Source organism: Chitinimonas sp. BJYL2, from assembly GCF_027257935.1.
Lineage (GTDB): Bacteria > Pseudomonadota > Gammaproteobacteria > Burkholderiales > Chitinimonadaceae > Chitinimonas.
The window spans coordinates 288,147-344,257 of record NZ_JANZKW010000002.1; the positions used below are offsets into that span (position 1 = coordinate 288,147).

General features: G+C 60.6%; 56 protein-coding genes and 1 riboswitch (2 of these 57 cut by a window edge). Of the genes, 33 read left to right on the forward strand and 23 right to left on the reverse strand.

All coding sequences use genetic code 11. The annotated features are described in order from the left end of the window. The 7 genes from aceE to O9X62_RS06930 form a co-directional block, all read left to right on the forward strand. Window positions 1-600, forward strand: the 3' portion of a protein-coding gene (gene aceE / locus O9X62_RS06900) for a pyruvate dehydrogenase (acetyl-transferring), homodimeric type (RefSeq protein ID WP_269532065.1). It extends 2,061 nt beyond the left edge of the window; only the last 600 of its 2,661 coding nucleotides appear in the window; its start codon lies beyond the left edge, outside the window; it ends in the stop codon at window positions 598-600. Window positions 601-717: 117 nt separating this feature from the next. Next, complete coding sequence (gene aceF, locus O9X62_RS06905) at window positions 718-2,337, forward strand: dihydrolipoyllysine-residue acetyltransferase (protein WP_269532066.1); 1,620 nt, start codon at window positions 718-720, stop codon at window positions 2,335-2,337. A 111-nt stretch (window positions 2,338-2,448) separates the two neighbouring features. Beyond that, window positions 2,449-4,221, forward strand: a complete 1,773-nt coding sequence (gene lpdA / locus O9X62_RS06910; protein ID WP_269532067.1) for a dihydrolipoyl dehydrogenase — start codon at window positions 2,449-2,451, stop codon at window positions 4,219-4,221. A gap of 241 nt (window positions 4,222-4,462) precedes the next feature. Then, complete coding sequence (locus O9X62_RS06915) at window positions 4,463-5,947, forward strand: MBL fold metallo-hydrolase (protein ID WP_269532068.1); 1,485 nt, start codon at window positions 4,463-4,465, stop codon at window positions 5,945-5,947. Window positions 5,948-6,027: 80 nt separating this feature from the next. After that, complete coding sequence (locus tag O9X62_RS06920) at window positions 6,028-7,032, forward strand: sensor domain-containing diguanylate cyclase (RefSeq protein ID WP_269532069.1); 1,005 nt, start codon at window positions 6,028-6,030, stop codon at window positions 7,030-7,032. Window positions 7,033-7,118: 86 nt separating this feature from the next. Beyond that, window positions 7,119-8,660, forward strand: coding sequence for a diguanylate cyclase (locus O9X62_RS06925; RefSeq protein ID WP_269532070.1), 1,542 nt, complete (start codon window positions 7,119-7,121; stop codon window positions 8,658-8,660). A 167-nt stretch (window positions 8,661-8,827) separates the two neighbouring features. Next, complete coding sequence (locus tag O9X62_RS06930; RefSeq protein WP_269532071.1) at window positions 8,828-10,705, forward strand: methyl-accepting chemotaxis protein; 1,878 nt, start codon at window positions 8,828-8,830, stop codon at window positions 10,703-10,705. Window positions 10,706-10,816: 111 nt separating this feature from the next. On the opposite strand, the gene pyk is transcribed toward O9X62_RS06930, so the two are convergent. The 6 genes from pyk to O9X62_RS06960 form a co-directional block, all read right to left on the reverse strand. After that, window positions 10,817-12,238 (reverse strand): pyruvate kinase, encoded by a 1,422-nt coding sequence (pyk, locus tag O9X62_RS06935; RefSeq protein ID WP_269532072.1) that lies wholly within the window; start codon window positions 12,236-12,238, stop codon window positions 10,817-10,819. A 247-nt stretch (window positions 12,239-12,485) separates the two neighbouring features. Continuing rightward, entirely contained in the window at window positions 12,486-12,962 is a 477-nt protein-coding gene (gene tadA / locus O9X62_RS06940) for a tRNA adenosine(34) deaminase TadA (RefSeq protein WP_269532073.1), read from the reverse strand. A 67-nt stretch (window positions 12,963-13,029) separates the two neighbouring features. Next, window positions 13,030-14,694 carry a DNA repair protein RecN gene (recN, locus tag O9X62_RS06945; protein ID WP_269532074.1) on the reverse strand — a complete coding sequence of 555 codons (1,665 nt, stop codon included), beginning with the start codon at window positions 14,692-14,694 and terminating at the stop codon, window positions 13,030-13,032. Window positions 14,695-14,799: 105 nt separating this feature from the next. Continuing rightward, complete coding sequence (locus tag O9X62_RS06950; protein ID WP_269532075.1) at window positions 14,800-15,678, reverse strand: NAD kinase; 879 nt, start codon at window positions 15,676-15,678, stop codon at window positions 14,800-14,802. Between the two features lie 40 nt (window positions 15,679-15,718). After that, on the reverse strand, window positions 15,719-16,012 hold the full coding sequence (locus tag O9X62_RS06955) for a helix-hairpin-helix domain-containing protein (protein WP_269532076.1): 294 nt from the start codon (window positions 16,010-16,012) through the stop codon (window positions 15,719-15,721). A gap of 13 nt (window positions 16,013-16,025) precedes the next feature. Continuing rightward, window positions 16,026-16,790: a transporter substrate-binding domain-containing protein gene (locus O9X62_RS06960; protein WP_269532077.1), complete on the reverse strand. Its 765-nt coding sequence runs from the start codon at window positions 16,788-16,790 to the stop codon at window positions 16,026-16,028. Window positions 16,791-17,011: 221 nt separating this feature from the next. On the opposite strand from O9X62_RS06960, the gene hrcA reads away from it, so the two are divergent. From hrcA to O9X62_RS06975, 3 genes are read left to right on the forward strand one after another with little or no spacing between them, the layout of a single operon-like run. Further along, window positions 17,012-18,034 carry a heat-inducible transcriptional repressor HrcA gene (gene hrcA / locus O9X62_RS06965; protein WP_269532078.1) on the forward strand — a complete coding sequence of 341 codons (1,023 nt, stop codon included), beginning with the start codon at window positions 17,012-17,014 and terminating at the stop codon, window positions 18,032-18,034. A 32-nt stretch (window positions 18,035-18,066) separates the two neighbouring features. Continuing rightward, entirely contained in the window at window positions 18,067-19,155 is a 1,089-nt protein-coding gene (mltB, locus tag O9X62_RS06970) for a lytic murein transglycosylase B (protein WP_269532079.1), read from the forward strand. Between the two features lie 32 nt (window positions 19,156-19,187). Continuing rightward, window positions 19,188-19,523, forward strand: coding sequence for a hypothetical protein (locus O9X62_RS06975; protein ID WP_269532080.1), 336 nt, complete (start codon window positions 19,188-19,190; stop codon window positions 19,521-19,523). Window positions 19,524-19,593: 70 nt separating this feature from the next. Here O9X62_RS06975 and O9X62_RS06980 read toward each other — a convergent pair whose 3' ends face one another. The 8 genes from O9X62_RS06980 to glyA form a co-directional block, all read right to left on the reverse strand. Continuing rightward, window positions 19,594-20,214, reverse strand: coding sequence for a riboflavin synthase (locus tag O9X62_RS06980; RefSeq protein WP_269532081.1), 621 nt, complete (start codon window positions 20,212-20,214; stop codon window positions 19,594-19,596). Window positions 20,215-20,243: 29 nt separating this feature from the next. Continuing rightward, complete coding sequence (locus O9X62_RS06985) at window positions 20,244-20,996, reverse strand: class I SAM-dependent methyltransferase (protein ID WP_269532082.1); 753 nt, start codon at window positions 20,994-20,996, stop codon at window positions 20,244-20,246. A gap of 3 nt (window positions 20,997-20,999) precedes the next feature. Beyond that, complete coding sequence (gene ribD, locus O9X62_RS06990; RefSeq protein ID WP_374708390.1) at window positions 21,000-22,076, reverse strand: bifunctional diaminohydroxyphosphoribosylaminopyrimidine deaminase/5-amino-6-(5-phosphoribosylamino)uracil reductase RibD; 1,077 nt, start codon at window positions 22,074-22,076, stop codon at window positions 21,000-21,002. 32 nt (window positions 22,077-22,108) lie between these two features. Next, a complete protein-coding gene (nrdR, locus tag O9X62_RS06995) occupies window positions 22,109-22,564 on the reverse strand; it encodes a transcriptional regulator NrdR (RefSeq protein WP_269532084.1) in 456 nt (151 codons plus the stop codon). Window positions 22,565-22,620: 56 nt separating this feature from the next. Next, complete coding sequence (locus O9X62_RS07000; RefSeq protein WP_269532085.1) at window positions 22,621-23,694, reverse strand: aminopeptidase; 1,074 nt, start codon at window positions 23,692-23,694, stop codon at window positions 22,621-22,623. 36 nt (window positions 23,695-23,730) lie between these two features. Further along, entirely contained in the window at window positions 23,731-25,842 is a 2,112-nt protein-coding gene (locus tag O9X62_RS07005) for an acetyl-CoA hydrolase/transferase C-terminal domain-containing protein (protein WP_269532086.1), read from the reverse strand. A gap of 71 nt (window positions 25,843-25,913) precedes the next feature. Then, on the reverse strand, window positions 25,914-26,402 hold the full coding sequence (locus O9X62_RS07010) for a GNAT family N-acetyltransferase (protein WP_269532087.1): 489 nt from the start codon (window positions 26,400-26,402) through the stop codon (window positions 25,914-25,916). A gap of 62 nt (window positions 26,403-26,464) precedes the next feature. Beyond that, window positions 26,465-27,709: a serine hydroxymethyltransferase gene (gene glyA, locus O9X62_RS07015; protein ID WP_269532088.1), complete on the reverse strand. Its 1,245-nt coding sequence runs from the start codon at window positions 27,707-27,709 to the stop codon at window positions 26,465-26,467. A 181-nt stretch (window positions 27,710-27,890) separates the two neighbouring features. On the opposite strand from glyA, the gene O9X62_RS07020 reads away from it, so the two are divergent. Continuing rightward, window positions 27,891-28,676, forward strand: coding sequence for a hypothetical protein (locus O9X62_RS07020; protein WP_269532089.1), 786 nt, complete (start codon window positions 27,891-27,893; stop codon window positions 28,674-28,676). 14 nt (window positions 28,677-28,690) lie between these two features. Here O9X62_RS07020 and O9X62_RS07025 read toward each other — a convergent pair whose 3' ends face one another. Then, on the reverse strand, window positions 28,691-29,473 hold the full coding sequence (locus tag O9X62_RS07025; RefSeq protein WP_269532090.1) for a GIN domain-containing protein: 783 nt from the start codon (window positions 29,471-29,473) through the stop codon (window positions 28,691-28,693). A gap of 163 nt (window positions 29,474-29,636) precedes the next feature. Continuing rightward, window positions 29,637-30,188 (reverse strand): hypoxanthine-guanine phosphoribosyltransferase, encoded by a 552-nt coding sequence (locus tag O9X62_RS07030; protein ID WP_269532091.1) that lies wholly within the window; start codon window positions 30,186-30,188, stop codon window positions 29,637-29,639. 158 nt (window positions 30,189-30,346) lie between these two features. After that, a riboswitch (yybP-ykoY riboswitch) is annotated at window positions 30,347-30,524 on the forward strand. Between the two features lie 8 nt (window positions 30,525-30,532). Between O9X62_RS07030 and O9X62_RS07035 the strand changes: the two genes are divergently transcribed. From O9X62_RS07035 to O9X62_RS07060, 6 genes are all read left to right on the forward strand, one after another. Further along, window positions 30,533-31,102 carry a TMEM165/GDT1 family protein gene (locus O9X62_RS07035; RefSeq protein WP_269532092.1) on the forward strand — a complete coding sequence of 190 codons (570 nt, stop codon included), beginning with the start codon at window positions 30,533-30,535 and terminating at the stop codon, window positions 31,100-31,102. A 194-nt stretch (window positions 31,103-31,296) separates the two neighbouring features. Then, a complete protein-coding gene (gene yiaA, locus O9X62_RS07040; RefSeq protein ID WP_269532093.1) occupies window positions 31,297-31,728 on the forward strand; it encodes an inner membrane protein YiaA in 432 nt (143 codons plus the stop codon). 109 nt (window positions 31,729-31,837) lie between these two features. After that, on the forward strand, window positions 31,838-32,605 hold the full coding sequence (locus O9X62_RS07045) for a sterol desaturase family protein (protein ID WP_269532094.1): 768 nt from the start codon (window positions 31,838-31,840) through the stop codon (window positions 32,603-32,605). Continuing rightward, window positions 32,595-33,452: a fatty acid desaturase gene (locus tag O9X62_RS07050; protein ID WP_269532095.1), complete on the forward strand. Its 858-nt coding sequence runs from the start codon at window positions 32,595-32,597 to the stop codon at window positions 33,450-33,452. The genes O9X62_RS07045 and O9X62_RS07050 overlap by 11 nt, the downstream gene beginning before the upstream one ends. After that, window positions 33,452-35,332 (forward strand): iron-containing redox enzyme family protein, encoded by a 1,881-nt coding sequence (locus O9X62_RS07055; RefSeq protein ID WP_269532096.1) that lies wholly within the window; start codon window positions 33,452-33,454, stop codon window positions 35,330-35,332. Before O9X62_RS07050 ends, O9X62_RS07055 begins: the two co-directional genes overlap by 1 nt. 1 nt (window position 35,333) lies before the next feature. Continuing rightward, complete coding sequence (locus tag O9X62_RS07060; RefSeq protein ID WP_269532097.1) at window positions 35,334-36,230, forward strand: hypothetical protein; 897 nt, start codon at window positions 35,334-35,336, stop codon at window positions 36,228-36,230. A 77-nt stretch (window positions 36,231-36,307) separates the two neighbouring features. On the opposite strand, the gene aspS is transcribed toward O9X62_RS07060, so the two are convergent. From aspS to O9X62_RS07075, 3 genes are all read right to left on the reverse strand, one after another. Further along, the gene (aspS, locus tag O9X62_RS07065) at window positions 36,308-38,098 is read right to left on the reverse strand and encodes an aspartate--tRNA ligase (protein WP_269532098.1); all 1,791 of its coding nucleotides are present in this window, start codon (window positions 38,096-38,098) and stop codon (window positions 36,308-36,310) included. An 87-nt stretch (window positions 38,099-38,185) separates the two neighbouring features. Next, window positions 38,186-38,857 (reverse strand): DUF502 domain-containing protein, encoded by a 672-nt coding sequence (locus O9X62_RS07070; protein ID WP_269532099.1) that lies wholly within the window; start codon window positions 38,855-38,857, stop codon window positions 38,186-38,188. A gap of 35 nt (window positions 38,858-38,892) precedes the next feature. Beyond that, window positions 38,893-39,150, reverse strand: coding sequence for a zinc ribbon domain-containing protein (locus O9X62_RS07075; protein WP_269532100.1), 258 nt, complete (start codon window positions 39,148-39,150; stop codon window positions 38,893-38,895). Between the two features lie 242 nt (window positions 39,151-39,392). Between O9X62_RS07075 and O9X62_RS07080 the strand changes: the two genes are divergently transcribed. The 4 genes from O9X62_RS07080 to O9X62_RS07095 all read left to right on the forward strand — a co-directional run bounded on the left by O9X62_RS07080 (window position 39,393) and on the right by O9X62_RS07095 (window position 42,895). Next, window positions 39,393-39,821: a DUF2147 domain-containing protein gene (locus tag O9X62_RS07080; RefSeq protein ID WP_269532101.1), complete on the forward strand. Its 429-nt coding sequence runs from the start codon at window positions 39,393-39,395 to the stop codon at window positions 39,819-39,821. A gap of 27 nt (window positions 39,822-39,848) precedes the next feature. After that, a complete protein-coding gene (locus O9X62_RS07085; RefSeq protein ID WP_269532102.1) occupies window positions 39,849-41,084 on the forward strand; it encodes a parallel beta-helix domain-containing protein in 1,236 nt (411 codons plus the stop codon). A 9-nt stretch (window positions 41,085-41,093) separates the two neighbouring features. Then, on the forward strand, window positions 41,094-42,221 hold the full coding sequence (locus tag O9X62_RS07090; RefSeq protein WP_269532103.1) for an SO2930 family diheme c-type cytochrome: 1,128 nt from the start codon (window positions 41,094-41,096) through the stop codon (window positions 42,219-42,221). 149 nt (window positions 42,222-42,370) lie between these two features. Continuing rightward, the gene (locus O9X62_RS07095) at window positions 42,371-42,895 is read left to right on the forward strand and encodes a CBS domain-containing protein (RefSeq protein ID WP_269532104.1); all 525 of its coding nucleotides are present in this window, start codon (window positions 42,371-42,373) and stop codon (window positions 42,893-42,895) included. Between the two features lie 24 nt (window positions 42,896-42,919). Here O9X62_RS07095 and O9X62_RS07100 read toward each other — a convergent pair whose 3' ends face one another. Further along, entirely contained in the window at window positions 42,920-43,261 is a 342-nt protein-coding gene (locus O9X62_RS07100; protein ID WP_269532105.1) for an FKBP-type peptidyl-prolyl cis-trans isomerase, read from the reverse strand. A gap of 224 nt (window positions 43,262-43,485) precedes the next feature. On the opposite strand from O9X62_RS07100, the gene O9X62_RS07105 reads away from it, so the two are divergent. Further along, window positions 43,486-43,668, forward strand: coding sequence for a hypothetical protein (locus O9X62_RS07105; protein WP_269532106.1), 183 nt, complete (start codon window positions 43,486-43,488; stop codon window positions 43,666-43,668). A 164-nt stretch (window positions 43,669-43,832) separates the two neighbouring features. On the opposite strand, the gene O9X62_RS07110 is transcribed toward O9X62_RS07105, so the two are convergent. After that, window positions 43,833-45,254 (reverse strand): porin, encoded by a 1,422-nt coding sequence (locus O9X62_RS07110; protein ID WP_269532107.1) that lies wholly within the window; start codon window positions 45,252-45,254, stop codon window positions 43,833-43,835. Window positions 45,255-45,452: 198 nt separating this feature from the next. On the opposite strand from O9X62_RS07110, the gene O9X62_RS07115 reads away from it, so the two are divergent. The 8 genes from O9X62_RS07115 to O9X62_RS07150 all read left to right on the forward strand — a co-directional run bounded on the left by O9X62_RS07115 (window position 45,453) and on the right by O9X62_RS07150 (window position 52,502). Beyond that, on the forward strand, window positions 45,453-46,151 hold the full coding sequence (locus O9X62_RS07115; protein ID WP_269532108.1) for a TetR/AcrR family transcriptional regulator: 699 nt from the start codon (window positions 45,453-45,455) through the stop codon (window positions 46,149-46,151). Next, window positions 46,144-46,911, forward strand: a complete 768-nt coding sequence (locus tag O9X62_RS07120; protein ID WP_269532109.1) for a TSUP family transporter — start codon at window positions 46,144-46,146, stop codon at window positions 46,909-46,911. The genes O9X62_RS07115 and O9X62_RS07120 overlap by 8 nt, the downstream gene beginning before the upstream one ends. A gap of 163 nt (window positions 46,912-47,074) precedes the next feature. Further along, window positions 47,075-47,860, forward strand: coding sequence for an SDR family oxidoreductase (locus O9X62_RS07125; protein ID WP_269532110.1), 786 nt, complete (start codon window positions 47,075-47,077; stop codon window positions 47,858-47,860). 8 nt (window positions 47,861-47,868) lie between these two features. Continuing rightward, window positions 47,869-48,513 (forward strand): NAD(P)H-binding protein, encoded by a 645-nt coding sequence (locus O9X62_RS07130; protein WP_269532111.1) that lies wholly within the window; start codon window positions 47,869-47,871, stop codon window positions 48,511-48,513. Next, a complete protein-coding gene (locus O9X62_RS07135) occupies window positions 48,510-49,157 on the forward strand; it encodes a TetR family transcriptional regulator (RefSeq protein ID WP_269532112.1) in 648 nt (215 codons plus the stop codon). Before O9X62_RS07130 ends, O9X62_RS07135 begins: the two co-directional genes overlap by 4 nt. Before the next feature lie 33 nt (window positions 49,158-49,190). Beyond that, entirely contained in the window at window positions 49,191-49,622 is a 432-nt protein-coding gene (locus O9X62_RS07140; RefSeq protein ID WP_269532113.1) for a hypothetical protein, read from the forward strand. A gap of 18 nt (window positions 49,623-49,640) precedes the next feature. Further along, complete coding sequence (gene nudB, locus O9X62_RS07145; RefSeq protein ID WP_269532114.1) at window positions 49,641-50,120, forward strand: dihydroneopterin triphosphate diphosphatase; 480 nt, start codon at window positions 49,641-49,643, stop codon at window positions 50,118-50,120. Window positions 50,121-50,603: 483 nt separating this feature from the next. After that, a complete protein-coding gene (locus O9X62_RS07150) occupies window positions 50,604-52,502 on the forward strand; it encodes a hypothetical protein (protein WP_269532115.1) in 1,899 nt (632 codons plus the stop codon). A 283-nt stretch (window positions 52,503-52,785) separates the two neighbouring features. Here O9X62_RS07150 and O9X62_RS07155 read toward each other — a convergent pair whose 3' ends face one another. Together O9X62_RS07155 and O9X62_RS07160 are read right to left on the reverse strand one after the other, a co-directional pair. Beyond that, complete coding sequence (locus tag O9X62_RS07155) at window positions 52,786-53,232, reverse strand: OsmC family protein (RefSeq protein WP_269532116.1); 447 nt, start codon at window positions 53,230-53,232, stop codon at window positions 52,786-52,788. 327 nt (window positions 53,233-53,559) lie between these two features. Further along, on the reverse strand, window positions 53,560-54,321 hold the full coding sequence (locus tag O9X62_RS07160; protein ID WP_269532117.1) for a Crp/Fnr family transcriptional regulator: 762 nt from the start codon (window positions 54,319-54,321) through the stop codon (window positions 53,560-53,562). 443 nt (window positions 54,322-54,764) lie between these two features. Here O9X62_RS07160 and O9X62_RS07165 point away from each other — a divergent pair, with 443 nt between their 5' ends. The 3 genes in view from O9X62_RS07165 to clsB are tightly spaced (each overlapping or abutting the next) and all read left to right on the forward strand, a layout consistent with a single transcriptional unit that may run on beyond the window. After that, window positions 54,765-55,583: an endonuclease/exonuclease/phosphatase family protein gene (locus O9X62_RS07165; RefSeq protein ID WP_269532118.1), complete on the forward strand. Its 819-nt coding sequence runs from the start codon at window positions 54,765-54,767 to the stop codon at window positions 55,581-55,583. Further along, window positions 55,583-55,825 carry a hypothetical protein gene (locus O9X62_RS07170; RefSeq protein WP_269532119.1) on the forward strand — a complete coding sequence of 81 codons (243 nt, stop codon included), beginning with the start codon at window positions 55,583-55,585 and terminating at the stop codon, window positions 55,823-55,825. The genes O9X62_RS07165 and O9X62_RS07170 overlap by 1 nt, the downstream gene beginning before the upstream one ends. Next, window positions 55,806-56,111 carry the beginning of a cardiolipin synthase ClsB gene (clsB, locus tag O9X62_RS07175; protein WP_269532120.1) on the forward strand. The gene runs 855 nt beyond the window's last position, so only the first 306 of its 1,161 coding nucleotides appear in the window; its start codon is at window positions 55,806-55,808; the stop codon falls past the right edge of the window. The genes O9X62_RS07170 and clsB overlap by 20 nt, the downstream gene beginning before the upstream one ends.

Sequence of the window (56,111 nt, forward strand, 5' to 3'; positions counted from 1 at the left end):
CTGACCCTGATGAACGAGAACTACGAGCACCCTGCCATGCCAGACGGTGCCGAGGCCGGCATCATCAAGGGCATGTACCTGCTCAAGGCGGGTGGCAAGGGCGACACCCGCGTCCAGCTCATGGGGTCGGGCACCATCCTCAATGAGGTGATTGCTGCCGCCAAACTGCTCAAGGACGACTGGGGTGTGGAAGCTGACATCTGGTCGTGCCCCAGCTTTACCGAACTGGCCCGCGACGGCATGGCGGCCGAGCGCCACAACCTGCTCAACCCGACTGCCGAGCCGCAAGTGCCCTATGTGACACAGCAGTTGCAAGGCACCCAAGGCCCGATCGTGGTTGCCACCGACTACATGCGCCTGTTTGCCGAGCAGATTCGCGCCTATGTACCGCGCCGCTACACGGTACTGGGCACCGATGGTTTCGGTCGGTCGGACACCCGTGAACAGCTGCGTACCTTCTTTGAGGTCAACCGCTACTACGTCACGGTGGCCGCGCTGAAATCGCTGGCCGATGAAGGCAAGCTGGACCGCAAGAAAGTGGCCGAAGCGATTGCCAAGTATGGTGTGGATGCCGCCAAGCCGGCGCCATGGACTGTTTAAGCGTGTGAGGCGTGAGGAGTGCCGTGCAAGGGCCATACCGCCCTTCACCCACTCCACGCAGCCTGATCGGTGAGCCCGGTGCTCACCCCCGACACCTCACTCCTCACAGGAAGAACAATGAGTACGATTGAACTGAAAGTCCCCGACATCGGCGATGCCAAGGATGTCGACGTTATCGAAGTATTCGTGAAGCCTGGTGATGTCATCAAGAAGGATGACTCGCTGATCACCCTGGAAACCGACAAGGCCAGCATGGAAGTGCCCGCCGAAGTGGGCGGCACGGTCAAGGAAGTCCGCCTGAAGGTGGGCGACAAGGCCTCCGAAGGCACGGTGGTGGTGGTGATCGAGGCCGGCGCTTCGGCCACTGCACCCGCACCTGCTGCGGCCCCAGCACCGCAAGCGGCTGCTCCGACCCCGGCGCCAGCTGCCGCACCGGCACCCGCTGCTGCGGGCGGTACCATCGAAGTCAAAGTCCCCGACATTGGCGATGCCAAGAATGTCGATGTGATCGAAGTCTTCGTGAAGGCCGGCGATACCGTCAAACAAGACGATTCGCTGATCACGCTGGAAACCGACAAAGCCAGCATGGAAGTGCCCTCGCCCGCCGCTGGCGTGGTGCAGAGCGTGGCCATCAAGGTCGGCGACAAAGCCTCCGAAGGCACGCTGATCCTTACGTTGGCTGCTGCAGGTGCTGCGCCGGTTGCTGCCGCGCCTTCCCCCGCGCCGGCTGCCGCAGCACCGGCCCCGGCACCTGCCGCCGCTGCCTCCGCTGCTGTTGCCGCACCAGCCGCCGTGGCCAAGGTCGACGAAGCCAGCTTCAGCAAGGCTCACGGCAGCCCCTCGGTGCGCAAGTTTGCGCGCGAGCTGGGCGTGGATCTGGGCAAGGTCAAGGGTTCCGGCCCCAAAGGCCGCATTGTCGCCAGCGATGTGCAGGCCTTTGTTAAGAGCGTGATGACGGGCGCTACGGCCAGTCCAGCCGCAGCAGCCGGTGGTTCGGGCGTTGGTCTGGATCTGCTGCCCTGGCCTAAGGTCGACTTTGCCAAGTTCGGGCCGATCGAAACCAAGCCGCTCAGCCGTATCAAGAAGATCTCGGGTGCGAACCTGCACCGTAACTGGGTGATGATTCCCCATGTCACCTTCAATGAAGACGCCGACATCACCGAGCTGGAAGACTTCCGCAAGCAGATCAGCAAAGAATGGGAAAAGAGCGGCCTCAAGCTATCGCCGCTAGCTTTCATCATCAAGGCGGCCGCCGAAGCGCTGAAAGCCTTCCCCGAGTTCAATGCCAGCCTCGACGGCGACAATCTGGTGCTCAAGCAGTACTACCACATCGGTTTTGCCGCAGACACGCCGAACGGCCTCGTCGTGCCGGTGATCAAGGATGCCGACCAGAAGGGTCTCAAGCAGATTGCCAAGGAGCTGACCGACCTCTCGGCCTTGGCACGCGACGGCAAACTCAAGCCCACCGACATGCAAGGCGCCACCTTCACGATCTCCAGCCTCGGCGGCATCGGCGGCTCGGGCTTCACGCCCATCATTAATGCGCCTGAAGTGGCGATTCTGGGCGTGTGCAAGAGCCAGATCAAACCGGTATGGAATGGCAGCGAGTTCACGCCTCGTCTGATGTGTCCGCTGTCATTGAGCTTCGATCACCGCGTGATCGACGGCGCGGCCGCGGCCCGCTTCACCGTGCATCTGGCCAAGCTGATGGCGGATATCCGCCGTCTGGTGCTGTAAGGACGCCGCCGTAGGGTGGGTTGGCCGATTGCGGCTTAACCCACCTTCCACTGCGGTGGGTTACGGCCAGCTGCCTGACCCACCCTACACGATGAATTGGATTGAATCGCAATGAGCACCATTGAACTCAAAGTCCCCGATATTGGCGATGCCAAGAACGTGGATGTGATCGAAATCTTCGTGAAGGCCGGCGATACCGTGGCCAAGGAAGATTCGCTGATCACGCTGGAAACCGACAAAGCCAGCATGGAAGTCCCGGCCAGCACCGGTGGCGTCATCAAGGAAGTGCGCGTCAAGGTGGGCGACAAGGTTTCCGAAGGCGATGTGATCGCCCTGGTCGAAGCCAGCACCTCGGCCGCCGCGCCCTCACCTGCACCTGCCCAAGCGGCGCCGGCTGCTGCCGCACCTACGCCCGCCCCGCAAGCCGCCAGCTTTGGCGGTGCCAGCGATGGCGAATACGATGTCCTGGTGCTCGGCGCCGGCCCTGGCGGTTACTCGGCCGCTTTCCGGGCGGCTGATCTGGGCCAGAAGGTCGTGCTGATCGAACGCTATGCCACGCTCGGCGGCGTGTGCCTCAATGTGGGCTGCATCCCGTCCAAGGCACTGCTGCATAACGCTGCCGTGATTGACGAGGTCAAACACCTGGCGGCCAACGGCATCAAGTACCCCGAACCCGAAATCGATATCGACGCGCTGCGCGGCTACAAGGACAAGGTCATCGGCAAGCTGACCGGTGGCCTGGCCGGCATGGCCAAGGCGCGCAAGGTCGATGTCGTGCGCGGCGTTGGCAGGTTTATCGATCCGTACCATGTGGAAGTCGAACTGACCACCGGTGCCGAGGGTCAGGAAAAGACCGGCGAGAAGAAGGTCATCAAGTTCAAGCACGCCATCATCGCCGCCGGTTCGCGCGTGGTGAAGCTGCCCTTCATTCCCGAAGATCCGCGCATTGTCGACAGCACGGGCGCGCTGCAGCTCAAGGCGGTGCCCAAGAAGATGCTGGTCATCGGCGGCGGCATCATCGGCCTGGAAATGGGCACGGTGTACTCCACGCTGGGCGCACGTCTCGACGTGGTCGAGATGATGGACGGCCTGATGCAGGGTGCCGACCGTGATCTGGTCAAGGTGTGGCAGAAGATGAATGCCCACCGCTTCGACAACATCATGCTCAAAACCAAGACTGTGGCCGTCGAGGCCAAGGCCGACGGCATTTACGTGACCTTCGAAGGCGAAGCCGCGCCCAAGGAGCCTCAGCGTTACGACCTGGTGCTCGTCGCCGCTGGCCGCGCCCCGAACGGCAAGCTGATCGGTGCCGAAAATGCCGGCGTGGCCGTGACCGACCGCGGCTTTATCGAGGTCGACAAACAACAGCGCACCAACGTGCCGCACATCTTTGCGATCGGCGATATCGTCGGCCAGCCCATGCTGGCCCACAAGGCCGTGCACGAAGGCCATGTGGCCGCCGAGAACGCCGCGGGTCACAAGGCCTATTTCGATGCGCGCGTGATTCCAGGCGTGGCCTACACCGACCCCGAAGTGGCCTGGGTCGGCATGACCGAAGACGAAGCCAAGAAGCAAGGCATCAAGATTGAAAAGGGTGTCTTCCCTTGGGCCGCTTCGGGCCGTGCCATCGCCAATGGCCGCGACGAAGGATTCACCAAGCTGATTTTCGACGCGGAAACGCACCGGATCATCGGCGGCGCCATCGTCGGCACCCATGCCGGCGACATGCTCGGTGAAATCTGTCTGGCCATCGAGATGGGCGCGGACGCTGTCGATATCGGCAAGACCATCCACGCGCACCCCACGCTGGGTGAGAGTATCGGCATGGCTGCCGAAGTCGCCCACGGCACATGCACCGACGTACCGCCACAGCGCAAGAAGTAAGTAGCCACCCCGCCCCTCGACGTCCCGCCAGCCCAAGGCTCACGTCGAGGGGCCATTAGTTCGTCACCGCTCGCCAGCCGGGCAATCCCTCCTCTGTGTTCAGCCCCTTGCAGCGGTGCGGGTTCCGGTGCATCGCCACCATTTGATTCTGCGGGGACAGTGTTTGTGTCACGGGGGTGAACTCGGTCCTTGAGACGAGGTCGGAGCCGAGTCATTGCCCACACGCCCACAAGGCCTACTCATGCAGATTCCAGCTCTCCTCGTGACACTCGCGATCGCCACCACGGCGTCAGCCTCTCCCGCCGCAGCCACCCAGCCAAGCAGCGCCCAACAGATTCTGCATACCACGCTGAGCGCCCATGGCGGGGCGGAAAGGATTATTGCTGCCTCAGGGCTCAGCTATGAGCTGGAGGGCGGCTTTCACGCTCCGTTGCAGGCAGCGGGTTATCGCGGTCCCTTTGAACCGCTGCCCTTCTCGGCGCGCTACGTGTTCGATTGGGCGGGCAAGCGCAGCCGGGTCGACAGCAAGCTGGTTTTTCCCGGCGGATTCATCCTCGATACACGTGAGCTGGGAGGCAAGGAGTCCATCGTGCTGGATCAACACCGCTTATCGTTCAGCCGCGATGTGCCTTTAGGGATGACCGCCAGTGCCTACCGCTACCATCCGCTCCCTTTGCTGCGCCAGCTTGTCCAGCCAGACACAACGCTGAGCGATGGTGGCAACACCGAGTTCTTTGGCCGCAAGGCCCACCGCCTCCAGGCCCGCTGGCCCGGACTGGCGACAGACATCGAGGTCCTGGTGGATCAGGAAACCAAGTTACTGGCGGGCTACCGACTGCCACGCAGCTATCCCCTGGTGCCGACCGGCACCAACAGTGTGCGCTTCATGGACTACCAGCTGGTGGATGGCGTCAAGGTACCGGCCAAGGTTTATGGAGAAACCCTGAGCACCCCCCGGCTGGGCTTCGAGGTGCGCTTGCGTGGGCAGAAGCTGGGGGCTGTGGTAGCGGACGAGTTTGTCCTTCCCAAGGGCTATATCGAGTTGGCGGCCGAGTCCTCGCTGGGTCCGTTTGTACGTGAGCTGGCGCCCAATGTGTATCAGGTTGAGCGTCTCGGCGGTCAGGACTATGCCGCCATGGTGCTGGTCGGCACCGAGGGTGTCACCTTGGTCGAAGCGCCACTGAATGACAAGGCGAGCGCGCAGTTGCTGACCGCCGTTGATCGCATTGCACCCGGCAAGCCCATCAAGACACTGGTGCTGACCCACCACCACGACGACCACGTCGGCGGCATGTCGGCGATCGTGGACCGTGGCGCTACCGTGCTGGGTCCGGCAGGTGCGGAAGACACGCTCAAAGCCATTTACGCAGCCAATCGCCCCGGTAGGACCATGAACTATATCGCCGTGCCAGCAGGCAAGAAGCATCTGCTGGCGGACACCCCCCAGCCCGTCGAGCTCTACAACATCAACGACAACCCTCATTCCGAACAGATCCTTGCCCTGTACATCCCCAGCGAGAAGCTGCTGTTCCAGGCCGATATGTTCACCAACCCTGTACATCAGGAAGCAGGTGGCCCGGCCAACGAGGGCGGCATGGCGTTTGTGCGATGGATCAAGGCGCAGGGACTGGTGCCTGAGCGCATTGCGGGCGTGCACGGCACCATCGCCTCGCGGGCAGATATCAATCACATGCTCAAGAAAGCGGGCTCGTCACTCCGGCTGTAACCGAGAGCGACACAACCAGCCAAATGGCTGATTGCATTCCCGATGGGCTTCCCTATGCTGGCAGTAGGAGGAGCCCGACCATGTCCAGTCAGATCGCCGACAGCGCCTGTATGCAGGGCGTACCGACCGCATCACCATCGACTGCCCCACGCTACGATTTCCATATCCGCGCGGTGGGCAAGCTCTGTGGCGTTGCTGTCGCGTTTGCCGCCTGGCGGGATGAGCATGGCCGGCTTGTTCAGCACGGCAGCAATGGTTTCCATTGCATGCCGCTGCCTTTCTCCTCGGCAGCCGACCCGCTGGGATTGGCCGGGCAACCCCTGCGCCATTTACACCCATTGGCCAATGCCACTGACCCCGCCCTGCGGCAACTGGCAGATAGTGGTTACCGGAGCTACGCCGCCGCCGCCATTCAGGATGGCAACGGCGGAGAGATCGGCCTTTTGGGCATGCTGGACAGACGCGGTGAGGCTTACACCGAGGAACAACTCCACTGGTTGGTGGAGCTGGCTCACCAGGCCGGCCAACCGTGTCCGGAGCCGGCTACCGCCGTCCCGGCAAACGCCCCGGATCTACCGGTGCGCGATCCGCTGACCGGCTTGCCACAGCGCGACTGGCTGATGGCGCGGTTACAGGAGGAGTCCCTGCGCTCCCACCGCTTCAACTTGCCATTAGCCCTGATCGTGTTCGATCTGGATCGTCTCGGTGAACTCAACGCCCAGCTGGGGCACGATCACGGTAACGCAGCACTGGCCCGGGTTGGCCGCCTGCTCAGACAGGCACTGCGCCGCACCGATGCGGGTGGCCGGCTGGCCGGTGACCGCTTTGCGATTGTGCTGCCAAACACCACCGCCGAAGGTGCGGCAACCTTGGCCGAGGTACTGCGCGGCCGGATAGAATCCCGCCCGAATCCGCTCGAACCGGCGCTAGCAATGAGCGCAAGTTTCGGTGTCTCGGCCATCACCGCAGAAATGGGCAACCAAGGCAGCCACCTGCTGGATGCAGCCACCCATGCTCTCGACAAAGCCCGTCAACAGGGAAGGAATCGCGTCGTCGTCTCGCTAGGCAGTACGACCCTGCAGTAAGCGCAGGCACAAGCCGGCGGCGTTGCTGCTCGCCAAGGCCGATTTAGCGGATATAGTCAGGTTACGCGTCCTGACGGTTGTCACTCATGTTCACGCTGGCCTACACCCCTTACGTCCTGCCCTTTCTCGTATCACTGCTGATCACGGTCGGCTTGGGTACGTACAGCTGGCAGCGCCGTCATCGCCCACCCAACGCGGCCTTTGCCGGCGTGATGTTTGCATTGAGTCTGTGGACACTCTGCTACGCACTGGAACTGCTCAGCACAACGCTGGAAGCAAAAGTATTCTGGGCCAAGCTCAAGTATCTGGGCAGCACGACCGGACCAGTGCTCTGGTTCGTAGTCGGCATGAAGCTGAGCCATAACGAGCGCTGGCTGAGCACACCACTGCAGCTCCTGTTATCCGCTTTTATCGTGGTGACCTGCTTCGTGGTGTTCACCAATGACGCGCATCACTGGTTCTGGCGCGATATCTGGCTCACCCCCGGCGAGCCGGAAACCCAGACCACCCATGGCTTTTACTTCTGGGTTTACGCCGCCGTGCTCTACACGCTGGTTCTCTGCAATGTGGTGCTGCTTTTCCGTTATTTCTGGAGCGCGCCCGGGTTGTACCGGCATCAGGCCGCCTTGCTTGCACTGGGCGGCTTTCTGCCCCTCGGTGGCAGGCTTCTGGAAGACTTCTTCGCCGTCGACCTGTTTCCCCATGTCGACAATGTCGTCCTGCTGTTTCTGGCATCGGGCATCTGCTTTGCCATTGCGGTCTTTCGCCTTGGTGCGCTGACGCTGACCCATATCGCCCATAATCTGGTGATCCGCCATATCGGTGTCGGCATCGTGGTGCTGGATGTGGACCAACGGGTCGTAGAACTGAACCCCTATGCCCAGCAATTGCTCGGCGCGGATACCAGCGCGGTATTGGGGAAACCGCTAGCCCAGGTTTTGCATGGCTGGCCGGCGCTGCCCATTACTTCCGATGGGAGCACCGAACTGACTGTAGGTAATGCCTGCTTTCAGCTTGATTGCCGGTCCATTCTGGCCGCCAACCGGGAAACAGCGGGTCATGTCCTGACCATTGCCGATATCAGCGAACGCAAGCAAGCCGAAATACAGTTGCAGCAGATGGCCAGAACGGATGCGCTCAGCGGTCTTTTGAACCGACGTTACTTCCGCGAGCAGGCCGAGCGTGAGTTCGAGCGCGCCGCACGACAAGATGCACCCTTGGCCCTGCTGATGCTCGATATCGATCATTTCAAGCGGATCAATGACGAGTACGGGCATCCTGTAGGCGACCAGGCCATTATCAGCGTCGCCCGCGTGCTGGACGCGCAGTTACGCAATGTGGACCTGATCGGGCGCTACGGCGGTGAGGAATTCATCATGCTGCTGATCGACTGCCCACCCTCGCAAGCCGGGGAGAAAGCCGAACAACTACGCGCCGCCATTGCAGCGATCTCCATCCCGCTGCCCTCGGCTGCGCTGCAATTTACCGCCAGCGTAGGGCTGGCCTGCGCGGCGCAAGACTGTCTGGACCTAGATACACTGATCCAGCGTGCGGACACCGCGCTGTATGCCGCCAAACAGAGCGGGCGTAACCGGATTGCCGTTTGGCCCGCAGGCGCTGACCGGTAGATGGCGGGAAGCCACCGTGCCGACACCCGCCCGCAATGGGTAGCGGCGCGCGAGGCAACCGGTCTATAACAATCGCTATAGCCTAGGCTACATCGCTGCCTGCCAAGTAAGCCAGCGACGCATCTGTCCATAGAACCATAAAACCCACCCTACGGAATCCAATACCTATGCAGTCACTCCGTACCAAGCTGATTGTTGCGATGGCCGCGCTGATTGCGCTTGTCGCCTTGGTTCTGACCATTGCCTCTTACCAGCGGATGCGCAGCGAAATGCTCACCGCACTGGAATCACAGACCGCTTCGGTCGCCAGTGCCAGCGCCAATGAATCCGATACCTGGTTGCGCAACAAAGGCGAGGTGATCACGGCCTTGGCCACGCAGACCCAGCAGGCCGATATCCTGCCCTTCCTGCAACTGGCAGAAAAGGCTGGCGGTTTTGATACCACCTATGTCGGCTTCTCGGACAAGCGCCACACCTTCTCCAAGCCGCAGCAATTACCCGCCGACTATGATCCGACAGCACGACCTTGGTATCAGCAAGCCGCAGCGGCAGGCAAACCGGTTGTAACGCCGCCGTATGTCGATGCCGCTACCCGCAAGCTGGTGATCACCATGGCCACGCCGGTGGGCAGTGGTGGCGCGACCAGCGTAGTGGCAGCGGGCGATGTATTCATGGATGCACTGGTGGCGGGCGTGCTGAATGTGAAGCTGCCTAACCAAGGCTATGCCTTCGTCGTTGATAACAAGGGCCAGGTACTCATTCACACCGAGGAAGCACGGCGGATGAAGCCTGCCACCGAGCTTGCGAGCGCACTGGATGCCGCGCGACTGCAGAGCATGGCCGACAGCCGGACCATGGCTGAGATCGCTATCGGCGGCGCCGACAAGTTCGTTCAGGTCCGGCCCATCCCCACCTCCGGCTGGTATATGGTGGTCGTGATCGACAAAGCCAGTGCCCTTGCCCCGCTCAACAAGCTGCTGGGCTTTTCGGTTGCCATGCTGATCGTGCTGCTGATCATCATCCTGCCCCTGATGGCCATGATGATCGGCAAGCTGCTGGCGGGCCTGATCCGGGTCAGGGATGCCATGCGTACCATTGCATCCGGCGGCGGCGATCTCACGCGCCGCATCAGCGTCACAGGCAACGATGAAATTGCGCAGACGGCACAGGCGTTCAACCAGTTTCAGGAACAATTGCGACAGATGTTCGTTGACCTGCAGTCCGAGGCCGGCAGTCTGACCGGGGGCGTCAATGCCATTGCCAATCTGACCCGGCAGATGGCCAGCGACTCCCGCCAGCTTGCCGATCATGGTGCAGCGAATGCAGCCACTATCGAAGAGCTCACCGTCAGCATTTCTCATATCGCCGATTACGCTGGAGATGCCAGCAAGCTGGTGAACACCACCGGCCAGCTTTCGGCAGAAGGTGCCGCCAGTATCGAGCGGGTATCGGGTGAGATTGATAACTCAGCCGGTGCGGTGCGCGAGCTATCCACTTTGTTCAGTGAGGTCAATCGGCGAGCCGATGATATTGGCGGGATTGTTCAGGTGATCAAGGAGATTGCAGACCAGACCAATCTGCTCGCACTCAACGCTGCGATCGAGGCGGCACGCGCCGGAGAGCAGGGTCGCGGCTTTGCCGTGGTGGCTGACGAGGTACGCAAGCTAGCCGAGCGCACGGGCCAGGCTACACAGGAAATCTCCTCGATGATCGGCAATATGCGGGATGCCACCCAAGGCGCCACATTCAATATGCAGCGCACGCTGGATTCGGTGGAAACCGGCGCCGGGCTGATCAGGGAAACAGCCGGCAATATTGCGCAGATCCGCCAGAGCATGTCTGAAGTCGTCAGCAATATGCGTGAGATCGCTCACTCCACCAGTGAGCAGCGGCAGGCCGCCAACCAGATGGCCCAGAATGCCGAGCGGGTCACGGCGCAAATTCATCAAAGCGATGACGCGTTGCAATCCATGACCCGCACGCTGGCCGAGCTTGACCAACTGGCCAGCGGCATCCGCACCAGCTTCAACAAGTTCAAGCTCTAGCCAAAATCCGATCAGGGTGCGCCGAGTTGCGCCCTGGCCGCCCCGCCAAGACAAAGGGCGCGACCGCAATCACGGTGGCGCCCTTTTATCTTCCTGATCAGCTCGCAAATGTCAGCGCTGCGCGACCCGCACGATCTTCATCGTGTTCGTGCTGCCCATCTGACCCACGGTGTCACCCACCGTCACCACCATCAGATCACCCGGCTGCACCAGGCCCTGCTCCAGCAGTTTGAGTTCAGCCGAGGTCAGCAGCGACTTCTGATCGCAATCATGCGCCAGCATCATCGGGTAGACGTCGCGGTACAGGCTGAGACGGCGGTAAGTGGCTACTTCCGGAGTCAGCGCATAGATAGGTACACCGCAGTTGACGCGGCTGGTCCACAAGGCGGTGGCGCCGGTCTGCGTCAGGGCCACAATCGCCTTGACCTGCAGGTGATTGGCCGTAAACAGCGCCGCCATGGCAATCGATTGATCCACGCGGGTGAACTCGCGGCTCAGGAAGTCGCGGTCGATGCGGTAATCCGATGACTTCTCGGCCTCGATACAGACGCGCGCCATGGCTTCCACGGTTTCGATCGGGAACTTGCCCGCCGCCGTTTCAGCCGACAGCATGACGGCATCGGTGCCATCCAGTACGGCATTGGCCACATCACTGACTTCGGCGCGGGTGGGCACCGGGCTGGTGATCATCGACTCCATCATCTGGGTGGCGGTGATCGTGAGCTTGTTCTTCTCGCGTGCCAGACGAATCATGCGCTTTTGCAAGGCGGGCACCGCGGCATCGCCCACCTCGACAGCCAGGTCGCCCCGCGCCACCATGATCACATCGGAGGCATCGATCAGCTCTTCCAGATTGGCAATGGCTTCGGTGCGCTCGATCTTGGCAACCACCTGGGCCTTGCTACCCGCGGCCTGGATCAGGGTGCGTGCCATGTACATATCGGCGCTGCTCTTGGGAAAAGAGACGGCAACGTAGTCGGCGTCCAGCTTGGCCGCGACCTTGATGTCTTCCATGTCCTTGGCGGTGAGCGCCGGCGCCGAGAGCCCACCGCCCTGGCGGTTGATGCCCTTGTTGTTGCTGAGTACACCACCAACCCTTACGCGGGTATGAATGGCGCTGCCCTGCACGTTCAGCACATCCAGCACGATGCGGCCATCATCCAGCAGCAAGACCGAACCTTCGCTGACGTCGTTGGGCAATTCTTTGTAATCGAGCCCCACCCGATCCTGATTGCCCATCTCGCATGCGGCGTCGAGGATGAAATTCTGACCGTTCTCCAGCGTGACCTTGTTCTTTTCGAACTTGCCGACGCGGATCTTGGGGCCCTGCAGGTCCACCATCACGGCCACGGGCTGGCCGATCTGTGCGGCAGCCTCACGTACCATCTGCGCACGCGCGATGTGATCGTCTGCACTGCCATGGGAAAAATTGAGTCGGACTACATTGACGCCCGCGGCGATCAGCCGGGACAAGATGGCCGGGTCATTGGTAGCGGGGCCGAGGGTGGCGACAATCTTGGTGCTGCGCTGCATTGCTTGGGCACTCCGGACTTGGGTGTGATTGACGGCTGGGCATGGTCTGCCCAACTCATTATGTAGTAATCATACAAGCCTGCCGCAATGTAATCCGCAGCATTTCGACTACGCAGCACGGCAAGCACCGCCTAACCACAGTCAACACACTGACATTCACGACCAATGGCATCAGCACGCAAGTGGATATGCATCAGTGGGTGCATGGCAACTTGCCCCGCGGTATACGAAAACGTTGCGGCTGGTTTCAGTCCGCCTGCTTGCGTGCTTTGGCCAAAGCACGCCGCTGCGCAAAGAACGCCTTCAGTTGCTGGCTTGCCTCGTCGGCCAGCACGCCACCCAGAATGTCGGTCTGATGATTCAGCTGAGGATAGGCAAACAGGTCGAACACGCCCCCCGCGGCACCTGTCTTGGGATCAGGCGCGGCAAACACCACCCGCTTGAGACGCGCATGCAGCATGGCGCCAGCACACATGGCACAGGGCTCCAGGGTCACAAACAACTCACACCCCGGCAGACGGTAGTTGGCCAACGACTGTGCTGCCGCGCGCAAGGCCCGCATCTCGGCGTGGGCAGATGGGTCAGACAGCGCAATGGGCGCATTGTGGCTACTGGCAATCACCTGGCCATCCTTGACCAGCACGGCGCCGACAGGCACCTCACCCATGGCCTCAGCCAACTGGGCTTGGTCCAGGGCCAGGCGCATGAAGTCGGCATCCGTCATGGCAGACGGCCTTGCTGCCCAGCCATGGCACAAGGAAACTGGGGTAGATGACAAGCGCCCTGCTGCATCATCCCGCCGTCACACCCAGAAGTTCTGCCGCATGTTTGCGCGTGGTGTCAGAGATATCCACCCCGCCGAGCATGCGCGCAATCTCTTCAACCCGCGCCGCATTGTCCAGCTGCGTAATCCGGCTGAGCACCGCCTCATTGGTCTGCATCTTGCTGACCTGGAACTGGTGGTGACCGCACGCAGCCACTTGGGGCAGATGCGTGATGCACAAGACCTGATGCCGCTCGCCCAGCTTGGCCAGCAGTTTGCCGACAATCTCGGCGACACGGCCACCGATGCCCACATCGACCTCGTCAAAAATCAGGGTAGGCACCGCTACGACCTGGCTGGTCACCACTTGCAGCGCCAGGCTGATCCGCGACAATTCGCCACCGGATGCCACCTTGGCCAGCGGTCGCGCCGGTGCGCTCGCATGGGGCGCAACCTGGAACTCGACCTGCTCCAGCCCGAATGCGGCCGGCGTCTCTTGCGACAGCAAGGCAATGTCAAAGCGGCTGCCAGCCATGGCCAGTGTCTGCATTTCCGCACTCACCGCCTTACCCAGCCTTTCGGCAGCCTGAGCCCGCATCTTGCCCAGCTTGGCTGCCTCGGAACGGTAACGGGCCTCGGCCTCCTGTACCGCCAGCGCCAGCGAGTCGGTATCGTGGTCGGCACCCAACTCGTCGAGTCGCTGTTGCCACAGGCTGAGGCGTGCAGGTAGTTGATCGGGCTCAAGCCGGTACTTGCGGGCGATTCGATGGATCTCGTCCATACGTCGCTCCACATCACCCAGTCTTGCCGGATCAAGCTCAATCCGGCCTGCATAATGACGCAGGGCATGGACGGCTTCGCTGAGGTTGGCCTCGGCGGCGGCCAGCAACTCCAGCGTCTCGCCCAGCGCCGGATCATGCTCGGCCAGATCGCTGAGACGTGACTGCACGCTGGCAAGCAAGGCACGGGCATTGATATCGCCGTCAGCGAGCTGATCCATGGCCAGCTGCCCGCCTTCGATCAGGCTCGCGGCATGACTCAGGCGGCTGTGCTCGGCCTGAAGGTCGGTCCACTCATCCACACCCAGGCGCAAGCCCGCCAACTCCTCCACCTGCCATTGCAGCCGCTCACGCTCTGCCGCGAACTCGCCGGCATGCTTGCTGGCATCGGCGAGCTTGTGCTCCGCCTGCTTCCAGGCACTGTGAAGCTGACGCACCTCTCGCGCCAAAGCGGTCTGCCCGGCATAGGCATCCAGCAACTGACGCTGGGCATCGGCCCGCATCAGCGACTGGTGAGCATGCTGACCATGAATATCGACCAGGAACTCGCCAATTTCCTTGAGCTGCGCCAGCGTGGCCGCCTGCCCATTGATAAAGGCCCGCGAGCGGCCGCTGGCGTCGATCACCCGGCGCAGCAAGAGGATGTCGTCCTCGCCATCCAGTGCCAGCTCGGCCAGCTGGGCATGCAGGGCAGCCTGGCCTCGCGTGTCGAACTCGGCAGCGAGTTCGGCACGCTCGGCGCCATGGCGAACCACCGCCGCATCGGCGCGATCACCCAGCAGGAGACCCAGAGCGTCAATCAGGATGGATTTGCCGGCGCCGGTTTCACCGGTGAGGACGGAGAAGCCCTGGCTGAACGCCAGCTCCAGGGTATCGACGATCACAAAGTCGCGCAGGGTCAGGGAGAGCAACATGGGGATTCAATCTGGGTGCAGAGGGATGCGTGGACAAAACGGACGACAGCAACGTAGCCACAATCCAGGCGCAATCAGGCAGATGGCCGATTGCACCCGGCGATATCAGAACAGCCGCTCACCCCAATGCAATTTGTGGCGCAGCATGTCGTAGTAGTTGTAGCCGATCGGGTGCAGGATACGCAGCGAGTTCCGGTAGCGCTTGATGGTGACACGATCCATTTCGCGCAGATCGAAATGGGAATGGCCATCAAAGTGCACCTTCACCTCTGAACCGCGCGTCAGCATGAACTCAATGGTGGCGCTGTCGTTCACCGCGATAGGCCGTGCCGTCATGGTCTGCGGGCAAATGGGCACGAGCGCAATGGCAGGTACTGTCGGATGCAGAATCGGGCCGCCCGATGCAAGGGCATAGGCGGTGGAGCCGGTGGGTGTACTCACGATCAGGCCATCGGAGCGCTGGCTGTAGACGAACTGGTCATCGATGAACACCTCGAATTCAATCATCGAACCCAGGGAGCCACGGCTGAAGACCACATCGTTGAATGCAAGTGCGCTATGCACTTCTCGCTCGTCGCGAATCACCTTGGCCGAGAGCAGCATGCGTTCCTCGGGCACGAAGTCGCCATCGAGTATGCGCGGGATCACGGCATCGATATCGTCAACGCCTACATCGGTCATGAAGCCCAAACGCCCCTGATTGATGCCGACCAAGGGAATCCGGTACGGGGCCACCAGCCTGGCGATTGACAGCATGGTGCCATCGCCACCCAGCACGATCACCAGATCGGCCACCTTGCCCACCTGTTCCGGCGGCACCACCAAGGCGTCGGGCACCGGGTGCGATGCGGCGGTTTCAGTATCCAGGATGATGCTGCTGCACTCGTGCTGACGCAGCAGCTCCGCCAGCTTGCGTAGCGGTCCGCCGATATTGGGGCTATTGCGCCGGGCGACGAGTGCGATCTTGTGGAAGAGCGTGCTCATGGGGTCGATTTAACCACAAGCCGACGACGATCCGTTAGCGTCAAACGCGTACCGTCAGCGCGGCGAGGGTCCGCTTGCGCTCAGGGGTAAACGACCACCAGCGCCGCGCCTCCCCGGTATCGGCAAAATGCACCGCGGCGAGCAACACATCGATCACGCACGGGTCATGCTGCTGGCCGGTCAGCGTGCACAGGCGCGCGTACAGTTGATAGGCATCCTGCCCGACCAGGTTTGCTGGGGATTCAATCCCCAGCAGGCGCAGATCTGCCGCGGTTGCCGGGCCGACATTGGGCAGATCTTCCAGTCGCATGGCGTTGCGCTGTGCAGGCGTCATGGTGGCGCGGTGATCAGTAGATGCTGAAGAAGAAGTATTGCCCCTGGATACGTTGATGCGTGCCGTTCTCCAGAATGGTGGCCAGCGCCTTGTTGAAACGCTCGGCCAATGCCTTGTCACCCTTACGGACGGCAATCGCCTGGCCATCGCCAAAATACTTGGGGTCCACAATGGCGGAGCCGACCATATCGAAACCCTTGCCCTTGGGCGTCTTGAGGAAGCCGTAGTAGCCCACCACCACATCGTCGAGCACCAGATCCACATCACCCCGGCTCAGCGCGGCGTACATCTCGTCCGCGGCCTTGTAACGCACCACCTTGGAGGTGGCCGCGTATTTTTCGCTGACATAGCGGTCGTAGGTGGTGTCAGCCTGCACGCCGATCACCATCTTTGCCACCCGCGAGGGAGTGATGAACACATAGGGAATGCGCTTGGCCTTGGCAAAGAAAAAGGCCGGCGTGTTTGCATAGCGCTGGGTGAAATCCACCAGCTTCTTGCGATCTTCGGTCACCGACATCATGGCCACCACGGCATCAACCTGCTTCTTGTTGAGTGCGGGAATGAGGTTGTCCCAGTCCACCTGCACCAACTGGCAATCGGCCTTGATCTCCTTGCACAGAGCCTTGACGATATCCACGTCAAAGCCGCTGAGGTTGCCCTTCGCATCCATCTGCGAGAACGGTGGATACTTGCCCTCGATGGCAATTTTCAGCGTGTCGGCATGGGCCAGCCCCGCAAGCAGTGAGATAACAAGAAACGCGCGGGCAAAAAGGGCCATGGCAACCTCGATAAAGATTGATCAACAAGGGGCGCCGCTGCTGGCAACGCCGCAAAGTTGCAAGGCTACGCGCTTCCATATGTCATAAACAAGCGGCGAGTGACTCAGTTGCCTTGGCGCAAGCCGATGTGTTGCATTGCAACATGAGGGCGTTGCAGGCAACCGACATCGCGGCGCGCTGAACCCCTTGCCGTGTCCATCGCGAGCGTTACAATCGCGCCATGCTCAGCGAACGCGCGCAAATCCTGCTCAAGACCCTGGTCGAGCGATATATCGTCGACGGGCAGCCTGTGGGCTCCCGGACTCTTTCCAAATACTCGGGGCTGGACCTGTCGCCCGCCTCGATCCGGAATGTGATGTCGGACCTGGAGGAACTGGGTCTCATCATCAGCCCCCATACCTCCGCCGGTCGTATTCCGACTGCGCGAGGCTATCGCCTGTTTGTGGATAGCCTGATTACCATCCAGCCGTTGCAGCAGGTGGAGATCTCCGAACTGCAAGGCATGCTCCTGCCCGATAACCCGCAACGCGCTATTGCCGCCGCCTCCAGCCTGCTGTCGCAGCTGACCGAGTTTGCCGGCGTGGTCATGGCACCCAAGCGTCGTGGTATTCCCCTGGCGCAGGTGGAGTTCGTGCGGCTGTCCGAGCGCCGCATCCTGCTGATTCTGGTAACGGCCGATGGCGATGTGCAAAACCGCATCCTGATTGGGGATCGCGACTACACCGCGCAGGAACTGACCGAAGCCACCAACTTTTTCAACCAGCATTGCACCGGCAAGACACTGGAAGAAGTGCGTGATGCCGTTTACGCCGATCTGCGCCATCTGCAGGGGGATATATCGGCACTGATGAATGCTGCGGTACAGGCTGGCAGCCAAGCCATGGCCGAGGAAGCCAACCCGGTTGTCATCACGGGTGAAAGCAACCTCTTGCGCGTGGATGAACTCTCCAACAATGTCGAACGGCTTCGCCAGTTGTTCCGGGTTTTTGAAGACAAGACCGCCCTGCTGCACTTGCTCGATCACAGCCAGCAGGCTGCCGGCGTGCAGATCTTCATTGGCCAGGAAGCCGGACTCTCCTCACTGGACGAGTGTTCCGTGATTACCGCGCCTTACAAGGTCAACGGTCAGATCGTCGGCACACTCGGTGTCGTCGGCCCCACGCGCATGGCCTATGAGCGGGTGATTCCGATTGTGGATGTCACCGCCAAACTACTGTCGTCCGCTCTGTCACACCCCGTGTGAGCACCTTGCCCACACGTTTCCTGATTGGCCCCATGTTCAAACCCTTGTTGATAGCACTGGCGGCCTGCGCCTGCCTGGCTGACGAACCTGCCCTGCCCGCCCCGCCCCTTGCTTTCAACGAGCGTCCGGATGTCAGTGCCTTCATTGAAGACATGGTGCGCGAGCATGGCTTTGATCGTGATGCACTGAAAGCACAGTTCGGCCAGATCGTTGCCAAGCCACATATAGTCGGCATTCTCGACCGCCCCTCCACCAGTCGCCCCTACCACGCATTCCGGACGGACTTCGTCAACGACACCCGTATCCGTCTGGGCGTGGCTTACTGGCACGAGCACGCCTCGCTGATTGATGCCGTCTCCCGGCGCTATGGCGTTGAGCCCGAATACCTGGTTGCCATCCTCGGGGTAGAAACCCTCTGGGGGCGCAATACCGGCAGCTTCCGTGTCATGGATGCGCTCGGCAGTATCGCCTTTGACTACCCGCGTCGAGCCGACTTCTTCCGCAATGAACTACGCGAATTCCTGTTGCTGGCGCGTGACGAAAAGCTCGATCCCTTTGTCTTCAAAGGCAGCTACGCGGGTGCTATGGGTGCACCGCAATTCATGCCCTCCAGCTTCCACAACTTTGCAGCTGACTGGGATGGTGATGGTCGTCACGACCTCTGGCATAACACGGGCGATATTCTCGCCAGCGTGGCCAACTATTTTGTCCGCCACGGCTGGCGCCAAGGAGAGCCCTTGGTGGCCGAGGCCCAGATTGAGGGCGAGGCCTACCAGACACTGGTCGCAGACAAATTCAACCTTCACTACAAAATCAGCGAACTGACTCAGTTTGGCGTCACCCCACTTGCGCCCATCAACGGTGATCCACTCGCCGTACTGGCACCCTTGGAACACGCTCCCGGCGAGATGCGCTACTGGCTGGGCTTCAATAATTTCTATGTGATCACGCGATACAACCGCAGCACTCTTTACGCCATGGCCACCCATGAGCTGGCACTGAAGATCAAGGCCGCGTGGTTGAACCCGGAGCTGGTGCCCGCCCCACCCAAGGCCACAAAGAAAGCGCGCAAGCAGATAAGCAAGCAGCGCGGCAAGCACAAACGGAAATCGCGACGCTGAGTCCACGCGCGGGTGACAGGGAGGCCAACACCATGATCAACCACTTCATCGCACTGCTATCGATACTGATCCTGCTGGGTGTGTTCGGCATGCTGCTACGCGATGCGCGATATTTCATGGGCAAATCCAGGGGTACCGCGTATGCGCTCTTTGCCTATGCCGGGCTAACGCTTCTTGGCACCCTCGTATACGGCAATGACCTGTATATCTACAGGAAAATGCTCGACCATGATTCCGCACTGATGGGCTTTTTGCAGCTATTGGGCGTGATGTTCAAAAACGTCATTCCAATCCTGCCAGGATCACTGGCCTTGCTGGTTTACACCCTCGTCGGCAGACCCGGCGGCAAAGCCGAAAAGCAGGCATGAAACGCCCGCGCTGCAAGAAAAAAGCTGCCCGTAGGCAGCTTTTTTAAACACCCGTCAAACCGCTGAGCCTTCAACCCGCCTTGGCTTTGAACTCGGGCAACATGCGTTCAAGATAACGGGCGATCAAGTCGATTTCCAGATTCACCTTATCGCCCGATTTCAGGTGCTTGAGCGCCGTCACCGCCACGGTATGCGGGATCAGATTGACAGAGAACACCGTATTCGCACCGCGGTCCGTCACCTCATTTGTCGTCAGTGATACCCCGTTGATCACCACCGAACCCTTGATGGCAATAAAGCGGCCCAGCTCCTTGGGACACTGCACCATCAACTGCCAGCTCTCGCCCAGCTGTTCAAAACGCACCACCCGGCCAAGGCCGTCAACATGGCCAGAGACCAGATGTCCGCCAATACGGTCACCCAGGCACATGGCCTTTTCGAGATTCACCTCGCGGCCGGGATCATCCAGGCCCACCGTGCAGCGTAGCGATTCCGCCGACACATCGAACTTGAAACTGTGAGCGGTCTTGGCCACGACGGTCATGCAGGCACCGTTGACCGCGATGCTGTCACCGATCTTCACATCACCCATATCGAGATGATCACTGACCACCATGACACGCAAACCCTCGCCATCGAGCGGGGTCATATTGGCGATTTTGCCGGTAGCTTCAATGATGCCGGTAAACATACGGATTCTTTCAGGCGGACATGGGCGAATTATGGAACGGGTTTGCGACAGGCGCGCAGTTTTAGCGGCCAACTGACGGTTTTTGCGACAGCAGGGTCGCCCCATACTGCGGCAAGCTGCTGTGCCAGCGCCGGCAAGGGGTCAACGCCCTTGGACTGACGGTAGCGCTGTGTGGCCGACCACGTACCCAGATAACCCACAAGCGCGTCCAGATCCCATTGCAGCGACATATCCAGTGAGGGCGTGGCGATATCGGCATAGGGCAGTTCCAGACCCGCATAACCCTGCTCGATCCAGCGGCGCTCTGGCGGCCAGTACGGGCCAATGACCTGATGATAGAAGTGGCTGACGAGCGCATCGACCTCTGGCTCGCAACTGAACACCTCGTAGCACCACACGGCCAGCACACCACCGGGTTTGAGTACGCGCGTGGATTCCAGCATGAAGTCTGGCAGATCAAACCAGTGCAGCGCTTGCGCCACCGTGAGCACATCCACGCTCGCGTCCAAGGCGCTCATCGCCTCGGCAGGTTCCTGGCGGTAGTCGATATTGGCGCGCTGTTCAGCATTGGCAATCTGCGTAGCCGATGGCTCGGTGGCAATCACCCGCTCAAAACGCTGCGCGAGCGCCACGGCAGCCTGACCGTTGCCGGTGGCCACATCCAGCGCTAGCACCCGGCTGGGGGCAACCTGGGCCAGCCAGTCAAACAGGGCTTCGGGGTAGTTGGGGCGGTAGCGCGCGTAGTCGTTGGCCTGCCGGGAGAAATGATCCTTGAAGCTCATGGGCTAATCCTTGCCATCAAAACGGAGCGTGTAACGCATGTCAGCTCCGATCTTGCGCACATCGGCAACGCGTGGTGCCAGCTTGTCAGCCAACGACTGCAGCGAAAAATCCGCCATGCCGGCAGCCATGCCACCGAGCAGCACCGGTGCCTGATACAGAATGACTTCGTCCACCAGACCGCTTTGCAGCCATGCGCCATTGAGCCGCGCGCCCGATTCCACGGTGATTTCATTGCAGCCACGCTGACCCAGCAAAACAAGCGTGGCGGCCAGGTCAACGCGACCGTGCTGATCTGGCAGTGCCACGACATCGGCACCTACAGCCTGCAAGGCTTGAACATGCGTGGCAGGTGCATCGGCCACAATGACCAGCGTCTTGCCCGGTGCGTGCAGGAGCTTGGCATGAGTCGATAATTGGGCGCGGCTATCGAGCACCACGCGCAGCGGCTGGCGGCCAATGTCAAGATCGCGCACCGTGAGTAACGGGTCGTCCTTGAGCACCGTGCCGCTGCCGGTGAGCATGACGCACGACCGGGCGCGCAGGCGCTGCACATCGGCGCGGGCCTCGGGACCGGTGATCCACTGGCTTTCGCCGTTGGCGAGGGCGGTCTTGCCATCCAGGCTTGCCGCAATCTTGAGTCGTAGCCACGGCCGACTACGCTCGATCCGGCTGAGAAAGCCCTTCATCGATTCGCGCGCTTCGGCGGCCATCAGGCCCTCTTCGACCGTGATTCCGGCCGCGCGCAGCATGGCGAGGCCACGGCCGGCGACTTCGTGGTATGGGTCTTCCAGCGCCACGACAACACGGCCAATGCCGGCTTTGATCAGCCCTTCGGCACACGGCGGCGTGCGGCCGTGGTGGGAACAGGGTTCGAGCGTGACATAGGCAGTGGCACCCGCCAGCGACTCACCCGCCGCCAAGGCCTCGCGCATGGCCATGACCTCAGCATGCGCGCCGCCCGCTTGCTGACTGTGACCACGGCCGATGATGCGGCCATCGCGGACAATCACACTGCCCACGCAAGGATTGGGCGTGGTGATGCATCGGCCCGACTCGCCCATGCGCAGGGCCTCGGCCATAAATGAATGATCGGCGGCGCTGAAGGTCGTCGTCACTGCTTCTTGCTCACTTCGCGGATCACATCACGGAAATCGTCCACATCCTGAAAGCTGCGGTACACCGAGGCAAAACGGATGTAGGCCACCTTGTCGAGCTTGGCCAGCTCGGTCATCACCATTTCGCCGATACGCCGCGAATCGATCTCGCGCTCACCCAGCGCAAGAATCTTGCGGTCGATATGGGCAATGGCTTCGTCAACCAGATGGGTCGGGACGGGCCGCTTGTGCAAGGCGCGCTGGAAGCTGATGCGCACCTTGTTGGTGTCGTAATCGGCACGGGTTCCGTTGGTTTTGACGACCTGTGGGGGACGAACTTCGGCGGTTTCAAACGTGGTGAAGCGCTTGTCGCAATCGGCGCATTTGCGGCGGCGACGGATGCTGTCACCTTCTTCAGATAGGCGGGTGTCGACAACCTGTGTTTCGGGCGAGCCGCAGAACGGGCATTTCATGGCAGAACTCCTGGTAACCCGACGCAAGGTGCGTTCGGGCAGGCACAGGCGGCATTCTACCTGTGGGAGTCGTCACTTGCCGGCTGGCTGACAAGCATCGCCAGACTGGCTTGCCGCTCGGGCGCCGGCTGCTGCGCCAGCAGTTTGACCGCAGCATGAAAGGCCGGGAAGTCGCTGCCGTGGGATCGGAACAGTGCCCGCAAGGCCGGCACCAGCGCGTGATAGGTGCTGATGGATGCGAAATGCGCATTGTTGGGGGCTGGCCGGAACCAGCTGTCATAGCCCAGCACGCTACCGGAGGACTGTTTGAGTGCGGCATAGTCCACCGCCACTTCCGATTGAATCCGCTGTTTGCCCTGGCGCTTTGTTTCATCGTCGCTGGCACTGGCATACAAGGCGGACAAACGCGCTCGTCCCCGATTCATGAGTGCCAGAACCTGTTGGCGGCGCTGCTCGGATTGTTCCGCCGCCAAGCGCTGCGAGGCATTGCCGTGCTGAGTCAGCCAGCGAGCAAGCCCCTCCTGCTCCACCGCGGTGGCATAAGCTTCATTGAAGGCCGTGTCGTCACGCACATACACGCGCTGGTGGGCCAGTTCATGAAAGATCAGCCGGGCAATGGCCAGGTCATCCAGACGCAAGGTGGTGTTGAGCAAGGGATCGGCAAACCAGCCCAAGGTGGAATAGGCCGGAATCCCATACAGATACACATCTTCACCGGCTTGCTCACGCTGCTGTGCATAACGCCGGGCCTCCGCCTCGTCGTAATACCCGCGATAAGTCAGGCAACCAGCCACCGGAAAGCAGCTCTGGACAGGCACCAAGGACAGCTCAGGAGTGCTCACCACATTCCACAGCACGAAGGGACGCTGCAAATCAGCGTAGCGCGTGTAACTGGCGTTATCGGGAAGATCCAGTTCAGTCACGGCGAAACGGCGCAGCTGCTGGACGAGCCGGAGCTTGCGCACTGTTTCTGCGGGCAAGTCCGGGTCGGCCAGCCAGTCGTCAATCGGCCGAGCCCGGTCCAAGACCTCGGCCTGACCGCGTGCCGCCTGGGCAAGGTAGCCCAGATTGGCGCACCCCGATATCAGCAGCAGGCTACTCAGTAACAGCAGAGTCCGGACGATCAGCATGGCCTCAGTGTAGGGGATATCGCTCCGGCTGCTGCACTACAGGTTACCCACGAACAAGCGCCGCATCAGCGCCTGCTTGAGTCCGCCGGCTTCGTCCAGACCCAGACGCGCCAGCCATTGCGGCGGCACCGGCTTGTCGTCAAACAAACCACGCATGGCTGCGAGCACCAGCTCCACGGGATGACCACTAGCGCGCTTGAGCTTTTGCAGTACCCGGATCATCGCCAGCTCGTCGCTGGTGAAATCGGTACCGAACGGGAAATCCGGTAAGAGTCCCGCCTCCTGCCAAGGCAGTAGCCGCGCCTCCAGGGCCTCAGGCAGATTGTGGCGCCAGGCTTCAGGCACCTCCCAGTCCGCTTCCAGCTTGCCTTTATCCTTGGCGATCTCTACAAGTTGGTGCTGGAAGCGGCTGTCGGCAATCTGGATCAGGCGCTTGACCACTTCGGCATCCGACTGCCCGCGCAACTCGGCTACGCCGTACTCGGTGACCACGATATCGCGCAAATGGCGCGGAATCGTGGTGTGGCCATAGTTCCAGACGATATTGGAGCTGATCTCGCCACCACTTTCCCGCGTCGCCCGCAACATCAGAATGGAGCGTGCGTCCGGCAGCGCGTGACCCATGGCCACGAAGTTGTACTGGCCTCCCACACCCGACACCACCTGACCGTTCTCCAGCCCGTCCGACACGGCGGCCCCCAGCAAGGTCACCATCATGGTGGTGTTGATGAAGCTGGCACGACGACGCTGCGCGCTGGCCAGCGCAGCGTGGCTACCCAGCTGGTTGATAAAGTCGATACGGTGCATCTCGATATGGGCCAACTCAGCCGGCGGCATGCTGCGCAAGCGCTGGTAGAAATCTTCCGGGCCCAGGAAAAAACCACCGTGCATATGGATGCCGGCCTTCAGTCGCTTGCCCAGCAAATGCGTGGCAATCAGCGCCAGCGATGCATCATCGAGCGTGGCCGGCACACAATGCGTTTCGTGACGTAGCGTGCCATCACGCAAGACCACGCCCGGCAGCAGGATGCCGAAATGGGTCAGGAAATCCACATCCCCCTGCGACAGCGGCGAGCTGATCCGCCCGGCATCCCTGAGTGCGCGCAAGGTTTGCGCGTCGGGTACGGGCGTGATGGCGCCACTGTTGAGCAATTGCTGCAAGGTGGCGTCTGCAAACACTTCCCGGCGCACGATCCCTGCTTCGATCAGCTTGAGAAAACCATTCACGAACATTTCCGAGCAGCCGTACAGGCCTTCTTCAAAACGCTCCAGGGAGCGACCTGCGGTCTGCTTGTGGCACAGCTCGCTGAGCAGATTGGCAAAGGAATCAGGGTGTCGATCCCGCAGGATAAGGGCTTGGGCAATCGCATCCCCCAAAGCGCCGATACCGATCTGCAAGGTGCCGCCGTCCCGCACCAGGCTGGCGGCATGCAAGCCGATGGCGTAGTCCGGAGTGTCCACCTTCATATTGGGGGGCGAGAAAAGATGGTGCGTGCCCGCGGGGTCCGTCACCAGCAGATCGAAAAAGGCCGGCGGAATTTCGGCCTGATTCGGCATGAAGGGCAAGGCATGGTTGATGACGCCCACGGTGAGGAAGTGATGACCCGGAATGGCTTGCAGGCGCTCAACGGCTTCGTAGGTCACATCGGTGTTGCTCGATAGCGAGAGCTTGAGTTGCCCACCCTCTTCTTTTGCGGCCACCGCCTGCATGATGACGTTCACCCCGTGCAGGGCCATATCACGCGCAACAAAGGTGTAGTTGGTGGAGATATAGCCTTGTTGTGCGGTGGAGTTGCCCAAGTAGTCGCCGGTTTTGAGAAAGAATTCCAGAATCTCGATATGCGGCGGCAAACTGCCGGCACGCAAGTCTTTCACGTAATCCAGATCGGGATAATCGCCAAATACACGCTCGACAAACGGCTCCAGAAAATGCCGCTCGATATCGCTGCGACCCGCGGGCTTCTCTAGCGAGAGTGCGGTAATGATCTTGAGCCGTCGGGAAGGATTTGCCTTGATGCGCCGGTAAAGCGCATTGAGCAAGGGATTCGGTTTGCCTATCCCCAACGGGGCGCCCACGATGATGTCGCCGGCAATATGATCAAGCAGGTAATCGACAGTCGCGTCGATCCGATCCATAGTCTGGGTCATGGCAGATTCTCCTCTGCCATCAGCGTAATGCATTCTTGCCCGGATACCTTGATCTGGCTCAGGTACAGCAATCAGGGAGAGGTTGTGTATCGCATCAAACGCAACTCGGGACGATCGGGCCGGATTCCGGCATCCCGCCAGCCCAGCTTCTCATAGGCGCGAATCGCAGACACATTCGCGGGGCTGACGCTCAGTTCCAGCGCCATCAAGCCCACTGACCTTGCCGCCAAGCAAGCCTGTTCGTGCAACAGACTGAGCCGCCCCTGCCCGCGCAACGCAGGGGCCAGATAGAAGCAATGCACATAGGCTCGGCCGTCCTTGATCGACATCTCCAACTGTCCGACCAGATCGTCACCCTGCCAGAGATGGCAGTTGCCACTGGGTAACTGCGCTATCCGCGAGACCAGCATCTGCCGGTACAGGGCGTGATCATCACCCATCAGCGCGGCATAACCATCCAGGGTGCCAAAGCCGATCAGCCAGATTTCCCGGCTGATACGGATGCAGTCATCGAAATGCGCCGCCAAACTTATGGGGCGGAAGACCAGCGGATCAGTCATGGATCTATGGGCAAGAAAAAGGGGAGCGCCGGGCTCCCCTCGTTTGACAGCTGCTGCCTGGCTTACTTGGCGTAAACCGGGAAACGCGCGGTCAGGGCGTGAACCTTGGCCTTCACGGCGGCGATGTTGGCTTCGTCGTTCGGGTTGTCGAGCACATCGGCCACCAGATTGGCGACCTCAATGGCCTCAGCTTCCTTGAAACCCCGGGTGGTGATGGCAGGCGAGCCGATGCGGATGCCGCTGGTCACGAACGGGCTTTCCGGATCGTTGGGGATCGAGTTCTTGTTGACGGTGATATGGGCTTGGCCCAGCACAGCGTCGGCGGCCTTGCCGGTCAGACCCTTGGGGCGCAGATCAACCAGGAACACATGGCTCTCGGTACGGCCGGAGATGATGCGCAGACCACGCTCCTGCAGGGTCTTGGCCATGATGGCGGCGTTCTTGAGTACCTGTTCCTGATAGGCCTTGAACTCGGGCTCCAGGGCTTCCTTGAAAGCCACGGCCTTGCCGGCGATCACATGCATCAGCGGGCCGCCTTGCAGCGTGGGGAACACGTTGCTGTTGAGCATCTTCTCGTGTTCGGCCTTGGCCAGAATGATGCCGCCGCGCGGGCCGCGCAAGGTCTTGTGGGTGGTCGAGGTCACGAAGTCGGCGTGCGGCACCGGGTTCGGGTACACACCCGCAGCAATCAGGCCGGCGTAGTGAGCCATATCGACCATGAAGTAGGCGCCGACCTTCTTGGCGATTTCGGCCATGCGGGCAAAATCAAAACGCAGGGCGTAAGCCGAAGCACCACCGATGATCAGCTTGGGCTTCTCGGCGATGGCAATGCGCTCCATCTCGTCGTAGTCGATCTCTTCCTTGTCGTTCAGACCGTAAGGCACGATACGGAACAGCTTGCCCGACAGGTTGGCCGGCGAGCCATGGGTCAGGTGACCACCGTGGCCCAGGTTCATGCCCATGACGGTGTCGCCGGGCTTGAGGATGCTGAAGTACACGGCCTGGTTGGCCTGCGAGCCCGAGTGCGGCTGCACGTTGGCGTATTCGGCACCGAACAGCTGCTTCACGCGATCAATCGCCAGCTGCTCAACCACGTCCACATACTCGCAACCACCGTAGAAACGCTTGCCGGGATAACCTTCCGCATACTTGTTGGTCAGCTGCGAGCCTTGCGCTTCCATCACGGCCGGCGAGGTGTAGTTTTCCGACGCGATCAGCTCGATATGCTCGTGCTGGCGCACCACTTCACTGCTGATCGCAGCGGCGATTTCGGGGTCGTACTGGGCGATGGAAAGCGGCTTGAACATGGCGGGGGAGTCCGGTAAGCAGTTGAAAATCGCGCAGATTTTATCATGGGCACGCTCTCAACGCCTTGAATGCGGCTCATGTTGACCTTCCGCCCGGCTCACTTTGCCGCCATAAGGCTGGCGCAAGACGCAGCGGCTCGTCATGATGCAAGCCAGACAACAATCTCAGGTTCCCGTACGGATGGAACGCGAACACTGCCCCAAATGCGGCTACACCCGGCAAGCCAGCGACACCGGTCCAAGCACCGAATGCCCCCGCTGCGGCATTGTGTTTGCCAAGTACGCGCAGCACCTGCACGACCGCCGCGTGGGCAAGCTGCCTGCCCGGCGCCGCCATGACGAAGAAGAGGACGTAGCTGAAGGCTGGCGTCACACCCTGCAGACCTATCTGTTTCATCGCCCCGGCCGAGAGCAGGCCGCGCACTGGCAGCTGGAGGCCTTGGGCATACTGATCCTCATGCTCTGGGGCGCCTGGTTCGTGGCCAGCGACTGGCGCGAGGGCGAAGCAGGGATGTCCTTCCTGCACAACGCCAACCTCGCCTTTCATGAGTTTGGCCACTTGCTGTTCAGGCCGTTCGGCGAGTGGATGATGTTCCTGGGTGGCAGCCTGTTCCAGTGCCTGGTGCCGCTGATCTTCCTGGTGGCGTTTGTGTGGCAACGCCAGCAACCTTATGCCGGGGCAGTCTGCCTTTGGTGGTTTGGCCAGAACCTCATTGATGTAGCGCCTTACATCGGGGATGCACGCTCGCTGTCACTGCCTCTGATCGGCGAATGGAACGACGATATGGTCGAGGCCCGCATGTTCCGGCACGACTGGCACAATATTCTGGATGCGCTGGACATGCTGGGCTGGGATCACCGTCTGGCCGCGCTCGCCCACTGGGGCGGCGCGACGATCATGGTGCTGGCTATTGCATGGGCCTGCTGGTGGATACAGGCTTGCCGGCAAGTGCAAAAGGCGCAATAGGGCGTAATCCCGACTCAACCACCCAATTCCACACGCTCGCCCTGAATGGAGAGTGACGTGGGTGCCCCATAGATCAGCATGGCGGAAGAAGGATCATTACTGGCTTGCAGGCCCTCGGTCGCGTGGGCGACCAAGCTACTGCCATCCTGTGCACGCGCAGTCAGACGGCCGATTTCAAGGCGGGTGAGTTCAATCTCCGCGCCGTCCGAGGCTGTCAATGTCGCCGCTTCGGCCTTGCCGCGGGCCACCACGCGGCCTCGTCCCTGCACGCTGGCCGAAAATTCGGCGACAGTCAGTTTGCCAAAGCGTATCTCGCCGCTGCCCTGCTGCTGCAAGGTGACCCGTTCAGGCTGCAAGTGGGTCAGATGCATGGAGGCGCTGCCGCTGCTCGCCAAAGTCAACTGCCCTACTTTGCCAGCCAGACGGATATGGCCCGAGCCAGTACTCCGCAACGCCAGAGATGGGGTATCAAGGCCACCAGCCTCGACATTCGCGCCATCACGCACCGTCAACTCGCGCAGGCTGGAGACAGGCAGACGCAACGCAATGGTGCCGCCCGCCGGGGCCTCAAGGCGAAGCACATTGCCCTGCCGGCTCATCCGTACACCAGCCGGCAGCACCGCCGGCATTGCGGTATCACGATCTGCCAGCAGGGTAACATCCAAGGGACCGGCAATCTCAAGACCGGTGTAAGCGCATGTCGCGCAATCAGTCGCAGTCGCCGTGGTGCTGGCTATCGCCGTTGCAGCAAGCACGGGCAGAGCGATCAAGGATAAGGGCAAGGTCAGGCGCTTCATGGGGTACACCTCTCTACTAAGCTGATCATCGGGGTTCAGCAGCAGACCCAAGGGGTCATCGCGCTGATGTGATCAGCCTAAGGTGTACCGCCCCTTATAAACATACCCATAAGGATGGCATGCAGAATCAAGGGGCTGGAGTGCACTTTTCCCGGATACGCCGCTAGAGCCCCTTCACGGCGTAAATGCCCAGCGTGTTTCGCCAATAGCCTTTGTAGTCCATGCCGCAACCGAACAGGAATCGGTCTACCACATCAAGGCCGACAAAGTCGGCCCGCAGGCCCGGCGTGGCTTTGCGGTCATGGAGCTTGTTAATCGCGACGGCGGTATAGACCTTGCTCGCCCCCTGATCACGACAATACTGCTGAACGGCGCTCAGGGTGTTTCCCTCGTCGAGGATGTCATCGATGATGAGCACGGTACGGCCATGCATGTCCTCAGTCGGCTTGACCTTCCAGTTGAGGCGGCCACCCTGCGTCTTGTCGCCATAGCGAGTGGCATGCAGGTAACTCACTTCCAGTGGAAACCGCAACAAGGGAAGTAGTTGACCCGCCATGATCACGCCGCCGTTGAGCACCACGTAACAAAGCGGATTTTCGTGCCGGAGCACTTCGGTGATATCCGCCGCCATGCGGTCAATGGCGCTGCGCACTTCGGCGTCACTGTGCAGACAATCTGCCTCGGCCATCACGTTGAGCATCTCTTCCCGACTCATGCTTAGTCTCCCGATTCCGACCGGCTATCGCTGAAAAGGCGCGGAGCTTAGCGTTTGCCCGCGGTGGCCTCAATGGCTTGTTGAGAGCATAGTCGATCTGTACGCAAGGTTCGGCGCCACGTTGGCCGATGACAACATCGGCATCCGCTGATAAACTCCGCCCCGTCTTTGGGGAGTAGCCTTTCCATCACCCCGATGGAAGTACACGTCAACATACTTGGTCCTCCTGACCATGGCGTGTACAACCAGATCGCCCGATCTGGCTGGCAAGACCATAGGCGCATCCGACCGGCAAGGGGCCGCGGCGGCGTGCGTCTGTGTGTAGCCGGCCCCCGAGAAAATCCATGGAAGCCTTCCTGATCTCTACTGGCGTCGTTGCGCTTGCCGAAATCGGCGACAAGACCCAGTTGCTGGCGCTGATTCTTGCCGCGCGCTATCGCAAGCCGCTACCTATTGTGGCCGGCATTTTCGTCGCCACTGTGATCAACCATGCGCTCGCCGGTGCGGTGGGTACCTGGCTAATGCAGCTGATCGGCCCCGAAACCATGCGCTGGATACTGGGCATCTCTTTCATCGCCATGGCGGGCTGGATGCTGATTCCCGACAAGCTCGATGACGACGACACCCGCTACACCGAACGCTTTGGTGTGTTCGGCACCACGGTATTCGTATTCTTTCTTGCCGAAATGGCCGACAAAACCCAGATCGCTACCGTCGCGTTGGCAGCCCGCTTTGCTGCTGACTACTGGTGGGTGATCGCAGGCACCACCGTGGGCATGATGCTGGCCAATGCGCCCGTTGTCTGGCTCGGTGAGCGGGCGGCCAAGGCGCTACCGGTGCATCTGGTGCACCGGGTAGCGGCAAGCATCTTTGTGGTATTGGGTCTCATCGCCCTGTTCGGTATGGGCCACTAAAGCAGTAGCGAGCACAGGGCGACCGTAGCTCACTCTCGGTGCCACCGCCCTGTTACAGGCAGATACTGGATTAATGACATTGGCAAGCCTCTCCCGACTTTGATACAAACGCATCCACACGCCGCAAAGGGGCATCTGCGACTGGCCCGTGCCCGGCCGCTACGCGTGCATGCAAGAACAGTCAGGGAGAGGACATGCCTAACCATCAACACCTTCAAAAGCCTACCGGCGCATTTGTTGCCGCCTCCTGGGCCGCACTCGGCATCGGCGCAGGCGTCTATCTGATCGGCCTGTGGAACGCCAAGATGCAGCTCAACGAGCAGGGTTATTACTTTGTGCTGCTGATGTACGGGCTTTTCTCTGCGGTATCGCTTCAGAAATCGGTGCGCGACCGCATGGAGGACATCCCCGTATCCGCGCTGTATTTTGCCCTGTGCTGGGGCTCGCTCGGCATGGCCATCCTGCTGATGGTGGTGGGCCTGTGGAACGCCGCACTGGCACCCTCCGAGAAAGGCTTCTACGCGATGGCATTCCTGCTGAGCCTGTTCGGCGCGGTCACCGTACAAAAGAACGTGCGTGATACCCAAGCCTTGATGCGCGCGAGCGCAGAAACCGCTTCAAACTGAACCAGGTGCGCTGCACGGACCGGGCTACGCGCACGATGCCTTGTTCAAGCGCGCAGCCACCCGCCAGCATGGCTGATACCACCTCCTGCCTTGCCGTGACCATACAAGCATGCGCGAAATCCTGCTGACAACCGACTGGCTCGACTTCGCCCTGTGGGCCTGTGCCTACTTCACCGCACTCTACGTGGGGCTGGGTGCGCTGAATCTGTGGCTGACGCGCTGGCTGCTGCCGCGTATAGGCTATGGCGGGCCGCTGGATGTCCGTGGCCTGCGGCCCGGTCAGCTACGCCGGGAGTGGCTGCTGTCCGGCGTGTCCATCCTGATCTTTGGCGTGGGCAGCCTGATCCCATGGTCGTTGCTGCAACTAGGTTGGGCCGAGCTGGCAGACACGCCATCCGGCGGGCGCGTGTTACTGGAAATACTGGCCCTGCTGGTCTGGAACGAGGTGCACTTCTACGCCAACCACTGGCTGCTGCACCGCCGCTGGCTACAAGGCTTCCATCTGCCACATCACCGCTCGGTCGTGGTGACGCCCTGGTCCACCTATGCTTTCCATCCACTCGAAGCAATGATGCTGGGCAATGTCATCATCGTACCCATGCTGGTCCACGACTTCAGCGCGGCCGCCCTGGTCGCGCTGCCGGTACTTAGCCTGGTCTTCAACAATATTGGCCATTCCAATTACGACTTCCTGCCAGACGCCAACCGTGATCGCTGGTGGCTCAACGGTGCGCGGCGTCACCATCTGCACCATGTCTGCTACCAAGGCAATTACGGCTTCATGTTTCCGTTCATGGACCGTCTGTTCGGCACCGCTCTGCCGGTAGATGCCGCGCAGGCGAGACTGCAAGGCAAGACTGATCGGCATGCTGCGTAATCCGCGCGACATCCAGGCGCTGGTCTATCTGCTGCTGCAGACGGGCCTTGTCATCCTGCTGTGGCAATACGGCTTTCAGCCGCTGGTCTATGCGGCTGTATTGCTTCTCTCGGTCGGCATCAGTGCGGCTCACCACAACCATGCGCATCTCAGGTTCTGGCATAACAAGTACCTGAACCGCCTGACCGACCTTTGGCTCACGCTGCTGCAAGGCCACCCGACCTTTGTCTTCCATGCCACCCATAACGCCAATCACCACCGCTACCACCATGGCCCGCGCGACGCAGCGCGTACCTACCGCTTTGGCGGTGATACCAACCATTTGTCAGGCTATCTGCTGCACCCGCTGCAGGCCGTGTGCGTGCTGTACCCACTGTTCATCGATTGGCTAAGGCGACTACGCCACCGGGCGCCCGGTGTGTATCGACATTGCCTGCTGCAGTATCTGATCATCATCACACTGTGGGCCGTGCTGGCTGCCATCGACTGGCAGAAGTGGCTGCTATTCGTGCTGCTGCCGCAGCTGCATGGCCTGCACTGGCTGCTGGCCACCAACTACTTGCAGCACGCCCATGCAGATGGTCACTCGCAGTTAAATTTTTCCCGTAACTTCAATGGCTTGCTGAATTTGCTGATGTTCAACATTGGCTATCACACCGCGCACCACCTGCACCCCAAGGCACACTGGTCCACACTGCCTGCACTGCATGAGCAATATCGTCTGCATATCCATCCAAACCTGCTTGCAGGCGGCCTGCTGCCCTATATGGTGCGCACCTATCTGCTGGCCCCCTTCATACCGGCCTGTCGAAGCCGGAGCCTGATGAATCACACCGAGGAAAACTGATGCCAACCCGCTTTGAGCGCGTGTACATCGAAGCCACCGGCATGCACCTGCCCGGTCCAGCCATCGACAACGAGGCGATGGATGACTACATCGCCCCCATCAACCGGCTGTCCGGGCGAATCAAGGCACGCATCCTGGCCGAGAACGGTATTCAGTCACGTCACTATGCGATTGATGCCGCGGGGAAGACCTTGATGTCGCATGCCCAACTGGCCAGCGCGGCAATCCACGATTGCCTGAATCGGGCAAAATCAACGCTGCGTGATGTGTCGTTACTCAGCGTGGGCTCGTCGGGCGGCGACGCGCTGATGCCCGGCTTTGCCAGCATGATCCAGGGTGAGCTGGGTGCACCGCCAATGAGCACGCTATCGAGCCAGGGCGTCTGCGGCGCCGGGGTTACTGCCGTGCTGCACGCCGCACAGGGCATCGAACTCGGTGCGCATCGTCAGGCGTTGGCTGTTGCGGCAGAAATGCCATCGCGTATGTTCAAGCGCAGCCGCTTTGGCCCGCGTGGCTACGACAGCGATTTCGATGCCCACTTCCTGCGGTGGATGCTGTCGGACGGCGCGGGCGCCATGCTGCTCAGCGACAGCCCGAGCCAGCGCTCGCCTGTGCGTATCAAGCTCAGCTGGATACACCAACAAAGCTTTGCCGGCGATTACCCGGTGTGCATGCAACTGGGGCTCAGCGAGGACCGCAGCACCTCGTTTCTGGATTACCCGTCCGCAAGCGAAGCGGAAGCCGCCGGTGCGCTATCGCTACGGCAGGACATCCGCCTGTTACCGCATCTTTTTGATGTGTCGATCCACGAGTTCGTCAAGCTGGTCGATGCGGGCTGGGTGAAACCTGACGAGGTCACGCACTTCCTCTGCCATTACTCGTCCGAGAAGTTCGCGCCGGTGGTCGAGTCCTTGCTGGATAAAGCCGGGCTCAGCATTCCCAAGGCGCGCTGGTACAGCAATCTAAGCACGCGCGGCAATACCGGTGCTGCCTCGATCTTCATCATGCTGGCGGAATTTCTGGCGAGCCGCAGCCTGCACGCCGGCGAGAAGATCCTCTGCTTCATCCCCGAATCCGGGCGCATCAGCGCCGCCTTCATGCTGCTGGAAGTCGAAGCCACGGATGCGCCACAGGTAACAGAAAACAAGGAAATGGCGGCCTCGCACACTTCCTCGCCAACCCTGCCCAGCGCACCGCATGATCCCGGCCAAGCCCCCCTCGCCCTGCAACCCTTGCTGACCAAGCTGGCCAGCGTGTGGCAGGACTACCGCTCCCAGGTCTGGCGCAGCCCGGTCATCCACAAGCTGGTGGCAGGTCGATTTGGCGTAGCCGATTACCGCCAGTGGACATCGCATTGGGTGCAGCAGGTGCGCGAAGGCAGCAAGTGGATGCGCGAGGCCGTGGCCTCGCTGAGTGGCCCGTTTGCCGAGCTGGGCGTGCTGATCGAAACCCACGCGGGCGATGAGCAGAACGATTTCATGATCCTGTATCAGGACTATCAGGCGGCGGGCGGCACGCAGCCGCTCGACGCGCTCAAGCGCAATCCCGGTGGTGAGGCGCTCAACAGCTATCTGCATGCGCTGGCCGCCACACCCAATCCATTGGGCCTGCTGGGTGCGATCTACATCATCGAAGGCACAGGCCAGCGTATCGTGCCCGCCCTACTGCCTCTGCTGCGCCAGCAAGTTGATCTGCCGGCATCGGCCTTCCGCTTTCTTGCTTACCACGGCGCCAACGACGAGCACCACCTTGCGCGCTGGCTCTCTGCCGTGGAAATCACGCTGGCGCTAGACCCGCGCGCGGCCAATGCCATACTCGCCACCGCCACGCGCACCGCGCAGCTGTACCTGATGCAGTTCGACCATATTCTGGAGCACTGAGATGAAGCGGCTGCCCGACTTTCTGGCGCAACAACACGACGCCCGCGATCCCAACCCTTGGCTGGCCCTGTATCTGGACCAGAGCACGCCGCTGCCCGACCCGGTCAAACAGGCCTGGCTGACCGATTCCAGCTCGATGTCGCGGCAGTTCCTGCTGCCCTTTGTCCGCCCGCTGGCACGCACGCTGATCGTGCTGATCCAGATTGCCAAGGTGGTGGTACCACGACGCTGGTCGGCGTCGCGCACCTTGCACTGGCTGCTGGCCGAAGGACTCAAACGCCTGGTCTCACCCGAGGCCAACTGGCTGGTGATGCGGCACTTTCATCTGGGCAGCCAGATTCTGGCGTTTGTAGCCAAGAACGCACCCTCGCAAGTCACCACATCGCCTCTCACGCCCATGGTCCTTGATGATCTCAAGGATGACCTGTTCCTCAAGCATGACCTGAACCTGTTCAACTTCGTGATCCGCCTGAATCAGGCATTGCGCGAATCAGACCAGACGCTGGTCCCCGTGCGCGAGCCGGACTTCAGCATGATCGAAGAGCCGCCGCTGGCACTGGACGATCTGCCGCAGGGCCTGCTCAACAAGATCGACCTGCAAACCGCCATTGAATGCTTCACGCCGATCTATCAGTTATTCCTGACCGATAACGATTTCTGGCGCGCGGCCAATTCGCTGCAACTGGATGAAACCATCGGGATCTACTGCGCCACCATCCTAGATGCGCCGCAACACCTGATCCTGCTCAACAACAAGCATCCACTCGTGCCGCTCAGCACACTCAGAGCGGGCTACCGCCTTGTGGTGCATGGTCTTTCCACCGAAATGCTGCATGCCTTGCTGGTACAGATGAAAGCCCAGCAAGCGGCACGCCGGTCGCGGGATGCGGCAGCCTGAACGACTCCCGTCACCCCGCCAAAACAAAACGGGACGCCTGAGCGTCCCGTTTTGTTTTACCAGCCTTCAACCGGCAATCAAGCCACTTGCGGCGGGTTGCGCAGCTTGATGTGCAGATCGCGCAGCTGACGCTCGTCCACTGCGTTCGGGGCGTTGGTCAGCAGGCACTGGGCACGCTGGGTCTTGGGGAAGGCGATCACGTCACGGATCGACTCGGCACCGGTCATCAGCGTGACCAGACGGTCCAGACCGAAGGCCAGACCACCGTGCGGGGGTGCGCCGTAAGCCAGGTTATCGAGCAGGAAGCCGAACTTGTTCTGCGCTTCTTCCGGGCCGATGTTCAGGGCTTCGAACACCGTGCTCTGCATGTCGGCGCGGTGGATACGGATCGAGCCGCCACCCAATTCCCAACCGTTCAGCACCATGTCGTAGGCGCGTGCCTTGCACTTGCCCGGATCGGTCTTGAGCAGGTCGATATGCTCGACCTTGGGGCTGGTGAACGGGTGGTGACAAGCCGTGTAGCGCTTGTCTTCCTCGTCGTATTCGAACATGGGGAAGTCCACCACCCACAGCGGCTTCCACTCGCGGGTGAAGTAACCACCGGCTTCGCCCTTTTCGTGGCCGATCTTGATGCGCAGCGCACCGATGGCCTCATTGACCACCTTGGCCTTGTCGGCACCGAAGAAGATGATGTCGCCGTTCTGCGCGCCAGTGCGCTCCAGCGTGGCCTTGAGTGCGGCTTCGGACAGGTTCTTGACGATGGGCGACTGTAGGCCGGTTTCGTTCGGCTGGGTCACATCGTTGACCTTGATATAGGCCAGACCCTTGGCACCATAAATGCCCACGAACTGGGTCCAGGCATCGATCTCGGAACGGGTGAATGCAGCGCCACCGGGCACGCGCAAACCGACCACGCGGCCGCCTTCCATGTTGGCCGCACCGGCAAACACCTTGAAAGCCACATCCTTCATCACATCCGTCAGTTCGGTGAACTTCAGGGTCACGCGCATATCGGGCTTGTCGGAGCCGTAGTAGAACATGGCGTCGTCGTAAGCCATGCGCGGGAACTTGCCCAGGTCCACACCGATGGCTTCCTTGAACACATGGACGGCCATTTCTTCGGTGATATCCATGATCTCGTCTTCCGTGAGGAAGGAGGTCTCGATATCGATCTGGGTAAATTCGGGCTGGCGATCAGCACGCAGGTCTTCGTCGCGGAAGCATTTAGTGATCTGGTAGTAGCGGTCGAAGCCGGCCACCATCAGGAGTTGCTTGAACAGCTGCGGTGATTGCGGCAGCGCAAAGAACTGGCCGTCGTGCACGCGGCTCGGTACCAGGTAATCGCGCGCGCCTTCGGGCGTCGAGCGCGTCAGCATCGGCGTTTCCACGTCGATGAAGCCACGGCTGTCGAGGAAATTACGCACCAGCAGCGCCACCTTGTAGCGCAGACGCAGGTTCTTCTGCATGGCCGGGCGGCGCAGGTCCATCACGCGGTGTTGCAGGCGGGTGATTTCGCTGAGGTTTTCATCGTCAATCATGAACGGCGGGGTCACAGCCGTGTTCAGGATCTCGATTTCCTTGGCGAGGATTTCGATTTCGCCCGAAATCAGGTTGGCGTTGGTCGTACCCTCGGGGCGCGCACGCACGATGCCGGTGATCTGCAGCACGAACTCGCTGCGCACGGTGTCGGCCAGCTTGAAGGCTTCGGGGGTATCGGGGTCGATCACCACCTGCACCAGACCTTCGCGGTCGCGCAGGTCGATGAAGATCACACCACCATGGTCACGGCGACGGTGCGCCCAGCCTTTGATGGTGACGGTTTGGGAGAGGAATCGCTTGTCGATCAAGCCACAATAATCTGTACGCATGGTTGTTTCACCAGTAGGTCTAAGCCACACAGGGCCGGTATATCGGGAATGGGGATATAGGTTTTACGGGCTAAGCGAGGTGGTCGCTTAACCCGGTAGATTCGAGTCGGCTGGGTTATTCTGCCGATGCGCAACCAGCGGCTCGGCGCGCAGCAAGGCGGCCTCCGGCTTGGAAGGAGGTGCAACTACCCCCATCGAGATCACGTACTTGAGCGCCTCGTCTACGCTCATGTCGAGCTCGATGGTGTCTGACTTCTTGACCACGATGAAGTAGCCCGAGGTCGGGTTCGGCGTGGTCGGCACGTACACCGACACATGCTCGCCATCGAGCTGGCTGGCCAGCTCGGGCGCGGGTGTGCCGGTCATGAAGGCAACTGTCCAGGCTTCGTTGTGCGGAAAACGGACCAGCAAGGCCTGTCGGAACGCATTACCCGAATCCGAGAGCACCGTGTCGGAAACCTGCTTCACCGAGCCATAGATGGATTTGACCACCGGAATCCGGTTCAGCACTTCTTCCCAGAACTTGACCAGACGCTGGCCCAGAATGTTGGCAGTGAGCAGGCCGGTGATCAGCACAATGGCTATCACCAGGATCACGCCCAGGCCGGGAATATGCATGCCGAGCACATCGCGCGGCCGACTGCCTTCCGGCAACAGCAGCAGCACGCTGTCCATCAGGCCCACCAGCGTGCTGATCACCCACAGGGTGATGCCCAAGGGCACCCAGATCAGCAGGCCGGTGACGAAGTAGCGTTTCATGCTCGGTGTGTCCGTTCAGACGTTAGTGGGCGTACTCAGTGACTACAGCCTGCGCTGCAGGTGTGCGCCGGCGCAGCCTCTTCCTTGGCTGCAGGCGTGCTGCTTGTGCTCCCACCCTTGAAATCGGTGGCATACCAGCCCGAGCCCTTGAGCTGGAAGCCGGCGGCGGAAATCTGTTTAGCAAAGCTGGCCTTGCCGCAGGCCGGGCAATCGGTCTGGGCCGGGTCGGCAATCTTGCGCAGCAGCTCGGCCTTGTGGCCGCAGTCGGTACACTGAAATTCGTAGATCGGCATGGTCGTTTCTCCTTGAGTGCGGGAAAAGCCAGCATGGAAAGCGGTGGATTATACCCGAGCGAGCTTGCGCACTGCACCATTCATCCAGCAGTCGCTACGGGGCTTGTTGGAGATGGTGGCTGCCGACTGTTGTATCAAGACACAGGTTTGTCATGGTTCGCTTGTCGGCTTTGAACGCACCCGGATCAATACTGTACGATCGTACAACAAATAGAGACATACCCCACCACGGAGACCACGCAATGCGCACCATCCCCGCCCTGTTTGCGAGCCTGCTGGCGCTCACCGCGCCGCTGGCATTGGCCGATAGCCCGGTTGGCATCTGGAAGAACGTCAGCGACAAAACCGGTAAGGTCGAAGCCCTGATTGAGATCAGCGACGTAAAAGGTGAGCTGCGCGGCAAGCTGGTCAAGCTGATGGACCCCAAGGAAACCGTGTGCAAGGAATGTCCAGGCGACAAGAAAAACGCCCCACTGATGGGCCTGGAAATCATTTGGGGCGTGAAGAAGGATGGCGATGAGTGGGCAGGCGGCAAGATCCTGGACCCCAACAACGGCAAGATCTACAGCGTGAAGATGGCGCTGCTTGAAGCAGGCAAGAAGCTGGAAGTCCGCGGTTTTCTGGGCTTCTCGCTGCTGGGACGCTCCCAGGTGTGGCATCGCGACCAGTAATCCGCCTCAACCTGCCAAGGAATCCCCATGCACGCACGCACCCTGCTGGCCACGTTTGTCGCTTGCCTGAGCACCCAGGTGCTGGCCATGACGCCCTCTGAGCAGATCATGGAGCAGTTCATCGACGCCAAGGATGGCGACACGATCACCCTGCCCGCCGGCAAGTTCGAGTTCACCCAGACGCTGTCGGTTTCGGCCAACAACCTGACGATCCGCGGCGCGGGCATGGACAAGACCATCCTCTCGTTCAAGGGCCAGAACACCGGCAACGGCATTGACGCCACAGGCAAGAAGATCACCTTTGAAGACTTTGCCATCATCGACAGCAAGGCCGATGGCCTCAAGGTGCAGAACTGCGAAGACCTGACGATCCGCCGCCTCTCGGTTGACTGGACAGGCCCGGTCAAGGAAAGCAACGGCGGCTACGGCCTCTATCCGGTGGCGTGCAAGCGACTGCTGATCGAGCACAACTTTGTGCGTGGCGCATCGGATTCGGGCCTGTATGTGGGCCAGTCGGAAGACATCATCGTCCGCCGCAACACGGTCACGGAAAACGTGGCCGGGATCGAGATCGAAAATTCGCTGCGCGCCGATGTGTACGAGAACGATGCCTATAACAACACCGGCGGCATCCTCGTGTTCTCGATGCCCGATCTGCCCGTCATCCGCAACGGCGCCGGCACGCGCGTGTTCCGCAATGTGATCCGCGACAACAACACGCCCAACTTTGCCGGCAAGGGCAATATCGTCGGCTTGGTGCCGGCCGGTACAGGGGTGATGATCCTGGCCAACCGCGATGTGGAAATCTTCGAGAACGCCATCGTCAACAATCAGAGCGCCAGCGTGATCGTGACCAGCTTTTATGCATCGGAGCGCCCGATCAAAGACCCGAACTACGAGGCCCATGCTCGCAATACCTACATCTACAACAATGTGATGAAGAACAGTGGCTATGCGCCAGCCGGCATGCTCAAGGACATCCAGTCCGGCATGGGGCTGGCCGGGGTCAAGCTCGAACGCATGCCACATGTGGTGCACGACGGCATTCTGGCCGGCAAGATCGGCAATATTGGCGAGCTCAAGCTGTGCATCAAGAACAACGCCATGAGCGAACCGAACCAGGCCTTCGTGAACACCACGCTGGAGGACGCGGGCTTCTGGTCTGCCCTGTTCCGTCTGTGGAAACCCAAGGCTTACGACGCGATTCCGGCCGAGCATGATTGCACCCTGCCCGCACTGCCGGCCGTGGCCGCGGTGAGTTGAGCCCTTAGCATGCGTTCCACCGTGTACCGCACGCTGGCAAGCGGGCTGCTGGCGGCGCTGCCGCTGTGCAGTCTGGCTGCCAGCCCGATCCCCGCTACGCTCGATGAATACGGCGTACTCGGCACCGATGGCAAGGTGTTGAGCCTGCGCGGCAACACCATGGTCTACGACCTGGCCGCGCCGCTGTTCACTGACCATGCACTCAAGTTCCGCACCCTCACCCTGCCGTCCGGCAGCACGGTCCACTACCGCGGTGACGAGGTACTGGACCTGCCCATCGGCACCATCATCAGCAAGACGTTCTACTATGCCCGCGACCCGGCCCGGCCCGGGGGCTGGCTCAAGACCGCCAAATCCGATGGCGGCGAGCAGATTGATCTGGCACGCCACCGCATGATCGAGACGCGCATCCTGCGTCGCGATTCCGACGGCAGCTGGCAGGCCAATACCTATGTGTGGAACGAGGCGCAAACGCAGGCCACGCTGCGCCGCATCGGCCAGGATATCGACGCCACGCTGCACGATGCCGCCAGCAAAACCACCAACAATCTACGCTACAGCGTGCCCAACGCCCGTCAGTGCCAGACCTGCCACGCGGTCAACGCCACCAACGGGCAAGCCGGCATCCAGCCCATCGGTCCGCGCGTGCGATACATCAATCTGGATTACCGCTACGACCAAGGCCCGATGAACCAGCTCGCCAAACTGGCTACGCTGGGCAAGATTGATGGCCTGCCCACCAACGCCGCCGATCTGCCCAAGCCCATCGCCTATGCCGACCCCAAGGCCGGCACGGTGGAGCAACGCGCGCGGGCCTATCTGGAGATCAACTGCGCCCACTGTCACAACGCCATGGGCGATGCGCGCCAATCGGGCCTGATGCTGACGCCCGACGCCAAGGGCAGCGCGCTGGGCATCTGCAAACAGCATGTCGCGGCGGGTTCCGGCGGTGCCAACCTGACTTACGACATCGTGCCTGGCAAGCCCAACCAGTCGCTGCTCATCAGCCGGATGGAGGCCACGACCGGCCAGGCCATGATGCCACGCGTGGGCCGCAGCCTCGCGGACCAAGCGGCCATTGAGCTGCTGCGCGCTTGGATAGCCGCGATGCCAGGCGGGTGTGACAACGGACACTAGCCCTACCTCGCACACCGCGGCGAGGTCCCTCACGTACACCGTGCGGTATCACACAGACCATCACGCCCGTCTCAGGCATGGTTATCGGCAACCATCACCCGATGGCCTATGCCCGTAATGCAAGGCTCGATACGAACAGGTGGCCGACCATGATTGCCAATACGCTCACCCCAACGGCCAGTGCCGAATCTGCGCAAGCCATCGCAGCGGACGCGCCTGCCTTGCCGCTCACGCCGGTCAGCAGCATTGCGCTGGTTGCCCGCTCGCGTTTGCTGACAGTAGGCATCAACGCGTTCCTGGCCGAGGTATCTGCCATGCTGGCGCGCACCCAGATCAGCCTGGTCATTGTCTGTGACGACGCTGGCAAGGCCGTCGGCGTAATCACCGAAACAGTTCTGGTGAGGCAACTAGGCTTCGGGCAGGCAGACGTGTTCTCCACCCGCGCAGGCGACGTAATGACACACACATTCACCACCTGCCGACCGGAGGATTCATTACCCGAGGTGCTGGCGATGATGCACGAGCGCGGACTGATTCATGTCCCGGTTCTGGATGCGGACCATCACCCCGTGGGCGTCATCAATGCCCGCGACGGCTTGCGTGCACTGCTGGCCATGGGCAATCAGGAAGAGGCGCTGCTGCGCAACTATGTCATGGGCGTGGGTTACCAATAATTCGCCGCACAGACCGGCCTGCGATCAATCGTCGCGCGTCAGCACTTCCAGCAGCTCGATGTCGAACGTGAGATCGGCGTTGGGTTTGATATGCGCGCCCACGGCGCGCTCACCATAAGCAAGATGCGCCGGAACAATCAGCTTGCGCTTGCCGCCTACCTGCATCCCCATCAAGCCGATATCCCAACCCTTGATCACTCGCCCGGTGCCGATCACGCACTGAAACGGTTTGCCACGCTGATGCGAGGAGTCGAACACCGTGCCATCGTCAAGCCAGCCGGTGTAATGGGTAGTGATCAGGGCACCTTTGACCACAGCTTTGCCGCTGCCGGGCTGGAGGTCGATGATTTGCAGTTCGGTACTCATGGCATGCTCGCAAAGAAATGGCGGCGATTTGAGCGGATAGCCTGTCAACGCCCGGGCAAGCAGTTTGCCAAGGCGTATCTCAATCGGCTTCCGGTCGGGGACAAATTATGAAAGTTCGGTAACGTACAGATCAATGCAGCGCAGGCGCCCAAAGTGCACCTATCCCCCGGACCGTGCGCGTTTGCAAGGTCTAGCCTTTGATGGAGTGCAACCTAGAGCCAGACATGAATCCTACCCCACTGACGCCCCACAAGCCTGCCAGCACGGTATCGCAAAGCAGTCACTTTCAGCCGGCAACGCTTTACCGTCCTCCCAGCAAGCGACGCTCGCAATGGCTGATTGCATCGGGCCTGATCCTGCTGGTCGTGATTGTCGTACTGTTCATGCAGGGCAGCGGACTGGTCTGAGTAAGCTGACGCCTTCTCATGCGGCACGGATGTTTGCAGAAACGGCGGGCCGCAAGGTGACCAGTTGATAGGCACATACTCTCAAAAAAAAGCCCGCGACATCATCGCGGGCTTTTTTTCACCGCCTTGCCAGCGGGTCAACCGGCAAGGGGTGAGAGACTTGCTCAGAAGCGGTGATCCAGGCCCAGCACATAGTACTTGGCCATGGACGCGCCTTCGATCTTGGCAGCGACGACTTCGTACTGGATACGAGTGCGCTTGGTGAAGCGATACTCGCCACCGATCGAGTACTTGTCTTCGCTATCCTGCACTTCCCAGTCGCCGAACTTGCTGCGACCGTTGTTGCGGTAGCCCACGTAGAAGCCAATGTTGTCGATCAGCGTGGCGTAATTTACCGACCAGTTGTTGCGGGTCAGATCAGGCAGGCCGGTTTGTTGTCGATTCACATGGCCGGCCATCACTGCAATCATGCCGACCGGCGTGATGTACGACGTGCCCAAAAGCGTGTGCGTGGTGCGGTTCTCGGCGGCCAGTGCGGTCAGCTCGCAGCGATTTTTGCAGGCGGCATCAAACGCAACCTTGCTCAGGGCATTGGCCGTTGCTGCGCCCACAACAGGGGTCAGGCCTGCAGCCAGACCTGCTGTACCGGCATTCTTGGCGCCAATCAGGATGCCATTAACGGCGGCCTGCGTGCTGTAGGGATCCACCACTTGGTTGCGGTTCTGCTCAACGCCCAGATCAATGCTGAACTGGCCAATGGCTGGCTTGCTGGTCGAGTAGCCGATACGGGCGGAAAGACGGCTACCGGCATCCTGGGTAGCAGTCTTGTTCTCACCCACAGCCACCAGACCCGAGAAACGCAGGCCATCCCAATCGCCGTAGTCATATCGCACAGCGTTATCGGCATAGATGTTCGGCTCGATGTTACGGGCCAGAGCAGGAATCTGCGCGGCATCGAGGCCCGCGTTGATCTGACCGACAGCACCGCGAATGCCGGCGCTCAGCGCACCACTCAGTGGGGGTGGGAGCGGGCCAGCGGCTGCCAACGCGGCCGTGACGGCGGCATCGGCATCCAGACGCTGGTTCTTGGGCAGGAGGGTGTTTTCCACCCACGCCGACAAGCCCGAGGCCAGGCCCAACGAGTTGTCATACTGTTCGTTGATATCGCGAATCGTCGTGAAACCGCGGCCAAACTTCATGGAACCCCACGAGCCGCGCAGGCCCACCCAGGCTTCACGGTTGCCGAAGGCATTGCGCGGCTTGGCCTGCGGGCCGCAATCGGCCACGATGCGCGAGCTGGGTTGCTCGTCCAGACATACCAGCGTCGATACCTCGAAAAAGGCTTTCAGGTCCGGGTTGATGGTTTCCTGACCACTGAGGTCAATACGGGAACCCGCCGACTCGATATAGGTTGAACGCGGCGAGACGCCTTCCAGTTCGACGCTGGCAATGCCGACGCGCATGCGGCCAGACAGAACCACGCCATCGTCGGCGGCCTGCGCAGCAGCCGAAGCCAGTGCCGAGGCCACGGCAAGTGCGCACAGGCTATAGCGCGCGGCACGGCGTGCAGTGTGTTGCTGATTCATTTGGAGTCCCCTCTTATATTTTCGGGCAGCGCGAAGGCCCCCTCCCTTGGTTGACGCGAAGGTTAACTGCACCCAGCGTGAACGCATCAGAGCATAAACCTGTACTGATGTGCAATTTACCAAGCATGCGCCCGCATTGCTGTTGTATAAACGATCCGCTGCCGTGTTGCGCAGCGCTTGGCATTAGAATGCTGCCCCATGACCGATACCCTCACGCCCCCTGCCCGACCTGCCGGCCGCAAGCTACAGCGGCGTGGCGAGGAATCCCGGCGCAAGATTCTTGATGCAACCCTGGTGCTGATCGCCAAGCGTGGCCTGCACGGTGTCACACACCGCGCGATTGCAGCCGAAGCCGAAGTGCCGCTATCGCTCACCACCTACTTCTTCTCTGGTCTGAGTGATCTGATTGCCCAGACCTTTGATCACTTTGTTGCCGTTGCCGCCAACGACAACATGGAGATCCTTCACCGGCTGGCGATGTTTCTCGATGGTTTCCCCGCCGAGGACCTGCTGCAGAATCCTGCAATCCGTCTGCAAGTTCGCAATGTGGTGGCTTCGCAACTGGCGAACTTCATTCGCGAGCAAGCATCCGTCAACTCAGTGGGGCTGGCGGTAGAACTCAACTTCCTCTCCCTCTATCGGCTAGAAGCCCCGATTCGCGCCAAAGTCATGGCCTACCGAGGCTCACTGGTGGCCGGCATTGCCGAACTAGCCAGACGCATGGGCTCATCACAGCCCGAGACTGACGCATCGCTGGTACTGGCGGTGATACACCGCTTGCAGTTTGAGTGCATGAATCTGCCGCCCCCATGGCCGGAGACGCTGCTCGAAGCCGAAATCGGCCGCATGCTGACACTGGTACTACGTCTGCCTGACGCTGCTCCTCTCCATGTTTGACCTGCTCACGCTGGTCATACTGGCATTTGCTGCCGGCCTGATCGACGCCGCCGTTGGCGGTGGCGGACTGGTGCAAGTACCGGGACTATTTGCCACGCTGCCCCAGCACACCCCGGCCACCCTCTTCGGCACCAACAAGTTCAGCTCGGTTTTCGGCACCAGCGTGGCGGCTTGGCGCTACGCCAGAAAAATCGACATTGCCTGGCGGCTGGTGATCCCCGCTGCCCTCACTGCCTTTGCGTTCTCCTTCGTGGGGGCCATGGCTGTCAGCCAGATTCCCAAGGAGTGGATGCGCCCGTTGGTGCTGGCACTGCTGTTGTTCATGCTGGCCTACACGCTTTACAAGAAGGACTTTGGCGCACTGCACCGACCCGCGCACATCGGTCGACGTGAGCTGTTGGTAGCGCTGGCGATCGGTGGTGCCATCGGCTTTTACGATGGCCTTTTCGGACCAGGCACAGGCAGTTTCCTGATCTTCTTGTTCATCCGCTTCTTCGGTTTCGACTTTTTGCGCGCCTCTAGCGCCGCCAAGATCGTCAACATTGCTACCAACCTGGCGGCGCTCGCGTTTTTCATACCCAGCGGTAATGTGCTTTACCACTTTGCCATTCCCATGGCGGCGGCGAATATTGCGGGGGCCACGCTCGGGGCCCGCATTGCCATGAAAGGCGGCGCGAGTCTTGTACGCCAGCTGTTTATCGGCCTCGTCACGGCACTCATTGCCAAGCTGGCTTACGACACCGTCTCGCCCTGGCTGTAAGCAACCGTTTATCGCCAACCCTCTGTTTCAACTAAGAATACTCATTCACCCCCTTGACTAATGACCACCGGTCATTATTAAATCCACCCTCAAATGACCATCGGTCATTTTATTTCAAACAGAAAATGACCAGCGGTCACTTAACCAATAAGGAATCTGCATCATGAAAGACCTTCAAGGCAAATGGGCACTGGTAACCGGTGCATCAAGCGGTTTCGGGGTGGACTTTGCAACGGCGCTGGCCGAGCGCGGTGCGAATCTTGTTCTGGCAGCCCGGCGGCTTGAACCCATGCAAGCGCTAGCCAGCGAATTGGCAAAGGCGCATGGCATCCGCGTCATGGTGGAGGGAATCGATCTAAGCAACGCCGGCGCGGCCACCGCACTCAAGACCCGTCTTGATGGTGCAGGTATTGGTGTTGATATCCTCATCAACAATGCGGGCTACGGCGTATATGGCAGCTTTCTGGATCAGCCCCTCGCCAAGACCATGGATATGCTTCAACTCAATATGCTCGCCCTGACCGAACTGACACATGTCTTTGCCAGTGACATGGTCAAGCGCGGCGGTGGCCATGTGCTGCTGGTCGCCAGCATCGGTGGCTACCAGGCAACCCCTACCTACGCCGCCTACTCGGCCAGCAAGGCATACGTGCTGCTGTTCGGCGAAGCCCTTAACGCCGAACTCGCGTCGCATAATGTCAAAGTTTCGGTCCTCTCCCCCGGTATCACGGCCACCAACTTCCTGGCCGTCTCGGGTCAACGCGCCACGCCTTACCAGAAACTGGTGATGATGCAATCGCGCCCCGTGGTCGATATCGGTCTGGCCGCCATGTTCAAGGGCATACCCAGTGTCGTGCCCGGTGTAGCCAACAAACTGACGATTTTTGGTAACCGTTTTGCACCGCGTCGCTTGCAGAGCCGCGTCGCTCATCAACTGATGAAGAACTGAGAACCGCCATGAAGCGCTTGCTGATTCTGGGTGCCACCGGCCTCGTCGGTGGCCAGCTACTGCAACAGGCACTGGTCGATCCACGCATTGATTCGGTGACTGCGCCCACACGCCGCCCCTTGCCGGGCCACCCCAAGCTGCGCAACCCGGTGGTGGATTACGCCGAGCTGCCTGCCGAGGCTGACTGGTGGAATGCAGATGCTGTTGCCTGTGCCTTGGGCACCACACTCAATCAAGCTGGCTCACAAGCAGCATTCCGGACAGTGGACCACCACTATGTGCTGGCCGCAGCAACCCTGGCGCATCAAGCGGGTACGCCGGCATTTGTGCTCAACTCATCCCTCGGCGCGTCGCTCGATGCGGGTTCGTTCTACTTGCGCGTCAAGGGCGAGATCGAACGCGATCTGGCTGCACTCGGCTTTGCCTCGCTCACCATCGTGCGCCCCTCTCTGCTTGATGGCGGACCACGCCCGGACTCGCGCCCGGCCGAATCCCTTGCACTGGCGCTATCCAGAATGCTCGGCCCCTTGGTGCCACGATCCATCCGGCCCGTTACAACAGAGCGCGTGGCGGCATGTATGCTGCGCGCCGTGCATCAGCCAGCGGCTGGCATTACCCTCATCGAATCCCGCGACATACACGACACACCATGACCCAACGCGCGCTCGCACTCGAAGACAAAGCCGCTCGCCGAAGCAGCATTCTGGCTGCAGCGCGCGAGCTGTTCCTGCAAGACAGCCACACCCTGCCCTCGGCTGCCCGCATCGCCGAGGCCGCCGGTCTCGCCAAAGGCACGGTCTACCTGTACTTCCGCACCAAGGAAGAGATCTTTGTTGCCCTGCTGAATGAAGACTTTGCCGGCCTATTCGATGCCGTAGCCCGCGCCCTAAAGGATCAAGCACCGAACGCCGAGTCATTGGCCACAACCCTGATTGGCAACTTCATCCATTACCTCGATGCCCACCCGGAACTGCTCCGGCTGGATGCAATGGCCTATAGCGTACTGGAACAGAATCTGGGAGAAGCGCAGTTACGCGGTTTCAAACTGGAGCTCACCCACCGTCTGGTCAGCACCGGCGCGCTGATCGACACCGCGCTGAACTTGCCCGAAGGCCGCGGTGCCACCTTGCTGCTGCGTACCTATGCCTTGACGAGAGGTCTGTGGCAATCGCTCGACTACCCTCCCGCCCTCAGAGCCCTGCTCGCTGATCCCGCCTTCGCACCGATCCGACCGGATTTCCGCACCGAACTGATTGCCGCACTGAACGAGTATTGGCGAGGCGCGCTGGCCGGGTAGAATCGGGGGGTTCCTATCCGGATGCCACCTACCATGCTCAAAAAGCTGCTCGCCGGTCTCACCCTGGCACTGATCCTGATCTCTCCTGCCGCCCAAGCCAACACCCCTGCAACAGACAAAGGCGTGCTGGTGGTCTACTTGGGTTCGGATGACTGCCGCTGGTGTACCTGGTGGGAAAGCCGCCTCTCCGGTCAGGAGCTCAAGTTCAAGGCAACGCCGGAATTCAAGCAACTCCAATACCGCAGCGTCAAAAACACCTATCTGGCTGATCCATACGAAGCTCGCGATTTTCCGTCGGACCTGAAGTGGGTGTTCGATGAAATGACCCCGGCTGATCGCAAGCCGCCACGCCCAACCTTCCTCGTTTACAACGACGGCAAACTGGTCGGCAAATATGTGGGCGCACCAGGCTGGGAAGAAAAAGGCTTCCCCGCCGTCCGCAAACTGCTGGCCGCCAAGCCCTGACCCCGACACGAGTTCCCCATGCCCCAGTACAAGCGCCCAGAGTCTGTCCTCGTCGTCATCTACACCCCGGACCTTAAGGCCCTGATCATTGAGCGCGCCGATTACCGCGACGCCTGGCAATCGGTGACCGGTAGTCTCGAAGATAACGAGACCCCGGCCCAAACGGCCTTGCGCGAAGTCGGCGAGGAAGTCGGCATCGATGCCAGCCAGTACGAGCTGCAGGATTGGGGTATCACCAATGTCTGGGAAATCTTCGAAGTCTGGCGCCACCGGTACGCGCCCGGCGTAACCGAGAATACCGAGCATGTGTTCGGACTGCTGGTGCCAGAAATTTTCGAGCCCAAACTATCGCAACGTGAACACACGGGCTGGCTGTGGCGGGATTGGCATGCAGCAGCCGAGGCCGTTTTTTCGCCTTCGAATGCCGATGCGCTAAGGATGCTGCCCGACATGGCAGAGAAGTTTGGCGCAAGCATGGTGACCAAAGGCACGGCCTGAAGGGCGGCGTTGGCATTACACCTTCGCGCTTCAGCGGGCTGTTTTTTGCGAAGACAACGTGGGACCCATGAAGTCGATCTCTTCGGAGACAGGCATAAGCACCAGCACCTGGCAGGACAAGCGGCTCAAATGAAGGGGCATCAGAAGCACTGACTCAAGCCCATCAATAACGAGCACTCGCGCCAGCTTTTCGCAAGGCATACCGTCCAGACCGGTTGCGCATAAAACCAAAACACCAATAAGTCGCTCAGGAGGAACTTCGTGATTACTCAGTCACAGTCCATTCGCACGTCCATCACGCTTGCCCTGATCAGCGGCATGCTTATGGCTTGTGGTGGTGGGGGCTCTTCTGCAGAACCCCCCCCAGCGCCACCCGCTCCGCCCCCCGTTGCGACACTTGCCCTGCTGGCTGGACAGCCTGGAGGTGCCGGGTATGTGGATGGCCCGGCATCGTCGGCGCGGTTCAGTGGCGATATCCGGAGCGTGACCCGCACGCAGGCTGGGGACCTGTATGTGATTGATGGCTTCAAGATACGCAAGCAGAACGCACAAGGCTTGGTTTCAACATTCGGCAAGCTGGAATCCAGTACCCACTACTCCGCAAACCTCACTACCGACGCTAATGGCAACCTGTATGTGGTCGAGGCAAACCAGTTACGCAAGATCGATACCGGTGGCGTAACAGTCTGGCGCAAGGGGACCGTCAGCTTTCCTCCAGATGAGGTCATGGGTACGCTGGAGATAGTGGCTAACGACCCTGCGGGTAACGTCTACCTTTTTCATCGCATCTACCAGTCTGGTCAGACACGCTCCTTGATCCGCAAGGTCAGTGCCGAAGGGGAACTCAGCACCGTTGTCGATCTAAGTGATCTGAGCTTCGCGCCGTACACCACAGCCCCAGCCCTCGCCATGGACGTGGATAGCGCCGGCAATATCTACCTCGCGAGTGCCAGCCAGATTTGGCGAGTCACCGTCACCGGCCAAGTCTCATTGATCGCGGGTCATGCCCAGCAGGGCACGGCTGACGGCAAAGGGACTGAAGCACGATTCTGTTGGCTGCGCCCAAACAGCCTGACTCTGGACCGATTAAACAATATCTACGTCGCGGATACGCAGTCTTGCAACACACCGAGCGCAGGCAACGGTACCGCCATCCGCAAGATTTCGCCTGATGGCACGGTAACGACGCTTGTCTCTACCACCAACTTGCCAATCATTCAGCCCGACGGCCCTGCTGCGAGTGCCTACCTTCGGGAGATCAGCGGGTTGTTCATGGATCAGCAGGACAACTTGCTGATTGCCGATCACGGTCTCTATGCGATCCGTCAGCTTGATAAGCTGGGGCAAGTCACGACCATAGCGGGCCCGACACCCGCATACGGGCACCTGGACGGCCAGGCACAGCTGGCCCACTTTCGCAGCCCAAGCAACCTGGTACGTGCAAGCAACGGCGACGTGTATGTGGGAGACGGCAACGTCATCCGCAAAATCGCCGCCAATGGCACCGTCACCACGCTAGCCGGCTCCCCGGGCAGCAATGCAGTGCGCGATGGCAACGGTCCTCAAGCCAGCTTCGTCTCCATTTCGGCGATGGCACTCGCTCCCTCCGGCACACTGGTGGTAGCTGATAACCGTCTTATCCGCACGGTCTCTCCCGAGGGCGTCGTCACGACCCTTGCCGGCAATAATGCAGCCCCTATTTGCAGCTCATTGGGGCAAGACGGCTTAGGAAGTAGCGCAGCGTTCGGTAGCTTTATTGCCAGCCTGACCGTAGATAAGGCGGGAGTGATCTATGCCAGCGAGTTTCTCGTCGACTGCGGCATCATCGGCATTCGCGCTGTTGGCAACGTCATCCGCAAGATCACACCGGATGGCAACGTCAGCACTTTTGTCGGCAAACCAGGCGGCTTCGACCCCGCAATCACGTTGGGCCAAGGCAGTGGGGTGGCGTTCGGCTTCCTGTTGCATCTGGCCGTTGATAGCGCCGGCAACCTTTATGCAGAAGATAGTCGCCAGATACTGAAAATAACGCCCGCCGGTGTTGTCAGCCGCTTCGCCAGCCTGTCTGAGGAGTCGTCGGCCTTTGGTGTGGGCGGTATGGCCATGGACGCCAACGACAACTTGTATGTTTCGGTAGCGAGTCAGACGATCAGCCGGTCCGGCATCGCCACCACCCACCCTGCCGCCTTGAAACGCATTGCCCCAGACGGCACGATCACGACGATCGTCACGGCAAAGGGCGAATCTGGCGGTGCCGTTATTGCGGGTAGTACACCGGACTTTGACCGAACAAGGGGCTTGGCAATCAGTCCCTCTGGCTTGGTGTACCTGAGCATGGAATATGCTGTTTACACCTATGGCGTACCCAGCTTGACCAAATAGCCTTGTATGCCATGTGGCCAAGCAATAGCGGCACTTGAGAGTAAAGCTGAAAGGAGTGGCCAGTCTTGCGCTGGCCCTCCAAAAGTGACATTCAATCCATCACCCACCATGACGGCTGCCGCCTGACACTCGCCGCGCATCGCCACCCGGCATGTAGCCATTGCGCTCTAGCCAAATGCCTTTGTACGTCCCTGGAAAGCGTGGTTATCTCGGCGATGGGGGCGGGTGAAATCCTGCGTATACATGCCATTGGATTGCCCTCTTCCATTTCTGCCAACAGGACTTACTCGGCCCCCGCCAACAGCCGGGCAGTCAGCGTGATCTCTGCCACGCCCTGCAGCGCTTTGGACACAGGGCAGTCCCGCTTGGCAGCCTGGGCCAGTGCCTGAAAGCGCGCCTCATCCAGACCGGACACCTCAGCAGTCAGCTTTAGCGCAATCCGATCAATGACAAAGCCATCACCTTGTTTGGCAAGGCGCACTTTAGCTTCGGTATCAATGGATCGGGTGGCGTGCCCTGCCTTCTCGCAAGCAAAGGAAAATGCCATGGTAAAACATGCAGCATGCGCCGCACCCAGCAACTCCTCCGGATTAGTGCCATGCCGATCATCCTCAAAACGGCTACCAAAACCGTAGGGGTAGCTCTTCAGGGCTTCGGTCGCAGTGCTGATCTGTCCCAAGCCCGCCTTGCCGGCGCCCTCCCAATGCACCTTGGCGGTATTTTCGGTCATGGCGAATCCTTTCAAGCTGGAATTAGGTGATATACGTCGCCATCGCTCAGGCCGCGGCAAACTCCCTACCATTACTTACCTTGCGATGGCTCAAGCACATGGTCGCAGCCCATCAGCAGGGAGTCTGTATGGCGCCGTACAGATCGGGCACCTCACCGTTGCCGAGCTTGGTTTGCTGACATCCGGATCAACGGAGTAGTTGCTTCGGCCCGTCGCAACACCGGAAAACGGCTTACGAACAACGTGGCACGCCCCGCAAGGCAAGGCAACGTGCTATTGCGCCAATCCTGCCAGAGCCCCGTTGCCTCCGGTCAGCATCAGCCACGCTTACAGCGTGGCAGTGGGTATCGTGTCGACATTGGTAATGACCTGGCGCTGTGGCATGTAATTGAGCAGCAGATCGGATTCTTTTTTGACCACCGCATAACACTCACAACTCAGCGCCTCCAGCTTGGGTCGATCCAGTACCTTGATCAATCCGCGCGAGTAGGAGATCACGCCCTGCTTCTGCAAATTCAAGGCTGCTTGGGTAACGCTTTCGCGGCGCACACCGAGCATGTTGCTGATGAATTCCTGCGTCATGGTCAGGTGGTTGTGTGACAGTCGATCCATGGAAAGAAGAAGCCAGCGACAAAGCTGCTGATCTATCGAGTGGTGCCGGTTGCAAACAGCAGTCTGCGACACCTGCGTGATCAGCGCCTGCGTGTAACGCAGCATCAGCAATAGCAACTGGCCGTGACGATTGAATTCCTCTTTCACCCGTAGCCGGGGAAGCCGATAGGCATAACCGGCACTTTGTACCAGCGATCGACTTGGCGTGCTTTCGCCGCCCAGAAACAAGGTAATACCGAGCAATCCTTCATTACCTACCACAGAGATTGCCGTAGATGCGCCGTTTTCCATCACATACTGGAGAGAGACGATGGCGTTGGTGGGAAAGTAGACGTGACGCATGGGGCGTCGGGATTCGTATAAGAGTGCGCGTAAGGGCAGTTGCACCAGTTCCAAGTGTGGAAACAAGCGCCCTTGTACTTCGGGTGACAAAGCTGCCAGCAGATGATTCTGCTGGGGTTCAGGTTTCTTGCTCATGTCGCCGCCCTTGAAATCGAAATGGTGGAAATCGCACGCTCAAACGACTGACGCTACATCTTCATCCGCCCAAGTTCTGTTCGGTATCGAACATAGTGAGAACACAAAGCATGCCGGCTTCTGATGCGTGCTGGGGCCAGCCCCATGCCCGGCAGTCTGCTTCGTGCATGGCCGGGCAGTCCCGGAGACAGGGCAAGCGAGAAAGGGCATTACATGCGGAGTAGGAAAGCATCGCGAGGATGGGGAACATCCTTGTTCCCCATCCTCCGTCTCCAGTCTTAGCTCGAACCGTAGCGCTTGAGTCGATACACGCCCCTGCCAGATCAGGCAAAACCAGAACAGGATCTCACTCAAATTGAGTGTTAAGTGTTTGATTCCATTAGAACTGAAACCGCTGTTTTCGCACGAAAATCAACCCATCAAAACCATGCTATCTTATTGATATGACAGGAAAATCTCTCACCATCGCCACCTATAACATCCACAAAGGCATGTCGGCATTCAACCGACGCCATGTGTTACCCCAGATCAAGCATGCACTGGGTGGTCTGGCAGCGGATATCGTGTTCTTGCAGGAGGTACAGGGCGAGCATCGGCTGCGGGCGCAACGGCATGCCGATTGGCCGGCCGATACGCAACCTGCCTATCTGGCCGATACGCTGCACCATGTTTATGGTCGCAATGCCGAGTACCGGAGCGGCCATCATGGCAATGCCCTGCTGAGTCGGCATCCCATTCTGCGCTGGCACAACGAGGATGTGAGTCTGAGCCGTTTCGAGCGGCGGGGTTTGCTGCACAGCGTGGTTGCGCTGCCCGGCTACGATTTGCCGCTGCATGCGCTGTGTGTTCATCTGAATCTGCGCGCGGGTGACCGGCGGCAACAACTGCAATCATTGATTGACTACGCCGCAGCGCAGATTCCCGTGCATGAGCCACTGATCATTGCCGGAGATTTCAACGACTGGCAGCGTGAAGCGTGCGGCGTGCTGCGCGAGGGCTTGGGCGTGCGCGAGGCGCACCAGACCATACATGGCCGGCTCGCCTCCAGCTTTCCGGCACGCCTGCCCTTGCTGTCGCTGGACCGTATCTACCTGCGGGGGCTGCATATCGAATCCGCCGAAGTCCACTTTGGCCGGGATTGGGGCAAACTCAGCGACCACGCGCCGTTAACGGCCACGGTGCGCCTGGACGCGCCGCACCACCCCAAGGAAACCCACGAAGAGACGCCGGAGCCGTTGATCCGGCAGCGGGACATGCACTGATGCAGGACAAACACGGGCGCTTGGCTGAACAGCCTTTTGACTACCTCGCCTGCAAGAATGGCAGCGTGCTGTTGCGTCAGCATGGTCGCACCGTGAAGACGCTGGCCGGCAAGGCCGCCTGCACCTTCCTTGCCAAAGCCGCCAGGCTGGATGTGGTGGCCCTTCAGCATCTGCTGGCAAGGGAAACGGGTCAGTTCAAGTTTGGCAATGAAAAGGCGGCGGATGCGTTGGCGCGACGGTAATCAGTTCCGCCTGCTGCGAAGCGGTACCGAGTATTTCCCGGCACTGCTGGCCGCCATTGATCGGGCCGGGCAGGAAATTTTTCTTGAAAGCTATCTTTACGAGCCCGATGCGACCGGCCGGCAAGTCAGCGCCCGGCTGATGCAGGCGGCGCGGCGCGGCGTTCGAGTCAATCTTCTGCTCGACGGCTTTGGTGCGCGCGATCTGCCTGCCGGCTTGCGCACCAGCCTGATCAAGGCCGGTGTGAGGCTGGTGTTCTTCCGCCCTGAGCACAGGGTATTTGCACTT

Excerpts from the sequence above, each read along its gene's own strand:
- aceF (WP_269532066.1), top strand. The coding sequence starts at position 718 with ATGAGTACGATTGAACTGAAAGTCCCCGACATCGGCGATGCCAAGGAT.
- lpdA (WP_269532067.1), top strand. The coding sequence starts at position 2,449 with ATGAGCACCATTGAACTCAAAGTCCCCGATATTGGCGATGCCAAGAAC.
- O9X62_RS06915 (WP_269532068.1), top strand. The coding sequence starts at position 4,463 with ATGCAGATTCCAGCTCTCCTCGTGACACTCGCGATCGCCACCACGGCG.
- O9X62_RS06920 (WP_269532069.1), top strand. The coding sequence starts at position 6,028 with ATGTCCAGTCAGATCGCCGACAGCGCCTGTATGCAGGGCGTACCGACC.
- O9X62_RS06925 (WP_269532070.1), top strand. The coding sequence starts at position 7,119 with ATGTTCACGCTGGCCTACACCCCTTACGTCCTGCCCTTTCTCGTATCA.
- O9X62_RS06930 (WP_269532071.1), top strand. The coding sequence starts at position 8,828 with ATGCAGTCACTCCGTACCAAGCTGATTGTTGCGATGGCCGCGCTGATT.
- pyk (WP_269532072.1), bottom strand. The coding sequence starts at position 12,238 with ATGCAGCGCAGCACCAAGATTGTCGCCACCCTCGGCCCCGCTACCAAT.
- tadA (WP_269532073.1), bottom strand. The coding sequence starts at position 12,962 with ATGACGGATGCCGACTTCATGCGCCTGGCCCTGGACCAAGCCCAGTTG.
- recN (WP_269532074.1), bottom strand. The coding sequence starts at position 14,694 with ATGTTGCTCTCCCTGACCCTGCGCGACTTTGTGATCGTCGATACCCTG.
- O9X62_RS06950 (WP_269532075.1), bottom strand. The coding sequence starts at position 15,678 with ATGAGCACGCTCTTCCACAAGATCGCACTCGTCGCCCGGCGCAATAGC.
- O9X62_RS06955 (WP_269532076.1), bottom strand. The coding sequence starts at position 16,012 with ATGACGCCTGCACAGCGCAACGCCATGCGACTGGAAGATCTGCCCAAT.
- O9X62_RS06960 (WP_269532077.1), bottom strand. The coding sequence starts at position 16,790 with ATGGCCCTTTTTGCCCGCGCGTTTCTTGTTATCTCACTGCTTGCGGGG.
- hrcA (WP_269532078.1), top strand. The coding sequence starts at position 17,012 with ATGCTCAGCGAACGCGCGCAAATCCTGCTCAAGACCCTGGTCGAGCGA.
- mltB (WP_269532079.1), top strand. The coding sequence starts at position 18,067 with ATGTTCAAACCCTTGTTGATAGCACTGGCGGCCTGCGCCTGCCTGGCT.
- O9X62_RS06975 (WP_269532080.1), top strand. The coding sequence starts at position 19,188 with ATGATCAACCACTTCATCGCACTGCTATCGATACTGATCCTGCTGGGT.
- O9X62_RS06980 (WP_269532081.1), bottom strand. The coding sequence starts at position 20,214 with ATGTTTACCGGCATCATTGAAGCTACCGGCAAAATCGCCAATATGACC.
- O9X62_RS06985 (WP_269532082.1), bottom strand. The coding sequence starts at position 20,996 with ATGAGCTTCAAGGATCATTTCTCCCGGCAGGCCAACGACTACGCGCGC.
- ribD (WP_374708390.1), bottom strand. The coding sequence starts at position 22,076 with ATGGCCGAGGCCCTGCGCATGGGCGAGTCGGGCCGATGCATCACCACG.
- nrdR (WP_269532084.1), bottom strand. The coding sequence starts at position 22,564 with ATGAAATGCCCGTTCTGCGGCTCGCCCGAAACACAGGTTGTCGACACC.
- O9X62_RS07000 (WP_269532085.1), bottom strand. The coding sequence starts at position 23,694 with ATGCTGATCGTCCGGACTCTGCTGTTACTGAGTAGCCTGCTGCTGATA.
- O9X62_RS07005 (WP_269532086.1), bottom strand. The coding sequence starts at position 25,842 with ATGACCCAGACTATGGATCGGATCGACGCGACTGTCGATTACCTGCTT.
- O9X62_RS07010 (WP_269532087.1), bottom strand. The coding sequence starts at position 26,402 with ATGACTGATCCGCTGGTCTTCCGCCCCATAAGTTTGGCGGCGCATTTC.
- glyA (WP_269532088.1), bottom strand. The coding sequence starts at position 27,709 with ATGTTCAAGCCGCTTTCCATCGCCCAGTACGACCCCGAAATCGCCGCT.
- O9X62_RS07020 (WP_269532089.1), top strand. The coding sequence starts at position 27,891 with ATGGAACGCGAACACTGCCCCAAATGCGGCTACACCCGGCAAGCCAGC.
- O9X62_RS07025 (WP_269532090.1), bottom strand. The coding sequence starts at position 29,473 with ATGAAGCGCCTGACCTTGCCCTTATCCTTGATCGCTCTGCCCGTGCTT.
- O9X62_RS07030 (WP_269532091.1), bottom strand. The coding sequence starts at position 30,188 with ATGAGTCGGGAAGAGATGCTCAACGTGATGGCCGAGGCAGATTGTCTG.
- O9X62_RS07035 (WP_269532092.1), top strand. The coding sequence starts at position 30,533 with ATGGAAGCCTTCCTGATCTCTACTGGCGTCGTTGCGCTTGCCGAAATC.
- yiaA (WP_269532093.1), top strand. The coding sequence starts at position 31,297 with ATGCCTAACCATCAACACCTTCAAAAGCCTACCGGCGCATTTGTTGCC.
- O9X62_RS07045 (WP_269532094.1), top strand. The coding sequence starts at position 31,838 with ATGCGCGAAATCCTGCTGACAACCGACTGGCTCGACTTCGCCCTGTGG.
- O9X62_RS07050 (WP_269532095.1), top strand. The coding sequence starts at position 32,595 with ATGCTGCGTAATCCGCGCGACATCCAGGCGCTGGTCTATCTGCTGCTG.
- O9X62_RS07055 (WP_269532096.1), top strand. The coding sequence starts at position 33,452 with ATGCCAACCCGCTTTGAGCGCGTGTACATCGAAGCCACCGGCATGCAC.
- O9X62_RS07060 (WP_269532097.1), top strand. The coding sequence starts at position 35,334 with ATGAAGCGGCTGCCCGACTTTCTGGCGCAACAACACGACGCCCGCGAT.
- aspS (WP_269532098.1), bottom strand. The coding sequence starts at position 38,098 with ATGCGTACAGATTATTGTGGCTTGATCGACAAGCGATTCCTCTCCCAA.
- O9X62_RS07070 (WP_269532099.1), bottom strand. The coding sequence starts at position 38,857 with ATGAAACGCTACTTCGTCACCGGCCTGCTGATCTGGGTGCCCTTGGGC.
- O9X62_RS07075 (WP_269532100.1), bottom strand. The coding sequence starts at position 39,150 with ATGCCGATCTACGAATTTCAGTGTACCGACTGCGGCCACAAGGCCGAG.
- O9X62_RS07080 (WP_269532101.1), top strand. The coding sequence starts at position 39,393 with ATGCGCACCATCCCCGCCCTGTTTGCGAGCCTGCTGGCGCTCACCGCG.
- O9X62_RS07085 (WP_269532102.1), top strand. The coding sequence starts at position 39,849 with ATGCACGCACGCACCCTGCTGGCCACGTTTGTCGCTTGCCTGAGCACC.
- O9X62_RS07090 (WP_269532103.1), top strand. The coding sequence starts at position 41,094 with ATGCGTTCCACCGTGTACCGCACGCTGGCAAGCGGGCTGCTGGCGGCG.
- O9X62_RS07095 (WP_269532104.1), top strand. The coding sequence starts at position 42,371 with ATGATTGCCAATACGCTCACCCCAACGGCCAGTGCCGAATCTGCGCAA.
- O9X62_RS07100 (WP_269532105.1), bottom strand. The coding sequence starts at position 43,261 with ATGAGTACCGAACTGCAAATCATCGACCTCCAGCCCGGCAGCGGCAAA.
- O9X62_RS07105 (WP_269532106.1), top strand. The coding sequence starts at position 43,486 with ATGAATCCTACCCCACTGACGCCCCACAAGCCTGCCAGCACGGTATCG.
- O9X62_RS07110 (WP_269532107.1), bottom strand. The coding sequence starts at position 45,254 with ATGAATCAGCAACACACTGCACGCCGTGCCGCGCGCTATAGCCTGTGC.
- O9X62_RS07115 (WP_269532108.1), top strand. The coding sequence starts at position 45,453 with ATGACCGATACCCTCACGCCCCCTGCCCGACCTGCCGGCCGCAAGCTA.
- O9X62_RS07120 (WP_269532109.1), top strand. The coding sequence starts at position 46,144 with ATGTTTGACCTGCTCACGCTGGTCATACTGGCATTTGCTGCCGGCCTG.
- O9X62_RS07125 (WP_269532110.1), top strand. The coding sequence starts at position 47,075 with ATGAAAGACCTTCAAGGCAAATGGGCACTGGTAACCGGTGCATCAAGC.
- O9X62_RS07130 (WP_269532111.1), top strand. The coding sequence starts at position 47,869 with ATGAAGCGCTTGCTGATTCTGGGTGCCACCGGCCTCGTCGGTGGCCAG.
- O9X62_RS07135 (WP_269532112.1), top strand. The coding sequence starts at position 48,510 with ATGACCCAACGCGCGCTCGCACTCGAAGACAAAGCCGCTCGCCGAAGC.
- O9X62_RS07140 (WP_269532113.1), top strand. The coding sequence starts at position 49,191 with ATGCTCAAAAAGCTGCTCGCCGGTCTCACCCTGGCACTGATCCTGATC.
- nudB (WP_269532114.1), top strand. The coding sequence starts at position 49,641 with ATGCCCCAGTACAAGCGCCCAGAGTCTGTCCTCGTCGTCATCTACACC.
- O9X62_RS07155 (WP_269532116.1), bottom strand. The coding sequence starts at position 53,232 with ATGACCGAAAATACCGCCAAGGTGCATTGGGAGGGCGCCGGCAAGGCG.
- O9X62_RS07160 (WP_269532117.1), bottom strand. The coding sequence starts at position 54,321 with ATGAGCAAGAAACCTGAACCCCAGCAGAATCATCTGCTGGCAGCTTTG.
- O9X62_RS07165 (WP_269532118.1), top strand. The coding sequence starts at position 54,765 with ATGACAGGAAAATCTCTCACCATCGCCACCTATAACATCCACAAAGGC.
- O9X62_RS07170 (WP_269532119.1), top strand. The coding sequence starts at position 55,583 with ATGCAGGACAAACACGGGCGCTTGGCTGAACAGCCTTTTGACTACCTC.